53 protein-coding genes, 1 tRNA gene and 2 pseudogenes are annotated in these 55,584 nt (G+C 55.9%); 52 read left to right on the top strand and 4 right to left on the bottom strand.

Features of this window, described 5'->3' with window-relative positions; translation table 11 throughout:
* Nucleotides 1-367: 367 nt before the first annotated feature.
* Nucleotides 368-2,773: a Xaa-Pro dipeptidyl-peptidase gene (locus JUE67_RS10480; protein WP_203628128.1), complete on the bottom strand. Its 2,406-nt coding sequence runs from the start codon at nt 2,771-2,773 to the stop codon at nt 368-370.
* Between the two features lie 115 nt (nt 2,774-2,888).
* On the opposite strand from JUE67_RS10480, the gene JUE67_RS10475 reads away from it, so the two are divergent.
* The 3 genes from JUE67_RS10475 to JUE67_RS10470 all read left to right on the top strand — a co-directional run bounded on the left by JUE67_RS10475 (nt 2,889) and on the right by JUE67_RS10470 (nt 4,048).
* Nucleotides 2,889-2,962, top strand: a tRNA-Arg gene (locus JUE67_RS10475).
* A 565-nt stretch (nt 2,963-3,527) separates the two neighbouring features.
* Nucleotides 3,528-3,650 (top strand): hypothetical protein, encoded by a 123-nt coding sequence (locus tag JUE67_RS12835; RefSeq protein WP_263852812.1) that lies wholly within the window; start codon nt 3,528-3,530, stop codon nt 3,648-3,650.
* A 152-nt stretch (nt 3,651-3,802) separates the two neighbouring features.
* Nucleotides 3,803-4,048, top strand: a complete 246-nt coding sequence (locus JUE67_RS10470; RefSeq protein ID WP_203628129.1) for a hypothetical protein — start codon at nt 3,803-3,805, stop codon at nt 4,046-4,048.
* Between the two features lie 48 nt (nt 4,049-4,096).
* On the opposite strand, the gene JUE67_RS10465 is transcribed toward JUE67_RS10470, so the two are convergent.
* The gene (locus JUE67_RS10465; protein WP_203628130.1) at nt 4,097-4,330 is read right to left on the bottom strand and encodes a hypothetical protein; all 234 of its coding nucleotides are present in this window, start codon (nt 4,328-4,330) and stop codon (nt 4,097-4,099) included.
* 136 nt (nt 4,331-4,466) lie between these two features.
* Between JUE67_RS10465 and JUE67_RS10460 the strand changes: the two genes are divergently transcribed.
* From JUE67_RS10460 to recN, 15 genes are all read left to right on the top strand, one after another.
* Complete coding sequence (locus JUE67_RS10460) at nt 4,467-5,075, top strand: TetR/AcrR family transcriptional regulator (RefSeq protein WP_203628131.1); 609 nt, start codon at nt 4,467-4,469, stop codon at nt 5,073-5,075.
* Nucleotides 5,076-5,365: 290 nt separating this feature from the next.
* Entirely contained in the window at nt 5,366-5,677 is a 312-nt protein-coding gene (gene rplU, locus JUE67_RS10455) for a 50S ribosomal protein L21 (protein WP_125695988.1), read from the top strand.
* A gap of 19 nt (nt 5,678-5,696) precedes the next feature.
* Nucleotides 5,697-6,038 (top strand): ribosomal-processing cysteine protease Prp, encoded by a 342-nt coding sequence (locus JUE67_RS10450; protein WP_203628132.1) that lies wholly within the window; start codon nt 5,697-5,699, stop codon nt 6,036-6,038.
* A 23-nt stretch (nt 6,039-6,061) separates the two neighbouring features.
* Nucleotides 6,062-6,352, top strand: coding sequence for a 50S ribosomal protein L27 (rpmA, locus tag JUE67_RS10445; protein WP_125695986.1), 291 nt, complete (start codon nt 6,062-6,064; stop codon nt 6,350-6,352).
* Between the two features lie 106 nt (nt 6,353-6,458).
* Nucleotides 6,459-7,529, top strand: coding sequence for a M24 family metallopeptidase (locus tag JUE67_RS10440; RefSeq protein WP_203628134.1), 1,071 nt, complete (start codon nt 6,459-6,461; stop codon nt 7,527-7,529).
* Nucleotides 7,530-7,664: 135 nt separating this feature from the next.
* Nucleotides 7,665-8,228, top strand: a complete 564-nt coding sequence (gene efp / locus JUE67_RS10435) for an elongation factor P (RefSeq protein WP_125695984.1) — start codon at nt 7,665-7,667, stop codon at nt 8,226-8,228.
* A gap of 46 nt (nt 8,229-8,274) precedes the next feature.
* Nucleotides 8,275-8,712, top strand: a complete 438-nt coding sequence (locus JUE67_RS10430) for an Asp23/Gls24 family envelope stress response protein (RefSeq protein ID WP_125695983.1) — start codon at nt 8,275-8,277, stop codon at nt 8,710-8,712.
* On the top strand, nt 8,709-9,128 hold the full coding sequence (nusB, locus tag JUE67_RS10425) for a transcription antitermination factor NusB (RefSeq protein WP_203628135.1): 420 nt from the start codon (nt 8,709-8,711) through the stop codon (nt 9,126-9,128). The genes JUE67_RS10430 and nusB overlap by 4 nt, the downstream gene beginning before the upstream one ends.
* 113 nt (nt 9,129-9,241) lie before the next feature.
* The gene (gene folD, locus JUE67_RS10420) at nt 9,242-10,102 is read left to right on the top strand and encodes a bifunctional methylenetetrahydrofolate dehydrogenase/methenyltetrahydrofolate cyclohydrolase FolD (protein WP_203628136.1); all 861 of its coding nucleotides are present in this window, start codon (nt 9,242-9,244) and stop codon (nt 10,100-10,102) included.
* Complete coding sequence (xseA, locus tag JUE67_RS10415; protein ID WP_203628137.1) at nt 10,086-11,447, top strand: exodeoxyribonuclease VII large subunit; 1,362 nt, start codon at nt 10,086-10,088, stop codon at nt 11,445-11,447. The genes folD and xseA overlap by 17 nt, the downstream gene beginning before the upstream one ends.
* Nucleotides 11,447-11,692: an exodeoxyribonuclease VII small subunit gene (locus tag JUE67_RS10410; protein WP_203628138.1), complete on the top strand. Its 246-nt coding sequence runs from the start codon at nt 11,447-11,449 to the stop codon at nt 11,690-11,692. Before xseA ends, JUE67_RS10410 begins: the two co-directional genes overlap by 1 nt.
* Nucleotides 11,685-12,542 (top strand): polyprenyl synthetase family protein, encoded by an 858-nt coding sequence (locus JUE67_RS10405; protein ID WP_203628139.1) that lies wholly within the window; start codon nt 11,685-11,687, stop codon nt 12,540-12,542. Before JUE67_RS10410 ends, JUE67_RS10405 begins: the two co-directional genes overlap by 8 nt.
* A gap of 9 nt (nt 12,543-12,551) precedes the next feature.
* Nucleotides 12,552-13,388: a TlyA family RNA methyltransferase gene (locus tag JUE67_RS10400; protein WP_203628140.1), complete on the top strand. Its 837-nt coding sequence runs from the start codon at nt 12,552-12,554 to the stop codon at nt 13,386-13,388.
* 22 nt (nt 13,389-13,410) lie between these two features.
* Nucleotides 13,411-13,863 (top strand): arginine repressor, encoded by a 453-nt coding sequence (locus tag JUE67_RS10395; protein ID WP_203628141.1) that lies wholly within the window; start codon nt 13,411-13,413, stop codon nt 13,861-13,863.
* Between the two features lie 4 nt (nt 13,864-13,867).
* Complete coding sequence (gene recN / locus JUE67_RS10390; protein WP_203628142.1) at nt 13,868-15,571, top strand: DNA repair protein RecN; 1,704 nt, start codon at nt 13,868-13,870, stop codon at nt 15,569-15,571.
* A gap of 68 nt (nt 15,572-15,639) precedes the next feature.
* On the opposite strand, the gene JUE67_RS10385 is transcribed toward recN, so the two are convergent.
* Complete coding sequence (locus tag JUE67_RS10385) at nt 15,640-15,939, bottom strand: hypothetical protein (protein WP_125695974.1); 300 nt, start codon at nt 15,937-15,939, stop codon at nt 15,640-15,642.
* A 272-nt stretch (nt 15,940-16,211) separates the two neighbouring features.
* Here JUE67_RS10385 and JUE67_RS10380 point away from each other — a divergent pair, with 272 nt between their 5' ends.
* The 12 genes from JUE67_RS10380 to JUE67_RS10325 all read left to right on the top strand — a co-directional run bounded on the left by JUE67_RS10380 (nt 16,212) and on the right by JUE67_RS10325 (nt 29,484).
* Nucleotides 16,212-16,895, top strand: coding sequence for a patatin-like phospholipase family protein (locus JUE67_RS10380; RefSeq protein WP_203628143.1), 684 nt, complete (start codon nt 16,212-16,214; stop codon nt 16,893-16,895).
* 56 nt (nt 16,896-16,951) lie between these two features.
* Complete coding sequence (gene gmk, locus JUE67_RS10375) at nt 16,952-17,581, top strand: guanylate kinase (protein ID WP_203628144.1); 630 nt, start codon at nt 16,952-16,954, stop codon at nt 17,579-17,581.
* 12 nt (nt 17,582-17,593) lie between these two features.
* The gene (gene rpoZ, locus JUE67_RS10370) at nt 17,594-17,848 is read left to right on the top strand and encodes a DNA-directed RNA polymerase subunit omega (protein ID WP_203628145.1); all 255 of its coding nucleotides are present in this window, start codon (nt 17,594-17,596) and stop codon (nt 17,846-17,848) included.
* Nucleotides 17,849-18,520: 672 nt separating this feature from the next.
* Nucleotides 18,521-19,714, top strand: coding sequence for a bifunctional phosphopantothenoylcysteine decarboxylase/phosphopantothenate--cysteine ligase CoaBC (gene coaBC, locus JUE67_RS10365; protein ID WP_203628146.1), 1,194 nt, complete (start codon nt 18,521-18,523; stop codon nt 19,712-19,714).
* Between the two features lie 32 nt (nt 19,715-19,746).
* Nucleotides 19,747-22,167 (top strand): primosomal protein N', encoded by a 2,421-nt coding sequence (gene priA / locus JUE67_RS10360; protein ID WP_203628147.1) that lies wholly within the window; start codon nt 19,747-19,749, stop codon nt 22,165-22,167.
* A gap of 25 nt (nt 22,168-22,192) precedes the next feature.
* Nucleotides 22,193-23,149, top strand: a complete 957-nt coding sequence (gene fmt, locus JUE67_RS10355; RefSeq protein WP_203628148.1) for a methionyl-tRNA formyltransferase — start codon at nt 22,193-22,195, stop codon at nt 23,147-23,149.
* Nucleotides 23,130-24,470: a 16S rRNA (cytosine(967)-C(5))-methyltransferase RsmB gene (rsmB, locus tag JUE67_RS10350; RefSeq protein ID WP_203628149.1), complete on the top strand. Its 1,341-nt coding sequence runs from the start codon at nt 23,130-23,132 to the stop codon at nt 24,468-24,470. The genes fmt and rsmB overlap by 20 nt, the downstream gene beginning before the upstream one ends.
* A gap of 9 nt (nt 24,471-24,479) precedes the next feature.
* On the top strand, nt 24,480-25,223 hold the full coding sequence (locus JUE67_RS10345; protein WP_125698417.1) for a Stp1/IreP family PP2C-type Ser/Thr phosphatase: 744 nt from the start codon (nt 24,480-24,482) through the stop codon (nt 25,221-25,223).
* The gene (pknB, locus tag JUE67_RS10340) at nt 25,220-27,220 is read left to right on the top strand and encodes a Stk1 family PASTA domain-containing Ser/Thr kinase (protein WP_203628150.1); all 2,001 of its coding nucleotides are present in this window, start codon (nt 25,220-25,222) and stop codon (nt 27,218-27,220) included. Before JUE67_RS10345 ends, pknB begins: the two co-directional genes overlap by 4 nt.
* Before the next feature lie 20 nt (nt 27,221-27,240).
* Complete coding sequence (gene rsgA / locus JUE67_RS10335) at nt 27,241-28,149, top strand: ribosome small subunit-dependent GTPase A (RefSeq protein ID WP_203628151.1); 909 nt, start codon at nt 27,241-27,243, stop codon at nt 28,147-28,149.
* Between the two features lie 16 nt (nt 28,150-28,165).
* The gene (rpe, locus tag JUE67_RS10330; protein WP_203628152.1) at nt 28,166-28,810 is read left to right on the top strand and encodes a ribulose-phosphate 3-epimerase; all 645 of its coding nucleotides are present in this window, start codon (nt 28,166-28,168) and stop codon (nt 28,808-28,810) included.
* Nucleotides 28,810-29,484 (top strand): thiamine diphosphokinase, encoded by a 675-nt coding sequence (locus tag JUE67_RS10325; protein WP_203628153.1) that lies wholly within the window; start codon nt 28,810-28,812, stop codon nt 29,482-29,484. Before rpe ends, JUE67_RS10325 begins: the two co-directional genes overlap by 1 nt.
* Nucleotides 29,485-32,398: 2,914 nt before the next feature.
* Here JUE67_RS10325 and rpmB read toward each other — a convergent pair.
* A complete protein-coding gene (gene rpmB, locus JUE67_RS10320; RefSeq protein WP_125586748.1) occupies nt 32,399-32,584 on the bottom strand; it encodes a 50S ribosomal protein L28 in 186 nt (61 codons plus the stop codon).
* Between the two features lie 198 nt (nt 32,585-32,782).
* On the opposite strand from rpmB, the gene JUE67_RS10315 reads away from it, so the two are divergent.
* The 22 genes and pseudogenes from JUE67_RS10315 to JUE67_RS10210 all read left to right on the top strand — a co-directional run bounded on the left by JUE67_RS10315 (nt 32,783) and on the right by JUE67_RS10210 (nt 55,499).
* The gene (locus JUE67_RS10315) at nt 32,783-33,151 is read left to right on the top strand and encodes an Asp23/Gls24 family envelope stress response protein (protein ID WP_125696434.1); all 369 of its coding nucleotides are present in this window, start codon (nt 32,783-32,785) and stop codon (nt 33,149-33,151) included.
* Between the two features lie 22 nt (nt 33,152-33,173).
* Entirely contained in the window at nt 33,174-34,841 is a 1,668-nt protein-coding gene (fakA, locus tag JUE67_RS10310; RefSeq protein WP_203628154.1) for a DAK2 domain-containing protein, read from the top strand.
* A gap of 129 nt (nt 34,842-34,970) precedes the next feature.
* Complete coding sequence (recG, locus tag JUE67_RS10305; protein WP_203628155.1) at nt 34,971-37,010, top strand: ATP-dependent DNA helicase RecG; 2,040 nt, start codon at nt 34,971-34,973, stop codon at nt 37,008-37,010.
* 48 nt (nt 37,011-37,058) lie between these two features.
* Complete coding sequence (plsX, locus tag JUE67_RS10300; protein WP_203628156.1) at nt 37,059-38,069, top strand: phosphate acyltransferase PlsX; 1,011 nt, start codon at nt 37,059-37,061, stop codon at nt 38,067-38,069.
* Between the two features lie 78 nt (nt 38,070-38,147).
* A complete protein-coding gene (gene acpP, locus JUE67_RS10295; RefSeq protein ID WP_203628157.1) occupies nt 38,148-38,393 on the top strand; it encodes an acyl carrier protein in 246 nt (81 codons plus the stop codon).
* 480 nt (nt 38,394-38,873) lie between these two features.
* Nucleotides 38,874-39,905: an ABC transporter ATP-binding protein gene (locus tag JUE67_RS10290; RefSeq protein WP_125696429.1), complete on the top strand. Its 1,032-nt coding sequence runs from the start codon at nt 38,874-38,876 to the stop codon at nt 39,903-39,905.
* Between the two features lie 7 nt (nt 39,906-39,912).
* A pseudogene (locus JUE67_RS10285) lies at nt 39,913-40,690 on the top strand (ATP-binding cassette domain-containing protein); the annotation flags it as partial.
* Between the two features lie 184 nt (nt 40,691-40,874).
* Nucleotides 40,875-41,840: an ABC transporter permease gene (locus tag JUE67_RS10280; protein ID WP_203637148.1), complete on the top strand. Its 966-nt coding sequence runs from the start codon at nt 40,875-40,877 to the stop codon at nt 41,838-41,840.
* A 28-nt stretch (nt 41,841-41,868) separates the two neighbouring features.
* Entirely contained in the window at nt 41,869-42,768 is a 900-nt protein-coding gene (locus JUE67_RS10275) for an ABC transporter permease (RefSeq protein WP_203628173.1), read from the top strand.
* A 140-nt stretch (nt 42,769-42,908) separates the two neighbouring features.
* Nucleotides 42,909-44,678, top strand: a complete 1,770-nt coding sequence (locus JUE67_RS10270; RefSeq protein ID WP_203628158.1) for an oligopeptide ABC transporter substrate-binding protein — start codon at nt 42,909-42,911, stop codon at nt 44,676-44,678.
* A 106-nt stretch (nt 44,679-44,784) separates the two neighbouring features.
* Nucleotides 44,785-45,483 (top strand): ribonuclease III, encoded by a 699-nt coding sequence (gene rnc / locus JUE67_RS10265; protein WP_203628159.1) that lies wholly within the window; start codon nt 44,785-44,787, stop codon nt 45,481-45,483.
* A gap of 15 nt (nt 45,484-45,498) precedes the next feature.
* Nucleotides 45,499-49,050 carry a chromosome segregation protein SMC gene (gene smc / locus JUE67_RS10260; protein ID WP_203628160.1) on the top strand — a complete coding sequence of 1,184 codons (3,552 nt, stop codon included), beginning with the start codon at nt 45,499-45,501 and terminating at the stop codon, nt 49,048-49,050.
* Nucleotides 49,050-50,030: pseudogene (ftsY, locus tag JUE67_RS10255) on the top strand (signal recognition particle-docking protein FtsY); the annotation flags it as partial. The gene smc and the pseudogene ftsY, both read left to right, overlap by 1 nt.
* Before the next feature lie 372 nt (nt 50,031-50,402).
* Nucleotides 50,403-50,720 (top strand): hypothetical protein, encoded by a 318-nt coding sequence (locus JUE67_RS10250; RefSeq protein ID WP_125696421.1) that lies wholly within the window; start codon nt 50,403-50,405, stop codon nt 50,718-50,720.
* A gap of 166 nt (nt 50,721-50,886) precedes the next feature.
* Nucleotides 50,887-51,228 (top strand): putative DNA-binding protein, encoded by a 342-nt coding sequence (locus tag JUE67_RS10245; RefSeq protein ID WP_125696420.1) that lies wholly within the window; start codon nt 50,887-50,889, stop codon nt 51,226-51,228.
* A 14-nt stretch (nt 51,229-51,242) separates the two neighbouring features.
* The gene (gene ffh / locus JUE67_RS10240; protein WP_203637147.1) at nt 51,243-52,682 is read left to right on the top strand and encodes a signal recognition particle protein; all 1,440 of its coding nucleotides are present in this window, start codon (nt 51,243-51,245) and stop codon (nt 52,680-52,682) included.
* Between the two features lie 90 nt (nt 52,683-52,772).
* Nucleotides 52,773-53,048 (top strand): 30S ribosomal protein S16, encoded by a 276-nt coding sequence (gene rpsP / locus JUE67_RS10235; RefSeq protein WP_203628163.1) that lies wholly within the window; start codon nt 52,773-52,775, stop codon nt 53,046-53,048.
* Between the two features lie 11 nt (nt 53,049-53,059).
* Nucleotides 53,060-53,323, top strand: a complete 264-nt coding sequence (locus JUE67_RS10230) for a KH domain-containing protein (protein WP_125696417.1) — start codon at nt 53,060-53,062, stop codon at nt 53,321-53,323.
* 53 nt (nt 53,324-53,376) lie between these two features.
* Nucleotides 53,377-53,901, top strand: a complete 525-nt coding sequence (gene rimM, locus JUE67_RS10225; protein WP_203628164.1) for a ribosome maturation factor RimM — start codon at nt 53,377-53,379, stop codon at nt 53,899-53,901.
* Nucleotides 53,891-54,694: a tRNA (guanosine(37)-N1)-methyltransferase TrmD gene (trmD, locus tag JUE67_RS10220; protein WP_203628165.1), complete on the top strand. Its 804-nt coding sequence runs from the start codon at nt 53,891-53,893 to the stop codon at nt 54,692-54,694. Before rimM ends, trmD begins: the two co-directional genes overlap by 11 nt.
* A gap of 184 nt (nt 54,695-54,878) precedes the next feature.
* On the top strand, nt 54,879-55,226 hold the full coding sequence (gene rplS / locus JUE67_RS10215) for a 50S ribosomal protein L19 (RefSeq protein ID WP_125696414.1): 348 nt from the start codon (nt 54,879-54,881) through the stop codon (nt 55,224-55,226).
* Nucleotides 55,227-55,286: 60 nt separating this feature from the next.
* A complete protein-coding gene (locus JUE67_RS10210; protein ID WP_203637149.1) occupies nt 55,287-55,499 on the top strand; it encodes a hypothetical protein in 213 nt (70 codons plus the stop codon).
* Nucleotides 55,500-55,584: the final 85 nt, after the last annotated feature.

Below are 55,584 nucleotides of genomic sequence, written 5' to 3'. Positions count from 1 at the left end.
ACCCACTCGCCTAATTTATGACACCACTGACTCGGATGCCCTTCATAGCAGCCACTCTAGGTTTGCGTACGGTATCCCCCGCACTGGGTCCGCTTGCCTCGGGGGAGATCGGTCCGTGTGGCCACACCAGAAGCCCCTTCTGCTGTCGATTAATATAGCACTGTGTAAACGGTATTGTCAACTTTTTTATTGCACAATAAAAACGCCCGTATCGCGATGATACGGGCGTTTTAGATGTGTCGTGTCAGGCCACGAAAAAATTATTTTAAATAACTTATGCGACGACTGATCTGAAACGCAAAATCACGTTTCAGTGAGCGCTGTTTTCAAGGGAAGGGCGCTGACTATCACCTCAAAGCAGGCACAATCAATGTTCGTCCGTCCGCAACGGCAGGTGAAGGATGCTGGCCTGAAGATCGATGTGGTAATTCGTGATCGTGGTTGGGCGCTGTGTCTGGGCCATGTCGGCGCCGTGAATGATCAGGGCGAGGTGCCGGTCTTTTGGCAGGCGATAATGGGTCGGCTGAAGCTCGAAATCGACGGTGAAAGGTTTGCCCGGCTCGATCTGCTGAATCTCATACGCGTTGGTCGGATTTTGCGCGTTGACGTGGCCGAACGTGATCAGCTTGCTGGCAGACTCGGTGCCTTCGCCAAATTCGACGATGCGATCGGCTTTGAAATCATAGCCGAGCTGGTAGCCACTGGCCTCGATGACGCTGGCGTTTGGGGTGAAGCGTTTGGCGTCGCCGACATCGACTAACCGGGCAGAAATGATCGCCGTTGGTTGATCGATCCAAAGCCGAAGCTTCAGCGTTGGAATGCCTTCCAGCGTGACCTCGTTGCCGAACGCAGGCAGGTCCAGCCACAACCGAACATCATTGTACAGACTATTTTTCCCTGGGCGAACGATCTCGGCTTCAAAATCATCGGAGGTCTGATGATGGGCGGTGAAGATGGCAGTCGCATCGTCGACGAAGCTGGCACCACGGCCCGTTGCCTGATCGAGGGTCAGCGACTGGACTGGATGGTCGGCAGCGGGGGCCCCAAAGTCACTGTAATGATGCCAGGTCTGCGGGGTCACATTATCTTGCACAGTCAGATCTGGAATCACGTCTTTGGCCCCGTTTTCCACGCCGAGCAGTTCATAGGACAGCCAAAGGTTCATCTGGTCGGTGAAATCCAGTGACAGCACATTGTTGAGGTAGACGTGCTGGCCTTGATGCAAAAACAGTTTGTGCGCGATCGGCAGCGCCTGCAGCCCTTGCCACAACTTGATCACGTTTTTCGGCTTGACGTTCCAGTCGTTGAGGCCGTGGACGGACACGACGTCGCAGGTGATGTTGGCCAAATTGTTGCGGTAGTTGCGAGCATCCCACCAGGCGTTATAATCGCCGGTGGTGCGGTCTTGGCCGGCTGCGATCTCGGCCAGCGCCTGGTCCCACTTCGGCTTGACGCGGAGAAAATCGCCGGTGCGTTTTTGCCGCGAATAGGTATCAACGGCCAAAACATCGGCATCTTCGCCTTGGAAGCCGCCTGGGGCAACGACCAATCCGTTTTCCCGATAGTAATCGTACCAGCTTGAGATCGCCGATTCGGAGATGATCGTCTTCAGTCCTTCGACGCCACTGGTGGCCGCCGCAATGGACAAGGTGCCCAAGTATGATTTCCCGGTCATGGCGACGTTGCCATTGCACCACCAAGCTTTGATCGCGGTGTGGCCATCGCGGGTGGTGAAGGCAGGACGTTTGCCAGTCAGCCATTCGATCACCGCGACCGCACTGGCTGTCTCGGCCGGGTCACCCGTCGTTCGCAACCCATCAGACCCGCGAGTCCCAACCCCGGCTGAATACACGGTGACAAAGCCGCGACTGAGGAAAAAGTCGTTGAGCGAGTAGATTCCTTGCTCATCGGCATAGACTTCAGCGATTGTGCTGGTCTGCTCGATCGCTTTATGGGGCAGGGTCACCGGTTCGGCCGGTGTTGCGGTCACGTCTGCTTTGGTGTGGCTGACGGTTTTCACGGCCAAATGCGGATCCGGCACATGGGTGATCGCCTTGACCGCTTCATCGTTGGTCCCATGGAAGTAGGGGTTAGCGGTAAACAGCACCGGCATTTTCACGCCTTGATCTGTCGCGGCTGGCCGGAAGATCGTGGTCTCCAGCAGGTCACGCTGGCCGTCGTGATCCGTGTCGAGGTCCGATTCGACCCAGACGACTTCGCGCACCAGTTTGCGAGGGTCGAAAACAGCCTGCGCCTTGCCATTGAAAAAGAGATAGGTCGGCGTCTCCTTACCGTCTTGGTAATGGGCAAAAAAGCCGCGGTTAGCGAGGTCATCCAGATAATTGACCAGGTGCTTCGTGCGCGTCGTTAGCAGGAGATAAAGTGCCTGCAAAAAATCAGCGCTTGTCGCGATCGTCTCGACTGCCGGCAATTGGGTCGCCGCCATGAAGCTGGCTGGATCGCTCAGCTGATAGTCGGTGAATGGTTCAAACCCAAGCAGCTGCAGAGCCGCCGCGTAAAAAGTCGTGGCGTTCAGCCATTGCGCCGGTGCCTCGACCAGGTCGCGCAACGTGTGCGTCTCATCGATCGCAATGTTGGCGAGCGCCTCGCGTTTGGCGGCAGCGCTGTATGCTTCAGGAAAAAGAAGTGGCAGGTCTGACTGAACCAGTGTGGTCAGGTCTTCAGCTGGAGCTGCATTAAAGCCCAGCGCTTTCAGCTCGGCATATTGAGTCGTCGTGTCTGGCGTCAGCCGGGCGATTTGATTAAGTTTCACATTGAGGCCTCATTTCATTTTTAGTCTAATGTCAGTGTAGCCATCCGGCAGGCGAGTCGCAAGGCGTTTCATTGACACGTTTGGCCCGCTTTCCTATAATAAACAGGTTCAACACGTGCCAGTAGCTCAGTTGGATAGAGCAATGGTCTTCTAAACCATCGGTCCCGGGTTCGAATCCCGGCTGGCGCATTTTATTTCGAAACAGCGGAAAACAGCGAAAGTAAAAGCCCGATTTTGCGGCCTTTTGAATACGCGAAAAGGGGCGAAAATAAGCTCGTTCGGTTACCGTCTGGTTATTGGTACGGGTTTTCGGGGGTCGTAACCAGACGGAGACCAGACGGAACGCTGTAGGCCTCGCGGCACAAGGGGCGCATTTTATTTCGAAAAGCAGAAAGACGAAGGGGAAACCCCTGTGCCTTCCTGCTTTTTTCGTTTCTATCGTGATCTGGCGTGCGGGCCCGAATACGCCTTACAGCCAACGGTCGCGCGGCTTTCAATAATCTTTAACAAATTTCACTTGCATTTAGTTAGAAGAACGCCTATCATCATCTCCAACACCAAATAAACAAACGACATGATTATCGTTCCAATTAGCTTAATAGAACTTGGGTTATTTAACAAAAATTGTTTTTGCTTCTGACCATTCTTAACCAAATTGAAAGGGATACCAATTGACACGACGCCAGTAAGCGCGTAGAATCATGGTATCGCTACCGAACGACCATTCATGTGTTATCGAATGGAGGTAATATTTATGAAATATCGTATTCAACTTGATACGAAGACGCAGCTGTTCATCGCAATTGATCCCGCAGACCAGAACCACAAGGGGACCGGTGCGACCATCGAACAGGCTGTTGCCCAGCTGCAACGCTGATCACAGACGCCGGCCTCGCGCTGGCGTTTTTGATTCTTGCCCAATTGATGCCATCAAACCCGGGCTGTGCTATACTTAAGGCCTTGGCAGGGGCGGGGTCCGAAGTTGTTTTTCGGGCCTTTTCTTGACTACAACAAACGCAGGTGACACACATGGATAAGCGACTGGCGAAAAAATTATTGAAGCAACAGGCAACGAAGATTCAATATTTCTATGGCACTTTTACTGATGGCAGCACAGTCGAGCTACCGGTGCGCACGAAGCCGGGTAACACAAAGGCTTATGACGATCTGATGACGAAGATTCGCACGAAGACTGGATCCTTGACCGCTGGCGAAGGGCACAAGTTTGAATTCCGCGACCTTGTTCACTATGAATTCAGTGATACTCGGCGATAAACGGTTCGAAAAAAAGGGCACCGAGGAATTTTTCCTTGGTGCCCTTGGTTATTTACGGTGATGAAGCCAGTAGCGCAGCCCGTACATGACAGCGACAAGCGCGGCCTGCCATGCTAGCAGGAGCCATGCCAGGTCATCGGCGTCAAACAATTTACGACTGATGGTGGCCAGCGTGATCATCACCAAAGCCGTTAAGATCAGATTGAGCGGGAATTTCAGGCGGGCAACAATTGCCACCACGAGGCCTCCCGCCAGGATAAAAATCAAACTATCGACAAGCATGCGGCCACCTCCGCGTTTCAGTATACTTGACCATTTTGTGCGGGACAAGCCGCGAGCCGGCGCAGACGTCATTTTCGCGAGACTTATTTTACCGCTTTTGCGCAAAGATGCGCTATACTCCAAACGGAGGGCGATTATGGGAGTCGAACGAAATGATACGCGCTACAGAAAATCACGCGAAAAGCTAGTCAACGCGCTGTTTGAGTTGCTTGAAAAAGGCGCTGACGTGAACACATTATCCGTGGCCGAATTGGTTGCCCAGGCGCATGTCACCCGGACAACTTTTTACCTGCATTACGAAGACCGCGCCGATTTTTATGACAGCGTGCTTCATATGATGGTCGACGACCTGTATCGCGCGGCGATCACAGAGGGCTATTCCGTCAACGGCAATTCTTTTCCGGTGCTTGATCTGACGGCGGCCTTCGGGTTTGTCGCGGCGCATGCCAAAGAATATCACTACCTATTAAAAGACGGGCAGCGTCTCTTTGACCGCAAGCTGTTGTCCAATCTGTATGCGGCGGTCGAGCGCTACTGCGAAGTCACCGGTGTGCCGCCCCGCATCAGCGAGGTGCCGATCGACCTGATCATCGAATATGAGGTCATGGCGATCGTGGGCACGGCAGCGCATTGGTTGGAGGAGGGGATGGTCTATTCCCCACGCTATGTGGCCAAAACGCTCGCGATGTTGTGCCAAGGCGGGGCCCAGACAGCCACTCTAGCCGATTTTTTTGTGGCACGCTGAAGACGCGGACTTGTCATCCTTTTGCCAAGGGAGCAACCGAGTGTCGTCTCAGCTCGTCCTTTGCTGTCTCATTGTGGCAGGCGCGCCAGGTCGTCAGATCATTCCGGGCCACGCGCACTGTCACCATTTCTTTGCGAATTGCTTGCACGGGGCCTTGCGCTCTGGTACAATTGCAACGTTGTATTTGTCACCCCTCATCTGCAACCGCACGCAGACAGGTATCAAAGCCTAGCACCTGTTGCGGCGAGTATTCAGGGGATTAGCCTAAGGGCATATAGGAGGTGCACAAGATGTACGCAATCATCAAAACTGGCGGCAAGCAGTACAAAGCCGAAGTTGGCCAAGCCATCTATGTTGAAAAACTGGATGTCGCAGAGGGTGAAACGGTCACGTTTGACCAAGTCATTCTGGTCGGCGGCGAAGGCTCAGCTAAGATCGGCACACCAACGATCGATGGCGCGACGGTAACTGGCAAGGTGGACAAGCAAGGGCGTGAAAAGAAGGTCGTGACCTTCAAATACAAGCCTAAGAAGCATAGCCATCAGAAAAAAGGTCATCGTCAACCCTACACGAAAGTGACGATCGACGCGATCAATGCCTGATTTCAACTAGGAGGGCGCCATGATCAAAGCACGTTTTGACCGCGATGCAAGCGGTGATATCGCGCATTTTCTCATCACTGGCCATGCTGATTCTGGCGACTTCGGACACGACATTGTTTGTGCCGCAGTCTCCGCAGTCAGCATCGGGGCAGTGAACGGCATTGAATCCTTAGCCGGGTTTGAGCCGGATGTGCAGGCGGATGAAGTCAACGGCGGGCATCTCGACGTGGCTTTTGACAAAACTGTCTCCGGGGAGCAGCACCATATCGCGCAGCTCTTGCTTGAGAATCTGCTCTTGTCACTGCAGAGCATTGCCGAACAGTACGGCGATTATGTCACGATCACGACAAGAAATTCGTAATCTGAATTCGGAGGTGTACTGATATGTTAAAGATGAACTTGCAATTCTTCTCCCATCATAAGGGGGGCGGCTCGACCTCTAACGGCCGTAACTCAGCCGGTCGGCGTCTTGGTAGCAAGCGCGCAGATGGTCAGTTCGTTAAAGCCGGAAACATCTTGTACCGCCAGCGCGGCACGAAGATCCATCCGGGTACGAACGTCGGCCGCGGCGGCGATGATACCTTGTTTGCAACGGCAGATGGCGTCGTTAAATTCGAACGCCTTGGCCGCGACAAAAAGCAGGTATCTGTTTATCCAGTTGCAAAAGCTGAATAATCGCGATGCGCTCCGGAGACGGAGCGTTTTTTTTATTCATAGTGGTCAGTTATCGTCGCGGGTCCGCGGCGAAGCTAGGCCGCTGGGCTGAAAAGAGGCAATCCTCATGACAAGATTGGAAAAATTGCAGACAAAATTGGCCGGCACGCAGATCGATGCGCTGCTGGTCACAGATCCGGTGAATGTGTCCTATCTGACCGGTTTTACAGGCGACGAAAGCGCCTTGCTGGTCGCCAAAGACCAGAGTTGGTTCATCACCGACTCCCGGTTCACGGAGCAGGTCAAAGCCCAGGTGACAAACAGTGCGCTGGTCCTTCAGCAGCATGGCCTCGCTGCAAAGGCTGGTGAACTTGCAACCACGCACGGCCTTTCCCGAGTTGGCTTTGAAAGTGAGACCATGACTTACGCCGAATTCGCGAAGCTGCCAAAGCAGACTGAATGGGTCCCGACGACCAACATGGTGGCCGAGTTGCGCGAGGTCAAGGACGATGAAGAGCTCGCGCTGATCAAGCGGGCGATCGCGATCGCGGAAGCCGGGTATGATCATGTGGTGGCGACCATTCACCCAGGCATGACCGAACTTGAAGTGGCGACGGACCTCGACTTTTTTATGCGGCAACAAGGCGCAAGCGGCACGTCATTTGAGACCATTGTGGCCAGTGGGGCGCGCTCCGCAATGCCGCATGGGGCCGCAACAACGAAAGTGATCGCGCAGGGCGATGTCGTGACGCTGGACTGGGGTGCGGTGTATCATGGATATGTGTCGGATATTACCCGCACGTTTGCGGTCGGTGAGCCCGATCCGAAAATTCGTGAGATCTATCGGGTCGTTTATGCGGCCAATCAGAAAGTCAAGGCGTTGATGGCCCCTGGCGTGACTGGCGCGGCAATCAACGCGCTGGCCCACGGTTTCATCGATGGGGCGGGGTACGGTCAGTATTTTGGCCACGGCACCGGCCATGGCATTGGGCTGTCGATTCACGAAGGGCCTGGCGCATGGGGACCGTATCGCGATGTGCCGCAAGCAATTGGCAATGTTGAAACAAATGAACCAGGTATTTATCTGCCGGAAGTCGGCGGGGTGCGCATCGAAGATGATCTGTTGATCACCGCAACAGGCGCCACGCAATTGACCCGTGAGGCGCCGGCAGAAATTCCCGTTATCGCTGTGCGATAACGCAGGAGAGGAGGCGTTTTTTGTGCCAGAAACAATGAGACTAGGCAACGCGTTGAGCGGACGGCGACAACTTGCGCCGCCATGGTTGGATTGATATAGTATTATTAAGCTTAGTGACGAAAGTGGAGGATCCGGATGATTTCTGTTAACGATTTTAAAAACGGCTTGACCATTGAGGTCGATGGCGACCTGTGGCGCATTGTCGAGTTCCAGCACGTGAAGCCAGGCAAGGGCTCAGCCTTTGTCCGGTCCACGCTGAAGAATTTGCGGACCGGCGCGGTGCAGGAAAAAACGTTCCGTTCGACTGAAAAGGTCGGAAAAGCGCAGATCGACACCAAGACGATGCAGTACCTGTACGCCGATGGGGATTCTTATGTCTTCATGGATACGGACACTTACGAGCAGCTGACCTTGCCAGGCGATGAGATCCGCGATGAGCTGAAGTTCATCAAGGAGAACATGGAGGTCAAGATCATGATGCACGGGAGCGAGACGCTTGGCGTTGACCTGCCAAATGTTGTGGATCTTGAAGTCGTTGACACGGAACCCGGAATCCGCGGGAATACCTCGTCAGGCGGTTCAAAGCCCGCGACGATGGAGACTGGGCTTGTGGTTCAGGTCCCATTTTTCATTAACAAAGGTGATAAGCTGACGATCAACACGCAAGATGGCAGCTACATCTCGCGGTCGAACAGCTAACTCGCGGCAGTCGCCATGGCTGCCGACAAATAATGGAGGCTTTTCAATGGCTGAAGAGACGAATATCGTACTTGCAAACCGGACCGATGCTCAGGGGACCATTGAGATCGTGCCGGAAGTGCTCGAAGTGATCTTGGGCATCGCAGCGGTCTCGATCGATGGCGTGTACCAAATGCGCGGCTCACTGGCCAGCACGGTCAACGCTTGGTTTGGCCGGACCAATCACGGCAAAGGCGTCGATCTGACCGTTGAAGACGGCCGCCTGACCGCCGATGTCTATGTGTATCTGGACTATGGCGTTTCCGTGCCCAAGGTCGCATTGAAGATGCAGGAGACGCTGCGCGAGCAATTGCTCTACATGACAGACCTCACCCTTGATGAGGTCAACGTGCATGTGCTGGGTGTGGTTCCGGAAAAAGCGGAACAGCTTGACCCAACCGAGCTGTTCGCCGACGACGACAATAGTGAGGACAGCGAGGCATGACGACGGAACAAACAATGTCGAGGCACGAGATGCGGGAAGCGGCCTTTCAGGTGCTTTTCGCCGGCGCCGGCACCACTGAAACGGACCGCGCCCTTGTGTATCAAGAAGTCTTGCCGGAAGATGTTCAGCCACCTGAGTATTTGACTGGGCTGGTCGACGGCGTCTTGGCGAATCAAGACGCACTCGATGCGGCGATCACCAGCAAGCTTAAGGCTGGCTGGCAACTCAGCCGGCTGGCAAAAGCCGATCTGATCGCGTTGCGTCTCGGGCTTTACGAGATTCAGTTCGAGCCGGACCTGCCTGACAAAGTTGCGGTCAATGAGGCGATCGAGTTGACGAAGCGGTACAGCGACGAGCAGGCCGCAAAATTCGTGAACGGCATCTTAGGACATTTTGTCGCACACGCGAACGCGTGATCAAGAAGCCGGCTCAAAGTGAGGACTTTGGCCGGCTTTTCGTATGGGCACTTTATTATCATTTGAGTGATTATTGTCTATTGGAGTTTGATATATTAGAGGGGGAACCACGCATGACCACCATCCTAGACGGAAAGAAAACTGCAGATGCCTTGATGACGGCCTTGACCGAAACGGTCGCTGAGATGAAAGCCCGTGGCGTGACGCCAGGGCTCGCCGTGATTCTCGTGGGTGAAGACCCGGCCAGCGCAATCTATGTGCGCAACAAGCACCGCCGCGCGGATAAGATCGGAATCCGCTCTTTCACCATCGCGATGCCAGCCACCGTTTCTGAAGCGGATCTCCTGGCGAAGATCGCCGAACTGAATGACGATCCGGATGTCGACGGTATTTTGGTTCAGTTGCCACTGCCGGCGCAGATCTCCGAGGCCGCGGTACTCAACGCGATCGCACCTGAAAAAGACGTGGATGGCTTTCATCCGGTCAATGTCGGGCGCCTCTGGACGAATGAACCTGGGGTCGTCGCCTCGACGCCATTTGGCATCATGCAACTCCTCAAGGCGTACCAGATTCCGGTCGCTGGCAAACACGCGGTGATCGTTGGCCGCTCGAATATTGTGGGGCGGCCGCTGGCGGCGCTGTTGCTCAATGCCAGTGCCACTGTGACGATGACCCACAGTCAGACGGCGGATCTGGCAGCGCACACGCGGCAGGCGGACCTCTTGTTTGTCGCGACGGGGCGGCCTGAAATGATCACCGGCGACATGGTCCAAGATGGCGCCGTGGTGGTCGATGTCGGCATGGATCGTGATGCGGCCGGTAAACTCGTTGGGGATGTGAATTTTGCCGAGGTGGCCCCTCATGCCAGCGCGATCACTCCTGTTCCTGGGGGCGTTGGCCCCATGACGATCGCGGCGTTAATGATGCAAACAGTCGAACTCGCAAAGAGGCGGTTGAATGGTAGCGCAAAGTGAGTACTTGACCGTCAGTTTACTGACGCGATACATTAAACGAAAATATGACCTGGATCCATATTTGGCCAAGGTCTATTTGAGTGGCGAGATCTCGAATTTTCGCCAGCGACCTGGGCACCAATATTTTTCGCTGAAGGACGATAACGCCAAGATCAACGCGGTGATGTTTGCCGGTAATTTTGCGAAGCTCAAATTTCGTCCCGAAGAGGGGATGAAGGTCCTTGTGGTCGGTCGCATCACGCTGTACGAGCGGTCGGGCGAATACCAGATCGTGATTGAAAAAATGGAACCGGATGGCGTCGGCGCCTTGTACGCCGCGCTTGAACAGCTGAAGCAAAAACTGAGCGCCGAAGGTCTGTTTGATCGCAACAAGCGGCCGCTGCCACTTTTTCCAAAAAGGGTGGCTGTGATCACCAGTCCGAGCGGGGCGGTGATTCAAGACATCATGACCACGGTTGCGAGGCGGTATCCGATTTTGCAGCTGACGCTGTTTCCGGCCCAGGTACAAGGCGAGCAGGCGGCGCCGAGTCTGGTCAAGCAGCTGGCAAAAGTCAAGGCGATGGGCGGCTTTGACGCGCTGATCATCGGGCGCGGCGGCGGCTCCATTGAGGATCTCTGGCCGTTCAATGAAGAAAGCGTCGCGCGCGCCTTGATCGACATGCCGATGCCGATCGTCAGTTCAGTCGGCCATGAAACAGACACGACGATCACCGATTTTATCGCCGATCATCGGGCTGCGACCCCCACGGCTGCGGCCGAATTGGTCACGCCGATCAAGCTGAGCGATGCGCTGACACGGCTGGGAGAAGATCGGCTGCGCGTGCAGGCCGCGATGAATCAGCAGCTGACTGTGCTACGGGAGCGCCTCACGCGGATTCAAAACGCCGTGGTGCTTACGCAACCGCAACGGCTGTACGATCAATATTTGCAGACGCTGGATCAATTTTCGATGCGGCGGGACCGGGCCATGCAAACGCAATTGCAAGGGGCGGACCGCCGCCTGCGCCTGGCCCAAGCCAAGCTGCAGGCGACCCGGCCGGCAGAGCGCGTGGCCAATGCGCAACAACAAGTGGCCGGCCAGACCCGGCAGTTGCAACTGGCGATTGCCGCGCGCTTGCAGCAGGCGGGCCAGCAGCTCGCCGCCCAGGCAGCGGCGTTGGATCATCTCAGCCCGCTGCGTATTTTGGCCCGCGGGTATGGGTATGTGACGGATGACACCGGGGCCCTGCAGTCCCACGCTGCGGCGATGCATGTCGGCGATCGCGCGCAGGTGCATTTGCAAGATGGGGTGCTTGAGGTGACGGTTGATCAGATCACGCAGTCAGGAAAGGCGGAAGATCAGTAATGGCAGATGAAAATAAGACAGCAGCACAGCCCACATTTGAGCAGCAATTGGCGCAGCTTGAGCAGATCGTCAATCAGCTGGAGCAGGGCGATGTCCCGTTGGAACAGGCGCTGACTGCCTATAAACAGGGCATCACGTTGAGCCAGCAACTGGAAAAAACGCTGAAGGATGCCGAACAAACGGTGACAAATATGGTCACGGATGACGGGCAGGTCAAACCCTTTGACCCTAAAGCCGATGCTTGACGACAAGGTGGTGGCGCTGCTTCCGGCGGTTGAGCAAACCTTGCAGGCCCATCTCGATCAAGTGGCCAATGTGCATTTACGAAAGGCAATGGCGTATTCTTTGACTGCAGGCGGAAAACGGCTGCGGCCGCTTTTGTTGCTGGCGGTGGTGCAGAGCTTTGCCGGGCCTGTTGAAGCGGCGTTGCCTGCTGCGGCCGGCATCGAGTGTTTGCACACCTATTCGCTCATTCACGATGATCTGCCAGCCATGGACAACGATGATCTGCGGCGCGGCCAGCCGACCAGCCACAAAGTGTTTGGCTCGGCGCTGGCGATCTTGGCCGGCGATGCCCTGCAAACAGCTGCCTTTGAGTTGGTCAGCGCAACACCGGCCGCCCCTGAAGTGGTGGTCAAGCTGGTGCGGACACTGGCGAAGGCCAGTGGCGCAAGCGGGATGGTGGCCGGCCAGGTGATGGATATGGACGGGGAGACGGTGCATTATGACTTGCCGACCTTGCAGCAGTTGCATGCCCTCAAAACTGGGGCGTTGCTGGCGGCGGCCGTCCAAATGGGCGCGCAACTGGCGGCTGTCAGTGCAGCTGATCAGGCGGCGCTGGCCACTTTTGGCGAACAATTTGGCGTTGCGTTTCAGATCCAAGATGACATCAATGATGTGACCGAGACCAGCGCGCAATTAGGCAAAACAGCGGGCAAAGATCTGAGCGAGCATAAAAACACGTATCCGGCGCTGCTTGGGCTGACGGGCGCGAAAGATGCCCTGCAGGCACATGTGGCCGCAGCCGAGGCCGCGCTTCATCGGCTGAGCCGGCCTGCTCCGCAGCTGGATTCGTTTCTGACGTATTTTGAATAAGAGGTTGAAATGACAAAAGAACGCATCGATGTCATGTTGGTCGAGCAGGGCCTGTTTTTGTCCCGCGAGCAGGCCAAGCGTGCCGTCATGGCCGGCGAGGTCTATGATCAAAATAATGAGCGGCTGGACAAGCCCGGGGTCAAGATCCCCGCAGAGACGCCGCTTCACGTGAAGGGTAAGACCATGCCTTATGTGAGCCGAGGCGGGCTGAAGCTGGCCAAGGCGCTGACGGTCTTTAATATTGATCTGACCGGTAAAACGGTGCTGGATATCGGCGCGTCAACTGGCGGGTTCACTGATGTCGCGCTGCAAAATGGGGCCCTTAAGAGTTACGCGCTGGATGTGGGCTACAATCAGCTGGCCTGGAAATTGCGAGAAGACCCGCGTGTCGTCGTGATGGAGCGCGTCAATTTTCGTTATAGCAAGCCGGATGATTTCACAGAAGGGCCGGTCGAATTCGCGATGACTGATGTGTCGTTCATTTCGCTGAAGCTGATCTTGCCGCCCCTTCACGCGATCTTGCAGCCAGGGGCGGATGCGGTCGCGTTGATCAAGCCCCAGTTCGAAGCAGGGCCTGAGCGTGTGGGCAAAAAGGGCATCGTGCGCGATGCGGCGGTGCACCGCGATGTTTTGCAGGAGATCGTGGCTTTTTCCCTAGCCAGCGGGTATGACGTTGAGGGCCTTGATTTCAGTCCCATCAAGGGCGGGGAAGGCAACATCGAGTTCTTGATTCATCTGCGGCGAGCAGACACGACCGGCGTGATGGCCGAGGGCGTTTCGATCGAGGCCACTCAGGCGGCGGCGTATGACACATTGCAACCAAGTTGGCTGCGGCAGGCACACTGAGCGCCTGCAAGGAGGGTGCATGATGCAAAAGAATGAGCGGCAGGGCCACATTCGGCAGTTGATTCAAGCGGAGATGATCGAGCGGCAAGGCGATTTGGTCGATCGACTCAATGCGCTTGGCATTCCGGTGACTCAGGCAACGATCTCACGCGATATCAAGGACATGCAGCTGGTCAAAGTCCCAACTGGCACGGGCCATTATCGCTATTCGCTGCCGCCTGAAAAGCAGTTGGCTCCGCTGGAAAAATTGCGGCGGACGTTTGGCGCCTCGTATCGCAGTGGGGAAACAATGGCTTATTTTGTCGCGCTGAACATGGATCCTGGGACGGCGCCTGCGATCGGCACGCTGATCGAGCAGTTGCGCGATGCCCGGATCTTCACTGTGATCGCCGGCGACAGCACGATCTTGATCATCTGTCACGCAGCGGCGCAGGCGGCGCAACTGCTCGCATTTTTCGATGAGATCGCGGGGTGACCACATGCTGCAGGAACTTGAGATTCACGATTTTGCGATCATCGACCAACTCCAACTGAGCTTTGCCGACCGCATGACGGCCCTGACCGGCGAAACCGGCGCGGGGAAATCCATCATCATTGATGCTGTCAGCTTGTTGGCGGGCAGCCGCGGCAGCGCTGATTTTGTGCGAACCGGCGCGACCAAAGCCACGCTGGAAGGCTTATTTGATGCGACTTCCAATCCGCGCACGGCCGCGGTGATGAGCAGTTTTGGCCTGCAACCCGACGAAGGCAGTGTCCTCCTGTCGCGGGAGCTTTACGAAAATGGTCGCAACATTTGCCGGGTCAATGGGCATCTGGTCAACACGGCGACGCTTCGGGCGATCGGCGAGACGCTGGTGGATATTCACGGGCAAAATGAGCATCAGCAATTGATACATGCGGAGACGCATCTCGGATTGCTGGATGCCTTTGCGGGCGCCCCGGTGCTGGACCTTTTGGCTGATTATCAGACCCGTTATGCGGCGTATCAAACGGCGGCCAAGGCGCTGCGGAAAAAGCAGGCCAACGAACAGGAGTGGGCGCAGCGGCTGGACATGCTGACGTTCCAAGTCGACGAGATCTCCTCGGCCGACCTCCAGCCGGATGAGGCCACGACCTTGACCCAGGAGCGCGACCGGCTGGCCAATTACCAGCGCATCTCGGATGCTTTGACGGGTAGTTACGACATTTTGAACGGCGAGGAAGCCAACCCGCTGGATCAGATTGCCAGCGCCATGGAACAGATGCAGGGCATCGCGCACCTGGATACCGATTTTGCGAGCATCGCCAGCGACCTGCAGACCGCCTATTACAGCCTGCAGGACACCCAGTCGGCGCTGTCTCGGCAGGTCGATGATCTTGAATGGGATGAAGGGCGTCTCGACGAGGTCGAAAAACGGCTGGATCTGATCAGCCAACTTGAGCGCAAATATGGCAACAGCGTCCAAGATGTGATCGATTATGGCGAAAAGGCCAAACGTGAACTGGCCAGCATGACCGCAACGGAGGCCGGGGATGAAGGACTTGAAGGCCGCGTCGCCAGCGAAAAAAAGGCCCTGATCACGCTCGGCCACCAGCTGCATGACGCCCGTGAAAAAGCGGACGAGCAGTTGAGCACCGCGATTCATAAGCAATTGGCCGCTCTTTATATGGCGAAAACTGTGTTCAGCGTGCGGCTGACGGCGCTGGTCGATGAGCTTCGGCCGGATGGCACCGACAGCTGTGAATTTTACATTCAGACCAACCCTGGGGAAGCCGCCAAGCCCCTTGCCAAAATTGCCAGTGGCGGCGAATTATCGCGAATCATGCTGGCACTGAAGACGATCTTCGCTGAAACGGATGGCGTGACCAGCATTATTTTCGATGAGGTCGACACTGGGGTCTCCGGACGCGTGGCCCAGGCGATCGCCAACAAGATCTCGCAGATCGCGCATCACTCGCAGGTGCTGTGCATCACGCACTTGCCGCAAGTCGCCGCGATGAGTGACCACGAATATCTGATCACCAAAAAAGTGACCCATGGCCGCACCATGACCGAGGTCACCAAACTGTCCGATGAAGCGCGTGTTCACGAGATCGCCCGGATGCTGGCCGGCACCGAAGTCACACAGCTCGCGCTGGAACATGCGCAGGAAATGCTGACGATGGCCGCGCAGACCAAAGCCAAACTACACGCCTCGGCGTGACCACGAAAAAAGGACTCATCCAAAACGTTTTGAGCGCGTTTTGGATGAGTCCTTTTTGATTCTCTAGGTTATACTTTTTGAATGTAAGTCAGCTGATCGCTTTGCACGACACGATAGAGGTTGCTACGGTATGCTTGAAAGAGGTAGCGGCCGCCTGTGAGTTGGCGCGTCAACGTACCCGCCAGCGGGGCTTCTTCGCCGCGGAAAAACAGCGCGACGCGATAATGCCGCGCAAATGCCTGCGCCGCAAATTGATCCAGTTGGGTCTGCGGCATTTCAGCAGCCGGCGTTGCCAATGCGAAAAATTGGCGCGTGGCCCGAGCCAGCTCTTGTGTCATTGATTGAAAAGAACGTGCTTTGTTTTCCATTGTCAACGCCTCCGAACGTCTGTTTGCAATTCTTATTATACGAACAAGCGTTCCGAGACGCAAGTGTTTTTTGAAAAAGAAGTGGGACAAATGTCACGCCTGGGTCCGACAGGTAAGTGTGCTAAGCGCCAAGTTCGAACTTTGAACCAGGCGATTGGCGCCTTAGCTGCTCGGACATGGACATTTGGCCCACGACACTGCAGTCACATTAGTGCACGATACAGGAACCGGGACAAAAGTTTTGTCCCGGTTCCGACAAAAGGAGGACGCAGATGACTTGGGCATTGGTACTTGGCGGCGGTGGGGTGCGCGGCGCCTTTCAAGCCGGCGTTTGGCAGGCGCTGGCGACCGCTGGGTTCTCCCCGCGCTTTTTGATCGGCAGCTCGATCGGGGCGCTGAATGGAGCGGCAACGGCGCGCTTGGCGCCGGAAGCGTTAGTCGCGTGGTGGCAGGATCCGCGCCTCGACCATTTTCGCGCCTATCAGCTGAGTCGCACGATCAAAGAATTCGGCGGGGCAATTTTAGCGACGCCGGTCCAGCAACCGTGGCCGACGCTGGCCGTGGCGACTGACCTCAAGCGAAGGCGGCCCGTCGTCAATGCGCTGACTGATCGGACGACGCTAGATCGGTTATGCGCCAGTTGTAGTTTGCCCGGGGTCACGCGGCCAGTGACGATCAATGGGACGCGCTATGCGGATGGCGGGCTGGTCAATGATCTGCCGATCGACATCGCGCGCGACTTAGGAGCAACCAAAATTCTGGCGATCAGCGCGGCGGGGCTTGGCCCTCAGCCGGCAGCCAAGGCGGATCGGCTGTTGACCCCGCCAGAGCCGGTGGGGCGGATCCTTGATTTTTCGCGGGGCAATCGCCAGCGCTTGCTTCAGGCGGGGCAGGAAGCTGGGCAGCGCTTGTGCCAGGAGGCCGATTTTCTTGCGGGAATCCGCGGTTCCTATTGAAAAAGTGGCGCATCAACGGCATAATGGACAGTAAACTATGACGAAAGAGGTGCGCCATGCAGGAGAGAGGAATGCTGATCGTGCTTTCCGGCCCCAGCGGTGTTGGGAAAGGGACCGTTCGGCAAGCCATGCTCGCAGGCAACTACCGTGACTTCAAGTATTCGATTTCAATGACGACACGGCAGATGCGGCCCGGTGAACAAGACGGGGTGGATTATTATTTTCGCACCAAGGCGCAATTTGAGCAGGAGATCGCAGAAGGCGGGATGCTTGAATACGCGCGGTATGTCGGCAACTATTACGGGACGCCGTTGAAGTATGTTAACAAGATGCTCGATGACGGGCAGGATGTCCTGCTTGAGATCGAGGTCAAAGGCGCGATGCAAGTTCGGGAAAAATGTCCGGATGGGGTCTTCATCTTTTTGACCCCACCCGATCTGATCGAGCTGAAGCACCGGCTGACCGCCCGCGGCACTGATGCGCCAGATGTCATCGAACGACGCATCGCCCAGGCCGCCGACGAGATCGCCATGATGGAAAATTACGATTATGCCGTTGTGAATGATCAAGTTGAGCTGGCCGTGCGCCGCATCGAGCGCATCATTGAAGCGGAGCATCTGCGGGTGCCGCGCGTGATCGACCGTTACAAAGGAATGCTGGCGCACACACAGGCGCAGCAGGGATAAGGAGCAGACAATATGATCATCTATCCATCTATCGATAAGCTGTTGAGCAAGGTGCCTTCCCGCTATTCACTCGCGGTGTTGGCGGCCAAACGCGCGCATGAACTGGAAAGCAACGAAGTCCCAATGCTCGCCGAATACCGTTCCCTGAAAACGGTCGGCAAAGCCCTTGAAGAAGTGGCTGCCGGTGACGTGATCATCGACCCCGCTTCCAAAATGCTCGAACGCGACGCTGAACGCCTGGATCACGGCGGCGAGGACGTCGAATAAAAGGGAAAATGGACCGGTGCCCAGCAAATGAGGCGCCGGTTTTTTTGACGCCTGGGGTTCGGTTAGCGCCTCTCAAAATGGCAAGCGGCGAATTGGCCGTTGTGCGATTGGGCTGTGAAGCGTTTAACAAGGTGACCGTTGACTCAGAATAAGAATACTGGCAATTGTGGACCTGGGCTGTGGCAAAGCAGCGATGATGCTAAACGTTTTTGAAGGGTATCTCAACGCAGACAAACCGTTGTGTTGCTGATCAATTTCGATTTCGGTTGGAAGCAAAGCGTATGGTTGGGAGAATTGTGGTCAATTCAATAAATCCTGTAGCAGCACTTGCATTACTTGTCATTGAGATATAAGGCTGAATCGAGGGCGTGCGCCAGCCAGAAATGGCTCAGCCCCCTCGTCGGCGTTGGCGGGTCTGCCGCCTACGCCGAAAGCAAGCTTTGAGACCGCGTACTCTGCGGGCTCAAAGTTGCTTGTCCGTCTACTACGGTCGCCAGCCAATTTCTGGCTGGTGCACACCCGCAATTTTCCGCAAACCAAATCAAAATGGCAAGCGGGCGATCCCGCGCGTTTGTCAGAGCGAGAAAACCTTAACGTCTACGAGCCAACGCCCGGTCCCCGCCTATGCGACAACTCTGGTATAATGAATCCAGACATAAAGAAGGTGCGACGATGACGGGAAAACAGATCGGCTTATTTGTCACAGGTGGAATCGCAGCATACAAAGTGCCGCTTTTGGTGCGCGCGTTGATCAGGCGCGGCCATTCTGTGCGGGTGGCGATGACGCATGCCGCCACGCGGTTTGTGACGCCTGAAACGCTGGCCACCGTCAGCAAGCAGCCTGTTTTAATGGCTAACGACGCCTTTGCGGATGCCAGCCACGTGGCCCATGTCGAGTTCGCCAATTCGCTCGATATGGCAGTGGTGGTGCCGGCCACGGCCAACACGATCGCGAAAATGGCCGTGGGCATCGCCGACAATGAGGCGCTGAGTGCGTTGCTCGCGTTTGCCGGACCGAAACTGGTTGTGCCAGCGATGAACGACCACATGTGGGAAAATGCCCAGACCCAGGCCAACGTCCACCATCTGCAAGAATTGGGGATGGCGGTGTTGCCGCCTGCGACCGGATTTTTGGCAGAAGGCTATGCCGGCGTGGGGCGGATGCCAGACCTTTCTGTGATCGAGGCGTTCATTCAAAGTTATCAGCCCACGCCGTTTTTGGCTGGGAAAAAGATTCTGATCTCATCCGGCGGCACCAAGGAACGCATTGATCCGGTGCGCTACATTGGCAATGATTCCTCAGGCAAAATGGGCGCAGCGCTGGCCAATGTGGCGGCCGCAGCTGGCGCTGAGGTCACCCTGGTCACCACGGCCACCCAGCCTGTATTGACCCAGGTGCAGGTGGTGCCGGTCAGTTCGGCTCGCGAAATGGGGGCGGCACTGACCGCGCATTTTGCGCAGACTGATGCGCTGATCATGGCAGCCGCAGTTGCGGATTTTCGGCCGGATCAAGTCGCCGCAAATAAGATCAAAAAACAGGGCGATGCGGCCCTGACACTGCAGCTGGCGCAAAATCCGGACCTGCTGGCTGGCTTTGGCGCGGCCAAAACGCATCAAGTGGTGGTCGGTTTTGCGGCTGAAACGACGGCGCTGCTGGCGAACGCGACCGCCAAATTGGCGCGCAAACACGCCGATCTGCTGGTCGCCAATCAAGTGGGCGTGCATCAAGGATTTAACCAGGAGACCGATGCGGTGACGCTCCTTTGGCCAGACCGGGCGCCACGCCCCATCGCCGAAGCGTCAAAGACGGAGATCGCCGCAGAGATCTTGGCCGAGGTGGCGCCGTTGATCGAGCGCCACAAGTAGCCGATCATCACGACCAGAAAGGGGGAAGTCATGTGTCAACGGTAGCAAAAGTGATCGTCGATGTGCCGACGATGCAGACCGATCGGCCATTCGACTATTTGATTCCCTCTGTTTTGGCCGGCGAGATTCGCCCCGGCATGCGGGTATGGGTCCAATTTGGCAGCGGCAAGCGCCAAGTGAGCGGCATGGTCGTTGGCCTCGCGGAGGCCCCGGCATTTGACGGCGAGCTAAAGCCGATCTTGGCGGTGCTGGATCCGGAGCCTGTAATGGATCAGGAACGCTTGGACCTGGCGCATTGGTTGGCGCAGACCACCTACGCGTTTTGGATCACGTGCATTCAGACCATGTTGCCGACCATGCTGAAGGTCGATACGGTGCGGTATGTGACCGCGGGGCCGGCTGCAAGCGACGCGACGGCTGCGCTGCTGGCCGGGCGCGACCAACTCGAACTCACGCCTGACCTGGACCCGGCCACGATGGCGCAGATTCTGACGCTACTCGCGCATGAGGGGCTAACCTTGCATTATCAAAGCAAGGATCGCGCAAAGGTGAAAACAGTGGATCATGTGGTGCCACTGCTGACGCCTGAAGCCTATGCAGAATTGCAGACCACGGTGCGGGCCAATGCCGCTAAGCAGCAATTGTTGCTCACCTCATTGGCAAATTGGGCCACCACTAAGCAGACGCCTTCCGTCAAAACCATCGAGACGACAGTCGGTCTCACCCGCAGCCAGCTCACCGCCGCTGCAGGCAAAGGCTGGCTGCGCCTTGAACCTCGTGAAGTCTACCGGAATCCGTACCCACAATACACCGGCGAAAAATTGACCACGCCACTGCCCCTCACGACTGATCAGCAGGCCGTTGTTTCTCAGATCAATGATGCGACCGGCGCCAAGCGTGCCGAGACATTTTTGCTTGAAGGCGTCACCGGCTCTGGGAAAACAGAGGTCTACCTGCAGGCCATTGCGAAGGCCTTAGCGATGGGGCGCACCGCGTTGATGTTGGTGCCGGAGATCGCGCTGACGCCGCAAATGGTGCAGCGCGTCAAAGGCCGCTTCGGCAATGCCGTCGCGGTGCTGCATTCCGGCTTATCCGATGGCGAAAAATTTGACGAGTGGCGGCGTATCGCCCGCGGCGAGGCCGCAGTGGTGGTTGGGGCCCGCTCCGCCGCATTTGCGCCGCTGACGAATATCGGCTTGTTTATCATCGATGAAGAGCATGAAAGTAGTTATAAACAGGATGACGCGCCGCGCTATCATACGCGCGATGTGATCCGGCACCGGGCGGCCCTGCATCACGCGCCGGTCGTGTTGGGCTCCGCCACCCCATCCCTTGAATCCCGCGCCCGCGCGGAAAAAGGGGTCTACACGTTGCTTCGCCTGCCCAACCGCATCAATCATCAGGCGCTGCCGACCGTTTCCTTGATCGATATGCGCGAGGCATATCAAAACGGCGCGCAGGGCGATTTTTCCAAGGAATTATTGACGGCCCTTCAACTCAGGCTTGATCGGCATGAACAAAGTGTCTTGCTGCTCAACCGGCGCGGGTATTCGTCATTTGTCATGTGCCGCGAGTGTGGGTATGTCGTGCAGTGTCCCAACTGTGATATCAGCCTGACGCTGCACATGGACACCCACACCCTGAAGTGTCATTATTGCGGGCATGAGGAAGCGATTCCGCATGTTTGCCCCAACTGTGGGTCCAATAAGATCCGCTACTACGGCACCGGCACGCAGAAAGTGGAAAGTGCGCTGCATGAGCTGTTGCCGGCTGCGCGGGTGCTGCGCATGGATGTCGACACCACGCGGAAAAAAGGCGGGCATGAAAAGATCTTGCGCGCCTTTGGCAATCACGAGGCAGACATTTTGCTCGGCACGCAAATGATCGCAAAGGGGCTCGATTATCCCGATGTCACGTTGGTCGGGGTGATCAACGCCGATACGAGTCTGGGGCTGCCGGATTTTCGCGCCAGCGAGCGGACGTTTCAGTTGCTCACTCAGGTCAGCGGCCGCGCGGGGCGGGCGGACAAGCCCGGCGAGGTGATCGTGCAGAGCTTTAACCCGGATCATTACGCCATTCGCTATGCCCAAAAACAGGATTATGAAGGCTTTTTCCGGCAGGAGATGGCCATTCGCCACCGCGGGGATTATCCGCCGTATTTTTTCACGGTGAAGGTGACCGTCAGTCATCAAGACGAGCAACAGGCGGCCAAGGCGATCTATTCGCTGGCCAATGAGCTCAAACAGGCGCTCAGCGACCAGGCCCTGGTGCTCGGCCCAACGCCGGGGGCCATTGCTCGGTTGAAGAATCGGTATTACTATCAGATCGTGATCAAATATAAAAATGAGCCGCAGCTTGGCCCGACGTTGGCGCGCATTTTGGACGAAACGCAGCAAAGCACCCGGCGCGGGTTCCAGATCGGTATCGATCGTGAGCCCGTCAACTTTATTTAATGGAAGAAACGAAAGGAGCGCATCAATGACATCTGTTGTGTTTATGGGGACCCCCCAGTTCGCCGTCCCGATTCTCGAGGCGCTGGTCGCCGATCACTATGACGTGCGCGCCGTGATCACCCAACCTGATCGCCGCGTGGGCCGCAAGCAACTGCTCGAACAATCGCCGGTGAAACAGGCGGCTGTCCGCTTGGGGCTGCATGTGCTGCAACCGGAAAAACTCAGCAAGAGCCCCGAGTTGGACGAGGCGATCGCCTTGGCGCCGGATCTGATCATCACCGCTGCCTATGGCCAATTTTTGCCGGTGCGGTTCCTGAACGCGGCAAAAATTGCGGCGCTCAATGTTCATGGGTCGCTGCTGCCGCGTTGGCGCGGTGGGGCGCCGATTCAATACAGCATTCTCAGCGGTGACAGCGCGACTGGGGTGACCATCATGGAAATGGTCAAGGCGATGGACGCCGGTGGAATCTACGCCCAGGCGCGGCTGACCCTGACCCCCGAAGACGACAGCGGGACTGTTTTTGAAAAATTGAGCCTGATCGGCCGTGATCTCCTGCTTCGGGTCCTTCCGCAGATCATCGATGGCACATTGAAGCCGCTGCCACAAGAAGAAAAACACGTCACATTTTCGCCGACTATCACGAAGGACCAGGAACAACTGGATTTCACGCTTCCAGCCAAGCAGGTGGATCAATGGGTCCGTGCGCTGCGGCCTGAAGTGGGCGGGTATGTTGTGATCAACGGCCAGCGCGTCAAGCTTTGGGCGGTGACGCCGCTGAAGGCAACCACTGACGCCAAATCGGGCGAAGTGGTCGAGCGCACCAAGAAACAATTGATCGTCGCGGCCGGCGACCACACGCAATTGCAGATCGACACGCTGCAGCCGGCGGGCAAAGCCGCCCAGCCGATCGCCGCTTATCTCAACGGCGCCGGTCAAGCGATCAAAAAGGGGGACCAGCTCATTGAGCCAACCACAAAGTAATGCCCGAGCACTGGCGGTTTCGATTCTGGAACAGCTGGAGTTGCGCGGCGGTTATTCAAATCTGGCGCTGGATGCGGCGTTGGCCAAGGCCCATCTCGATCCACGCGACGCTGGCCTGGTCACCACCATCGTGTACGGGGTGCTGCAGCATCAGCTGACGCTCGATTATGACCTTGCGCCATTCATCAAGGACCGCAAGCTCGATCTGTGGGTCCGAATCTTGTTGCGGACGGCCATTTTTCAACTCGTTTATCTGGACAAAATTCCGGCCCGGGCGATTTTTTATGAATCCACCGAGATCGCCAAAACACGTGGCCATGTGGGGCTTGCCAAGTTTGTGACCGGCGTGCTGCGCGCGTTTCAACGCGATGGGGCGCCCAGTCTTGATGCCATCGAAGACGACCATGAACGGCTGAGCATCGCGACCTCCACGCCTTTGTGGCTGGTGGACCGCTTGATCGCCCAGCAAGGTCTGGCCAAAGCCACGTCGATTCTCAGCGACATCGACCGGCCGAGTGCGGCGGCGCTGCGGGTGAATACCACGCGGACGACGCGCGAGGCCCTGCAGCAGGCGCTTGCCCTGGAATTCAAGTTGACCCCTTCTGTTGTCAGTCCTGTTGGGTTGACGTCAGAAGGCGGCCATTTGGTCCAGACCTATGCGTTTTCGGCTGGGGACTACACGATGCAGGACGAAAGCTCCCAGTTGGTCGCGCCGAGTTTGGCGATTGCGCCGGATAACTTGGTGCTGGATGCGTGCGCGGCCCCGGGCGGCAAAACCACGCATATTGCCGAATATCTGGATTCTGACCAAGGCGGCCGGGTGATCGCGCTGGATCTGCATCCCCACAAGGTGCGCCTGATCGACCAAAATGCCCGGCGGCTTGGGCTGCAAAAGCGCATCGATAGTCGGGTGATGGATGCCCGGCAGGCAGGGGATGAATTTGCCGAAGAGACCTTCGATCGCATTTTGGTCGATGCGCCGTGCTCGGGCTTGGGTCTGATGCGCCGCAAACCAGAGATTCGCTACGCCAAGCAGCCCAGCGATCTTGAGGCGCTGCCGGCGATTCAGCTCGCCATCTTAAAGAGCGTCGCGCCGCTGCTCAAGCGAGGCGGCCGCCTCACGTATAGCACCTGTACGATCGTCAATGAAGAAAATCAGGATGTGGTCGCGGCTTTTTTGGCGGCCTCACCGGATTTTGAGCAAGTGGCCGTTCCCGGCGCCGAGGCCTTGACCCACGCGCATGGGGCGCCGGCGCTTCAGCTTTTTCCCGATGACTATGGCACCGATGGCTTTTTCATTGCGAGCTTTGTGCGTAAATAGGAGAACTCGATGGAATATGCATACCGAACCGACCTGGGGCGACGCAGGCCGAACAATCAAGATTATGTCGGTCTTTTCAACAATCAGGCCGATGCCACATTGGCGATCGTGGCCGATGGAATGGGCGGGCACCAAGGCGGGGATGTTGCCAGTGAAATGGCCGTCTCTCATATCGGGCATGCCTTTCGCGAGACCAAAACGGCGGACGTTGAGACGATCGTGCGCTGGTTGATCTTCGAGCTGCAAAACGAAAATGATGTCATCTTGGAAAAGGCGCAGCGCTATACCGACCTGACCGGAATGGGCACGACCCTTGTGGCTGTGGTGATCTCCGGCAGCCGCTTTGTCGTGGCCAATATCGGCGATTCGCGCTGCTACTTGTATCGCGGTGGGCATCTTTTGCAGATCACCGAGGATCACAGCCTGGTCAACGAGCTGGTCAAACACGGTGAGCTGACCAAGGAAGAGGCGCAGCGGTTTCCGCAGCGTAATGTGATCACCCGCTCGCTTGGGGTGTCCAGCGATGTCGATGCGGATGTGACCATTTACGACATGGAATACGATGATTACCTCTTGCTGTGTTCGGATGGCCTGACCAATCAGGTGCCGGATGCCCAGCTGGAGGCGGTCATCGGCTCTGCGTTGCCGCTTGGCAGTAAGGCGCAAGAGCTGATCTTGAAGGCCAATGCCGCGGGCGGGCCGGATAACATCACCGCACTGCTCATTCATCAAGATCGGAGGGAGCACGAATGATCGAACCTGGCAATATTCTCAATGAACGCTATCAGCTTCTGAAGACCTTGGGCGAAGGCGGCATGGCCAATGTTTACCTGGCCCATGACCTGATCTTGGACCGCGACGTCGCCGTCAAGGTCTTGCGGCTCGACCTGCAAAATGATCCCGACACTATTCGCCGGTTTCAGCGGGAAGCGATGGCGACATCGGAGCTGGTCCATCCCAACATCGTGTCGATCTATGATGTCGGGGAAAGTCATGGCCAGCAATACTTAGTCATGGAATATGTCCATGGCACCGATCTGAAAAAATACATCGTCGAGCATTTTCCGATTCCGTATCAGCGCGTGATCGACATCATGGCCCAGATTCTGTCGGGGGTGCAGCTTGCCCATGACCACAACATCATCCACCGGGACTTGAAGCCGCAAAATATCCTGATCGATGAAGATGGCAACGCGAAGATCACGGATTTTGGCATTGCCGTGGCGTTGTCGGACAATTCGATGACGCAGACCAATTCGCTGCTTGGCTCGGTCCATTATCTGTCGCCGGAGCAAGCCCGCGGCGGCATGCCGACCAAGCAAAGCGACATTTACGCGCTGGGCATCATTTTGTTCGAGATGCTGACGGGGACGGTGCCATTTGAAGGCGACTCGGCGGTGTCCATCGCGCTCAAACATTTTCAAGAGGACATGCCCGCCGTTCGCGATTTTGACCCGCGCATTCCGCAAGCCTTGGAAAATGTGGTGCTCAAGGCCACGGCTAAGGAGCCGGCCGATCGCTACACGAGTGCAGCCGCGATGGCGGATGACCTGAAGACGGCACTTTCCGCGTCGCGGGCGCATGAGCCAAAATTCGTCGCAGCGACCAACAGCGACCTCGATGAAACAAAAGTCCTGCCAAGTGCCGGGGCCGTCGCGGCAGCTTCTGCAGCTGCGGCCTCGACTCAGCCAGCTTCAACGCAAGCGGCCACGACCGATTCGGCGGCCAAAAAACGTGACAACAAGAACGCCAAGAAACAGCCGACCTGGACCAAGTACTGGCCGTTGATCGTGGCGGGCGTCGCACTGCTGGCGCTGATCGCCTTTTTGATCTTTGCGTTCACCGGGGCCAAAGGGGATGTCAATGTGCCGGATCTGCGGGGCATGACCCAGACCCAGGCGAAATCGGCGTTGAAAGCCGCGGATCTGGAACTCGGCAAAGTGTCCAAAGCCAACTCGAATACCGTTGCAAAAAATCGTGTCATTCGCTCGGAGCCAGGACGCAAGACCAGCGTGAAGAGTAAGAGCAAGGTCGACATCGTGTTGAGCAAAGGCGTGGAAAAATTCACCGTGGATGATTACACCGGCGAACTTTACGACGACGTGCACAGCGATCTGAAGTCGGCCGGCTTTACGGTCAAAAAGACGGAAAAAGAAGACGATGCCCCAGAAGGCACCATCCTCTCGCAAAGTTTGAAAGCCGGCAGCAAGGTCGTCCCGGCCGATGAGACGATCACACTCACTGTTTCGAAAGGGCCAAAGCCGATCGTCTCGTCCAGCAGCTCCTCTGAGCCTGAGGAAAAGACCGTGACGGTGCCAGATTTTATCGGCCAGTCCGCAGACAAGGTGAGTTCCTGGGCAAGTGAAAACGGCATGAAGGTCATCTTCGAGGATCAGGAATCGGATACGATCGCGAAGGGTGATGTGATCTCTGTTTCCCCAGCTTCCGGCAGTACCCTGACAGCCGGCGAAACCTTGACCGTCGCTCGCTCGACTGGCGCCCCGGCGTCTTCCAGCTCGAGCGAGTCGTCCTCAAGTGAGCCCGATGACACGTCGTCCTCAACGCCAACCGTCAAGAGCCAGGTCGAGGCGTATATCGGCAAAACATACAGTCAGCTCCAAGGCTTTGCAACTGAAAAGGGTTATACGCTGACCACCGACGCCGGAGATCCATCCTCGGATTCCGTGATCATCGAGAGCATTGAAAGCGTCGATGACACGACCAAAGTGATCGTGGTCACCGTGAAGTAGTTCCGTGAAAGGAAGTTTTTATGGCTGAAGTCAAAACTGGGCAGATCATTCGCCAGCTGAGTGGGTATTATGATATCGCGACGGACGGCGAGGTGACCCGCACCCGCGGCCGCGGCGTGTTGCGCAAGCGCGATGTCACGCCGCTGGTCGGCGACCGCGTGACCTACACCCCCGGCGCCACCGCAGACGATGATGGTGTGCTGATCGACGTGTTGCCCCGCGAGAATGCGCTGGTGCGGCCGCCTGTGGCCAACATCGATCAGGCGCTGTTGGTCGTGGCCGCTGCCGAGCCCGATTTTTCCCTGAACCTGCTCGATCGCTTTCTCGTGTATCTTGAGGGGAAGGCGATTCACGCCGAGATCTATCTGACGAAAACAGATCTGGTACCGGCTGCGGATCTGGCGAAAATTCAAACGGCGCTGGCGGGCTACGAACAGATCGGCTATGCCACCTTCGCGCCACTACCGCCGTTTGCCGAGGAGACACTGGCGGCCGTGCGCGCCAGTTTTGCCGATAAGCTAACGATTTTCACCGGGCAGACCGGGGCCGGCAAATCGACCCTGATCAATCATCTGGTGCCAGGCCTGCAGCTGGCGACCGGCGAGATCTCCAAGGCGCTCAATCGCGGCCGCCACACCACGCGGACGACGGAACTGTTCATCGCAAACGGCGGGTTGGTTGCGGACACCCCTGGCTTTTCGTCGCTTGGCCTGCTGGACGTTGACCTCAGTGACCTGCGCAACCGGTTTCCGGAATTCGTTGCGGTCGCCGATGAATGCCGTTTCCGCTCGTGCCAGCACGACAAGGAACCAGGCTGCGCGGTGAAATCCGGGGTCCAAGCTGGCACCATCATGCAGAGTCGCTACGACGATTACCTGCAGTTTCGCAGTGAGCTGGCCGGCTTGCGGCCAACGTATCAGAAAAAATAGAAGGGAAGATGTGAACATGAAGATCGCACCTTCGATCTTGAGTGCGGATTTTGCGGATCTTGCCACCGGCGTCGCGGCTGTTGAAGCAGCAGGGGCGGACCGGCTACATATTGATGTGATGGACGGCCATTTTGTGCCAAATCTGACATTTGGGCCAGACACCGTGCGCGCGTTGCGGCCGCGGACCAGCCTGCCGCTTGAAGTCCATTTGATGGCCGACGACCCGGATCGCTGGATCGCCGGTTTTGCCGATGCGGGCACCGACATTTTGCTCGTGCATCAGGAAGCGACCGCGCATCTCTACGGCACCCTGCAGACCATCGCCGCGCATCACGTTCAAGCCGGCGTCGTGCTGAACCCCGGCACGCCGCTGAACACACTCGACGAGGTCCTGCCGCTGGTCGATCAGGTGCTGATCATGACGGTCAACCCAGGTTTTGGCGGCCAGCATTTTCTGCCGGCGATGACGGCGAAGGTTGCGGCCTTAGCGAAAACTCGGACGGCCCGCGGACTCAATTTTGCCATCGAAGTCGACGGCGGCATCAACGACCAGACGATTGGCGACGTGACGGCGGCCGGCGCGGATATCGCGGTGGCCGGCTCGTATATTTTCGGTGGTGACCCCGCGCAGCGGCTGGCAAAGCTTGAGGGCCGCGCTTAATGGAAAAGTCGTTGCTTGGGCTAATGGTCGGTGGTCCGCGCGCACTTTTGCCGACTGACTGGTCGAGTCTGGCGCCAACCTGGGCCGGCGTCGACCGCGGCACGTTGACCTTGCTTGAAGCAGGGGTGACACCTACGTTTGCGGTTGGCGACTTTGATTCGCAAACGGAAGCGGAATACGCGAAAGTCCGCGCGGCGGTTGCCGACGTGGCCCGCGTCTCTCCAGAAAAAGATGAGACCGACACCGAAATGGGGTTGCGCGTGGCATTTGAGCAATTTCATGCGACGCGGGTCCTGGTGCTTGGCGGGACAGGCGGCCGACTCGATCATTTACTGTCCAATTTGTGGCTTTTGACCCAGCCGCGGTTTGAGCCTTACGCCGAACGGGTGAGCTTCGTTGATCAACAGAATTGGATCGACTTTTTGTTGCCTGGCGCGCATCTACTTCAGCCGCGTCCACAGTTTCGGTATCTCGGCATCGCCAACTTAACGGCGGTCCGGGATCTCACAATTGCTGGTGCCAAATACGCGTTGCCGGCGTGGACCAACGACCGACCGTTTTCCTGGGCCTCCAACGAATTTTTGGGCGAGGCGCCAGTTCGTGTCAGCTTTTCAGAAGGGGTGGTCGCTGTGATTCGCAGCCGCGATCGCATTGGGCAGACTCGGGATAACTAAGCATGACAGGGGCGCTCAGTGATGAGCGCTTTTTTTGTCGTGCGGTCCGAGGGAAAAGGGCAGAAAGTATTGTGATGGCGTCACACTACTTTTCTGCGGAATCAGGGGGGCAGGAATAGGCGTCCGCGGGATAAAGGAATATGTGTGTGATACCATCACAACAATTTATCCATGCAATGTGGGCGTGGCAATCTTTGCGGACCACGGGAACGCGGATTTTTAGATTCACAGACAAAAGAGCCATATTTGCGGACCGTGAGTCTGGCCGATATGGGGCTTTTGTCCCAGTGCAATCTCGGAGATTGCCGATTTGGTTTTTCTGCCTAGGAATCACGCAATTTGCAGTCTCAGAGATCGTAGGGCCGGGGGCTGTGACATCCACATTGGTGTCACCCCGTCACAAAACTTGATATTCAGCGTCTGAGACTGGCAATCTTTGCAGACCACGGGACCGCGGATTTTGAGATTCACGAGGAAAAAAGTAATTTTGTGGACCGTGAGCCCGGTTGATGTGAACTGAGTGATCCGTCGCGATCTCGGAGATTGCCGATTTGGTTTTTCTGCCTAGGAATCACGCAATTTGCAGTCTCAGAGATCGTAGGGCCGGACTGTGACCTCCACATTGGTGTCACCCCGTCACAAAACTTGATATCGAGCGTCTGAGGCCTGGCAATCTTTGCGGACCACGGGACCGCGGATTTTGAGATTCACGAGGAAAAAAAGTAATTTTGTGGACCGTGAGTCCGGTTGATGTGAAATGGGTGACTCGTTGCGATATCGGAGATTGACGATTTGGTTTTTCTGATTAGGAAATACGCAATTTGCAGTCCCAGAGATTGCACGCCCGGACTGTGACCTCCACATTGGTGTCACCCCGTCACAAAACTTGATATCGAGCGTCTGAGGCCTGGCAATCTTTGCGGACCACGGGACCGCGGATGTCGAATTTCACGAGGGAAAGAAGCATTTTTATGGAATGTGAGTCCGGTTGATGTGAAATGAGTGACCCGTTGCGATATCGGAGATTGCCGATTTGGTTTTTCTGCGCAGGAATCACGCGATTTGCAGTCTCAGAGATCGTACGGCCGGACTGTGACTTCCACATTGGTGTCACCCCGTCACAAAACTTGATATCGAGCGTCTGAGGCCTGGCAATCTTTGCGGACCATGGGACCGCGGATTTTGAGATTCACGAGGAAAAAAAGCAATTTTGTGGACCGTGAGTCCGGTTGATGTGAAATAGTGACCCGTTGCGATATCGGAGATTGCCGATTTGGTTTTTCTGCGTAGAAATCAGGTGATTTGCAGTCTCAGAGATTGCCCGTCTTGGACTGTGCCATCCACATTGGTGTCACCCCGTCACAAAACTTATATCGAGCGTCTGGGACTGGCAATCTTTGCGGACCACGGGACTGCGGATTTTGAGATTCACGAGGAAAAGAAGCAATTTTGTGGACCGTGAGTCCGGTTGATGTGAAATGAATGACCCGGCGCGATCTCCGAGATTGCCGATTTGGGGTTTTCTGCGTAGGAATCACGCAATTTGCAGTCTCGGAGATCGCGAATCCGATCGTGGCCTCCACATTCGTGTCACCCCGTCACAAAACTTGATATCGAGCGTCTGAGACTGGCACTCTTTGCGGACCACGGGACCGCGGATGTCGAATTTCACGAGAAAAAGAAGCACATTTGCGGACCGTGAGTCCGGTTGATGTGAAACGAGTGACTCGTCGGGATCTGGGAGATTGCCGATTTGTCTTTTCAGGCCATATTTCTCAACACTTGCATTCTCAGAGACTGCAAGCCCATACCCCGGGTATGCGGAGGTCGCTGGTTTCCCTCGAAAGATGATAATAGGCATACTCAGGGTACGCGAGTTTCAATTCCCCAGGGGCGTGCAGTTAGCCGGGACTTGTCTATTCGGTAAGCCAGCCGAACTACCTCGATCGTCGCTCGATTCTCGACAATCAAAACGTTGAATTGACGGCATTCCTGTGACCGAGACTATTTGTTGTGTTCGACAGATTCTGACCAGTTTATGGAAAACGTTGATAGACCGCGGTTTTTAATGCCCGATGAAACGTCTCAGAAGCGCAGTAGAAGGTCGTTTTCGTATTGAAATTGATGGATTGGTCGCGAAAATGTCGTAGAATGTGCGTGAGAGAGTTGTGCCCAATCAAGCACTGATAGAGTTGTTGGCCTTTAATTTCTGGGCACCAACCCGGTCTCACGCGGAGCGCTGGGGATGTGGGGATAAAGATGTGGGATGGCATCACACATCTTTTCCATCGAATTTTCAGTTGCGCGGGGCTTGGCAAGAGGCGCCATCCCCGGGGCGCGCGGATGGAAAGAAATGTGATGCCATCACACGCCTTCAAAGCGGAAACTTCGGGTGTGCGGCTCACAAGAGATCCGCATCCTCGGAGTATGCCGTTCTGTCTTTTTGGCACTCAAATTAAGTAAGCCGTATTCCCTGAGTACGCGGTGGAATAGCCACTTTGCAAAAACCGTCACTGCTTGCGATCCCTGAGACCGGGAATATCGATATTTCTCGCCGAAAAACACAAAGTCGCGGTCTCAGAGATCGCAGCGTTTGCCGCCCAGTGTGTTGGCACCCCAAACTAGTGTGATGCGGTGACACTATTTCAAGGGCCCCGGGTTGTGTGGCAACAATCAGTGTGATGGCGTGACATTAGTTTTCGGCAGTTATTTGGGGATGTGCGGACCCTGGGACCGCGGATGTTGTCTTTCGCAACCAAAAGCGGCAAATTTGTGGACCCTGAGTCCGGCTGCCCAGATGCGCTTGCCATCATCGTGTGACACCATCCCACTATTTTCTTCGCACGCCCCAACTGCCCAAAACGGCACAAAAAAAGCGGCGTCCACTGGGGACACCGCAATTTTTATGTTCAGGTTAGACCCGAGTCACTTTGCCGGACTTCAGCGCGCGGGCAGATACCCAAACGCGCTTTGGTTTGCCGTCGATCAAGATACGGACCTTCTGCAGGTTTGCCTTCCAAGAACGTCGGCTTGAGTTAAGCGCATGGGAGCGCTTGTTGCCAAACGTGGTGTGACGACCTGTAATGACGTCTTTTGCCAAATCGTGGACCTCCTTGCTTATCCGCGTGCTGCGAATTTTTCACTTGACTAACTTATCATAACGCCGCGTTGAATGCAATGTTTTTTGCAAAGTGAAAATACTTGACAGCAGATCCACGCCGGGGCCGGTTGCTTTAAAAACGGGTAGTGCTATGATAAACTATCTTAGAAACCCAACAGAATAAGAGGAGGTCAGCACATGGCGGTCAAAATCAAAACCAAGCTGGGCACGATCGATATTGCAAACAGCGTGATCGCGACAGTAGTCGGTGGCGCAGCAACGGATATTTACGGTATCGTCGGCATGGCCAGCAAAAATCAGATTCGCGATAACCTCAATGATATTTTGAACCGCGAGAATTATTCCCGTGGGGTCGTTGTTCGCCAGCAAGATAATGGCGTGGCGGTCGAGGTGAATATTGTCGTTGGCTATGGCACGAAGATCTCAGAAGTTTGCCGCAACGTTCAAGACAAAGTGAAGTATAATCTTGAAACGATGCTCGGTGTCACAGCCAATGAGGTCACGGTGATCGTTCAAGGCGTCCGCGTGCTGGGCGACGAGGACTAGCGCGTTGAGGAGGATTTGTTAGGTGGAAGTTACTGAGATCACAGCCGCAAAGTTCCAGGATATGATTCGCGTCGCCGCGCATCGTATCAATAAAAATGCGGAATTTGTCAATTCGTTGAATGTTTTTCCCGTTCCGGACGGCGACACCGGCACTAACATGAATCTGACCTTCCAGACCGGCGCCAAGGCGGTGCTGGAAAGCGACAGCGACCATGTCGGCGCGCTCACGCAATTGCTGGGCAAGGGCCTGCTCATGGGCGCGCGCGGCAATTCTGGGGTCATCAGTTCCCAGCTTTTCCGCGGCTTCGCCAAAAGTGTTGAGAAGAAGCAGACACTTTCCGCGCAAGACTTGGCGGATGCCTTTGCCGCTGGGGTCGAAACGGCCTACAAAGCGGTGATGAAGCCCGTCGAAGGCACGATCTTGACGGTCGCGCGCGAAGGGGCCAAGGCCGGGTTGAAAACAGCCGGTACGACCAATGATGCCGTTGCGGTGATGACCAGTGTGGTCAAAGCGTCTAAGCGCGCGTTGGCCAAAACACCGGATCTGTTGCCGGTGCTCAAAGAGGTCGGTGTTGTGGATTCCGGTGGCCAGGGGTTGGTCTTCATTTATGAAGGCTTTCGCGAAGGGCTGTCCGGGGATGCGGCCGATGACGCTTATGTCCCGGATGAAGCCGAGATGAATGAAATGGTCAACGCGACCCATCATCAAGGCGCCCAGGCGCAGCTCAATCCTGATGACATTGTTTACGGCTATTGCACGGAAATGATGGTCACCTTGGGTACCGGCGGCCGCGACAAGCCGTTTGACTATGAGACCTTCCGCAACTACCTGAACTCGCTGGGCGACTCCACTTTGGTCGTTGCCGACGATGAAGTGGTCAAGGTCCATGTGCACACCGAACATCCAGGGACTGTTTTCCGCTATGGCCAACAGTTCGGCGAATTGGCGAAGATCAAAGTCGACAACATGCGCCTGCAACACGAAAGCATCATTGAACGCGAAGAAGAGGAAAAAGCCAAACCACAGCCGCTTGCAGAAAGTGGCGTGGTCGCGATCGCAGCCGGCGATGGCCTCAGTGAGCTGTTCAAGAGCCTCGGGGTGACCCATGTGCTCAGCGGCGGCCAGACGATGAATCCAAGCACCAATGATATTTTGGATGCGATCAACGCCGCGCATGCCAAGCGTGTGATCGTGTTGCCAAACAACGGCAACATTTTCATGGCCGCTGAAGAAGCGGCCAAGGCGGCGGCCGTTGAAGTCGCGATCGTCAAATCCAAGACGATCAACCAGGGCTTGACGGCGATGCTGGGTTACAATCCGGAAGCCGATCTTGACGCGAACCAGGAAGCGATGACCGAGGAATTGGCCAATGTTGTGTCTGGTTCTGTCACGCAGGCCATTCGCGATACCACGATCGACGGCTTGGCGATTCACAAAGATGACTGGATGGGCATCATTGATGGCAAGATCAAGGTCAGCGAAGGCGATCGCGCAAAAGCCGCTGAGGACATGATCTTGCAGATGATCGATGAGGATAGCGAGATCATCACCTTGATCATCGGTGAAGGTGGCAGCGAAGACGAAGCTGAGGCGATCGCAGCCGCCATTCAGGAAGCGAATGACGAATTGGAAGTCGAGATCCATCACGGCGACCAACCTGTTTATCCGTATCTGGTCTCGGTGGAGTAATGATGACCGCCTGCGCTGAGAACGTGCAGGCGGTTTTTGTTTTGAGGTGAAAGGTTTTTTGCGCGTCAACCGAAATGAGCGTTTGTTGATGAGCCGAAACCTGATTTGCATTCGAAAGGAGGGAAAAAGATGGCAATCGATGATCCGGTCACGGTGCTACCAGGCGTCGGGCCAAAACGCGCGGATGCGCTGGCGACCCTTGCAATTCGCACGGTTGGGGATCTGCTATTTTATTTTCCCTACCGCTACGATGATCTGCAGGTCAAGGACCTGACGCTTGCGGCCGACCAGGAAAAATTAACAGTCAAAGGGGTCGTCGTCAGTGATCCGGTGGTGACGCGGTTTGGCCCGCATAAGAACCGGCTGAATGTCAAAATTCAGGTGGTGCATGCGGTGGTGCTGGTCACGTTTTTCAACCAACCTTGGCTGAAGGACCGGTTCACCATGGGCACCGAGGCGGCGATCTATGGCAAATGGGACGCTGGGCGCCACACACTGACCGGCATGAAGGTACTGGCCACGCAGACAGAAGATGCGCCATCCCTTGCCGGCATTTACACGGTGAATAAATATATTCGCCAAAGCACCGTGATCGACTTGATCAAGGCGGCCTGGCAGCGCGATGGCCAAAATATTCCGGATGTCGTGCCACTGGCGGTGCGTGAGCGGCTGAAATTGCTGCCGGATCAGGCGATCGTCCACGGGATGCATTTTCCAAGCGACGCTGATGAGGCCAAGGCTGCTCGGCGCAGCGCGATCTTCCGTGAATTCTTCCTGTTTCAGTGCAAGATCCAGAGCCTGCGTCAGGACGACTTAAATGTTGCCAACGGGCTGGCGATTCCGTATGATAACGACGAGCTCAAGGCGCTGATCAAAACCCTGCCGTTTGATCTGACTAACGCGCAGAAACGCTCGGTGAATGAGATCTGCCGCGACATGCGCCGGCCGCGCCACATGAATCGCCTGTTGCAAGGGGATGTGGGGTCAGGCAAAACGATTGTCGCCGCGATCGTGCTTTACGCGACGGTGACCGCGCGCTACCAGGCGGCCTTGATGGTGCCGACGGAAGTGCTGGCTGAGCAGCATTTTGCCAAACTGACGAAGCTCTTCGCCGATTTTCCCGTGCGGATTCGCCTGCTGACGGGCAGCACGCCGGGCAAGGAGAGGCGGGCGACCTTGGATGGGTTGATGACCGGGGATGTCGACATTGTGATCGGTACCCACGCGCTGATTCAAAAAGAGGTCAACTTCGCCGCGCTTGGCCTGGTCGTGATCGATGAGCAGCACCGCTTCGGCGTCCAGCAGCGTAAGATCCTCCAGGAAAAAGGGTTGAAGCCGGATCTGCTCGCGATGACGGCCACACCGATTCCGCGGACTTTGGCGATCACGGCGTATGGTGAAATGGATGTGTCGACGATCGACGAACTGCCGGCGGGCCGCCAGCCGATCACGACGACTTGGGTGCGCAAGAATCAGTTGCGCGACGCCATGGCCCGGATCAAAACCGAGCTGCTGGCCGGCCACCAAGTATTTGCCATCACGCCGCTGATCGCGGAGTCGGAGAAGATCGATCTGCAAAACGCCGAGCAGCTGTATGAAGACATGGACCATGCGTTTCATGAGGTGGCCAAGGTCGCGCTGCTGCATGGGCAGATGAAAAACGACGAGAAGGACGCGATCATGCGGGCCTTCAGCGACGGCGAGGTGCAACTCTTGGTGGCCACGACGGTCGTTGAAGTCGGGGTGGACGTGCCAAACGCCACCGTGATGATTATTTTCGACGCCGACCGGTTTGGCCTCGCGCAGCTCCATCAGTTACGCGGCCGGGTGGGTCGTGGCTCGGCGGCGGCCTACTGCATTTTGGTCGCCGATCCGAAAAATGAGACCGGTGTGGCCCGCATGCAGATCATGACCGAGACGCAGGACGGCTTTTTACTGGCGCAAAAGGATCTGGAAATGCGTGGCGGCGGCGACATCTTCGGCACGAACCAAAGCGGGCTGCCGGCGTTCAAGCTCGGCGATCCGGTCGGCGATTACGCGGTGCTCAACACTGCGCAGCAAGCCGCTGAGACGCTGTTTGAGGCGGACCCCGGGCTGTCGGCACCGGAATTTGCGCCGCTGCGGGGGTACCTGGCCCGCCAGCAACAGACGCAGGGCAGCTTGGATTGATATAATTGAGAGACTGAACAGACTTTTATATAGGAAGAAGTTGGACAGATGAAAATCGCAGTGGATGCAATGGGCGGCGACCATGCCCCGGAAGTCGTGATTCAAGGCGTCGAGCGCGCACGCGACGAGCTCAAGGATGTCGAGTTTTTGCTTTATGGCGACGAGACCAAGATTCGCCCGCTGATCAAAAACGATGAGCGGCTGACGCTGGTGCACACGACCGAAAAGATCAATAGCGATGACGAGCCGGTCCGTGCCATTCGCACGAAGAAAAATGCGTCGATGGTCCTGGCTGCCCAGGCGGTGAAAAACGGCGAAGCGGATGCGTGTTTTTCCCTCGGCTCGACAGGGGCATTGCTGGCCGCGGGCTTGTTCATTGTCGGCCGCATCAAAGGCATCGATCGCCCAGGCCTGATGCCAACCTTGCCGACGCTGGATGGCCGCGGCTTCAACATGCTCGATGTCGGCGCGAACGCGGAGAACCGCGCTGCCCAACTGATTCAATATGCGATCATGGGTGATTTTTACGCCCGCGATGTGCGCGGCATCAAGGCCCCGCGCATCGGCCTGCTCAACAACGGCACCGAGGCCAACAAGGGCGATGAGCTCCACCAGACGACGTATCAGCTGTTGTCCGAGCTGCCCGGGATCGATTTTATCGGTAATGTCGAAAGTGACAGTCTGCTGCGCGGGGTCGCGGATGTCGTGGTCACGGATGGCTTTACGGGCAACGCGACCCTGAAGGCCATCGAAGGGACGGCCAAGTCGATCATGCACTTGGTCAAGGACGCGATCATGAACGGCGGGGTCAAGGGCAAGCTCGGCGGCCTCCTGCTGCAAAAACAGGTCCGCGGCATCGCCTCGACGTTCGATGTGTCCAGTTACGGCGGCGCGGTGCTCCTTGGGCTGAAGGCGCCGGTGGTCAAAGCTCATGGCGGCGCGGATGCGGATGCGGTCTACTACACCGTCAAGCAGATCGATGCGATGGTGAAGGGGCAGACGCTGACCAAGGTCGTCGATTGGTTCAGCGCCCATCCGGTGACCGCGCCTAAGGATTGAGCCGGCCAGGTGAAATAAGTGGACAAAGGCGTGTAAAACCGCTATGCTGTAATGCGTATTAAGCACAAGGAGGACGTCATGACTGAGCAAGAAGTATTCGCAAAAATCTCTGGGTTGATTCAAGATCATTTTCAGATCCCGGAAGCGAAGATCTCAAACGACCTGAACTTCAAAAAAGACCTTGATGCCGATTCCATCGATATCGTAGAGTTCGTGCTTGAACTCGAGGATACCTTTGGGGCCGAGATTCCCGATGAGGATGCCGAAAAGATCGTGACGGTGGGCGACGCGGTCCAGTATGTCATGACCCATCAAGCGCACTAACACGAGATAAGAAATTGCGGCGTGGTCAAATGCGATCGCGCGTTATGATGAAAGAGGTCCCCTCTGATTTCGCAGGGGGGACCTCTTTTTGTGTCCCGTCGGCAAGGCGGGAACCGGCAATTTTTTTGCGTTTTTTTTGGATGGATCGAGGTTCGAGCATTGAAAGCGGCGTGGCCGTCGAGTGGCGGCTGATATGTCCATCTCAGCCTGACATTTGTCTGCGATCTCCAAACGAAAATGAAATTGTGTCTTAGAAATGAGAAATGCTGTCCGCAAAAATGATAATGCAACCGATTTTTCTGGCCTGCGAACTGCTATTTTTTTGCCACGAATATTTGATAAAAACCGCGCGGCAATCGCGAACTTAACTTGCATATCCGCAGGGCCTTATATATAATGAATCATAAATTCATTTGAAGTCTAATCTGGCTCTCATCATTAAGATCTGGTCGGGATTTGATGGAAAAAGGGGGAATCACTGTGGATAAGCCAGGGGATCTGCTTTTAGATATCCAGCATCTGCACACTGCATTTCGTGTCGGGGACGATTTTTACGATGCGGTCGATGATGTCAACTTGACCTTGAAAAAGGACGAGGTGCTCGCGATCGTGGGTGAATCAGGCTCAGGGAAAAGTACACTGGCCACCAGCATCATCGGGTTGCATAACCCGACCAATGCCAAGGTGACTGGGGACATTTTGTACAGCGACCTGAATCTGGTGGGCTTAAACGAGCCGATCTATAACCGCATTCGCGGCAATGATATCGGCATGATCTTCCAGGATCCGTTGGCGGCGCTGAACCCGCTGATGCGCATCGGCGATCAGATCGCCGAGACCTTGGTCTATCATACAAAGCTCAACAAAGAGGATCGTGAAAAGCGTGTCCTCGAGCTGCTCGACCAGGTCGGCATTCCAAACCCGCCACGTGTTTTCCGCCAGTATCCGCATGAGTTGTCCGGTGGGATGCGGCAGCGTGTTGTCATCGCCATTGCGATCGCCTGCAAGCCGCCGATCATCATCGCCGACGAGCCGACCACCGCGCTGGATGTGACCATTCAGGCCCAGATTCTCGACTTGCTCAAGCAGATTCAAAAAGAGACGCATTCCGGCATCATCCTGATCACGCATGATCTTGGGGTCGTGGCCGAAACAGCGGACCGGGTGGCCGTGATGTATGCGGGGCAACTGGTCGAAACAGGCAGCGTCTACGACATTTTCCAGCATCCGACCCATCCGTACACACGGAGTCTTCTGCGGTCGATGCCACAGGCCGATTCCGATGATGATGAACTGTATGTCATCGATGGGGTGGTGCCGACCTTGAAGGAAATGCAAGTCGACACATGCCGCTTTGCCAAGCGGATTCCGTGGATTCCAGAAGAGGCGCATGAAGCGCATCCGACAATGCATGAAGTAGGGCCGAACCATTTTGTTCAGTGCACCTGCTATAAGCATTTCCATTTCAGGGACGAACCAGAATCCACGTTAACGGCGCAAACGGAGGGGTGAGCAGCACATGGCAATGATCGAGATCAAGAATTTAAAGATCCACTACCCGATTCGCTCCGGTTTCTTTAATCGAGTCACGGATTATGTGTACGCCGTCGATGGGGTCAACTTCGATATTGAAGAAGGCGAGACTTACGGGCTGATCGGGGAATCCGGCTCAGGGAAGTCCACGATCGGCAAAGCGGTCGTCGGCCTTGAAAAGCCGACCAGCGGCCAGATCATCTACAAAGGCGTCGACATCACCAAAAAGAGCAATCGGAGCAAGATTCACTACAACAAAGATGTCCAGATGATCTTCCAGGACTCTTTGTCGAGTCTGAATCCGAAAAAGCGTATCCGCGACATCATCGCGGAGCCGATTCGCAATTTTGAACGGATGTCCGATACCGAGGAACGCAAACGCGTCGGTGAACTGCTGGATATTGTTGGGATGCCGGCGGACTCGATGTACAAATACCCATTCGAGTTCTCAGGTGGCCAGCGTCAGCGTATCGGCATCGCCCGGGCCGTTTCCACGAACCCGAAGCTGATCGTCGCCGATGAACCTGTTTCCGCCCTGGATCTGTCCGTGCAGGCGCAGGTGCTGAACTTCATGAAGCAGATTCAGCGGGAATATAACATTTCCTATTTGTTCATCTCACATGACCTTGGTGTCGTGAAGCATATGTGCAAAAACATGGCGATCATGACTCGCGGCCGGTTCGTTGAGATCGGCACGCGTGAAGATATCTACAAGGATCCATTACATATCTACACGCAACGTCTTTTGTCAGCGATTCCAAGCATGTCACCAGCCACTCGGGAAGCGGATCTGGCGCATCGCAAAGAAGTCGAGCACATCTATCGCGATGAGGAGTCGCGTTACTACAATGAAAACGGCCGTGTCCTGGATCTGAAGCAGATCTCTGCCACGCATCAAGTCGCACTGCCGGATTCGGAGCTCGAAAAGCTGAAGGGGGGCCTTGCGTAATGTGGAAGACAATTATCCGACGGGTCCTCATCATGGTCCCGCAGATCATCATTTTGTCACTGATCGTTTTCTTCTTGGCCAAACTGATGCCAGGGGATCCATTCACCGGTTCAGGGAAGCTCTCACCGCAAATGGACCTCAATCAGATTCAGGCCATTAAAAAGGAATTAGGGTTGCTGGATCCATTACCTGTTCAATATTTCCGCTGGATCGGCAACATTTTGCACGGCGACCTTGGCATGTCTTATGCCTACAAGGTTCCGGTCATCAACTTGATCGCTGAACGTGCCGGCAACACTATTTGGCTGTCGCTGTTCTCCGTTTTGCTGACGTATCTGATCGCGGTGCCGCTTGGCGTTTTGGCCGGCCGCTACCAGGGCACCCATATTGACGGCGGGATCTCCTTTTACGCATTTGCCATTATTGCCATCCCAGGCTTTGTTTTCTACCTGCTTGGTCTGTGGCTCTTCGGTTACCAGCTCGGCTGGTTCCCAACCACTGGTTCGATCTCGATCGCCGCTGACGGCTTGCTCGCCAAGTTCTTCAGCCGTATTTACCATATGATCCTGCCAGCCATTTTGTCCTCCGTGATCTCGACTACTGGGATCATCCAGTATCTGCGGTCTGGGATCATCGATAACACGCAGGAAGACTTCACGCGGACCGCGCGTGCCAAAGGGGTGCCGGAACGCATCGTCTTTGACCGCCACATTTTGCGGAACTCCCTGCTGCCGATCGCGGCGTTCATGGGGAATACCATCACCGGTTTGATCGGTGGGTCGGTCTTCATCGAAAACGTCTTCTCCTATCCTGGGATGGGGAAGTTGTTCATCGATTCGATGAACAGCAACGACTATCCGATCATCACCTCGCTGACCTTGTTGTTCGGGCTGATGACACTGATGGGGAACTTGCTTTCCGATATCATCATGTCGATCGTGGATCCGCGGATCCGGATCGAGTAAGGGGGGATCGACGATGGAAAACAAAAATATGGTCGATGCTGTAGAAACAAACGCGAATACAATGTCCGAGACACCCTCTGGCTTCAAGGTCATCTGGCGTGAATTGCGCCATGATAAAGTCGCGATGATCTCCTTGGTCATTGCCGCCACCTTGCTGATCGGAATCACTGTTTGGGGCAGTCTGCTCAACCAGGATAAGGTCACCGAAGCCTCCTTGCTGGATCGCTTCCTTGCCCCGGGCCAAGATGGCCACATTCTCGGCGCCGATCCATCGGGCCGTGATGTCTGGAACTACCTGATGCTCGGCGGTCGTAACTCGATCTTGATCGGGGTCTCGGTCACCTTGATCACCGAATTCATCGGCCTGATCGTTGGGACGATCTGTGGGTATTTTGGCGGCATCCTCGACAATGTTGTGATGCGTATCGTTGATTTCTTCATGATCATCCCGACAACCCTGGTCATCATCTTGCTCGTGAAAATCACGACGCACTACAACGCTGTCACCTTGGTCCTGATCATTTCGGCCTTTGGGTGGATGGGGACGACGCGACTCATGCGCTCGCTCATTTTCTCCCAGGCCAGTCGAGATTATATCGCGGCTTCGAAAACGTCAGGGACTTCTAATTTTACGATCATGTGGCGTGAGCTGATTCCGAATATCTCGTCCATGATCATCACGGATCTGACTTTGGGCATCGCTGGGAACATCGGGCTCGAAGTGGGGCTGTCCTACCTTGGCTTCGGGCTGCCGCCTGACACGCCATCCTTGGGGACGATGATTGCCTATGCGAACGACCCAGATATCATCACGGCCTATCCGTGGGTCTGGCTGCCAGCATCGCTGTTGATCATGGTGTTGGCCCTGTCGATCAGCTTCTTCGGTAACGCGATTCGCCGCGCCGCAGATGCCCGTCAGCGGACCTGATGACCGATTTCTGAATTTAATTGTATTCTGAGCGAAATTTAAGCTTTACAATCGTTTTCTCATAATGTATCATCATAGTCACAGGAGCAAAGAAGCGAACGAGTTTCTAGTAAGTTGCTCAAATTTTAGGGGGTTTGGCAATGAATAAAGCGAAAGTTATCGGCACGCTGATGTTTACCAGCATCGCGGCCGTAACACTTGCGGCTTGTGGTAGCAATAGCTCAAGCAGCAAAAAGACGACCAGCTCAAACGCTGATACGTCCAAGATCAAGCCGTATACGACAAACAACAAGAAGAGCGTTTCTGGCGCAACCTTCAAGTATGGCGAGCAGTCAGCTTCTCCGTTCACCGGGATCTTCTCTAACGAACTTTCCGTTGACGCGGTTGACTCCGATGTCATTCAGTTCGCCAACGAAAGCCTGTTCAAAGTTGATGATAGCTACGCCTTTGTTAAGGGCGGCGCGGCTGACATCAAGTTGGACGATGACGCGAAGACGGCGACCATCACGATCAATCCTAAGGTGAAGTGGTCCGATGGCAAGTCCTTGGTCGCAAAAGACGTTGAATACGCCTACGAGATCATCGCCAACAAGGGTACTCAGAGCCAGCGTTACACCGAGTCTTTGCAGAACATTGTCGGCATGGCGGAATACCACGCAGGCACCGCAAAGACCATTTCCGGGATCGAGATGCCTGATGGCGATGACGGCTTGAAGGTCGTTATTCACTTCAAGCAGATGAAGCCTGGCATGAACACTTCTGGTAACGGCTTTATCTGGGAAAGTGCTGTTCCTTATCACTACCTGAAGGGCATCGCCTTCAACAAGCTCATTTCCTCTGATCAGATTCGTAAGAACCCGATCTTCTACGGCCCATACAAGATGACCAAACTCGTTTCTGGTCAGTCTGCTGAGTTCGTACCAAACGAGTATTACTACGGCAAGAAGCCGCAGCTTGCGAAGATCACCTTCGAAGTTGTTTCGCCTAACCAGGCACCGACCGCCGCAGCTGCCGCCAAGTACGACATGCTTGCCATCGGACCGACCTCTTATGCGAAGGTCAAGGACTCTGACAAGGTCACCGTCATTGGCAAAGATCCGCTTTCCTATTCATACATGGGCTTCAAGGTCGGCAAGTGGGACTCCAAGACCGGCAAGAACGTGATGAACAAGGACGCGAAGATGAACAACAAGAGTCTTCGTCTTGCGATCGCTTACGCAATGAACGTCAAGGGCGTGGCTGAAAAGCTCTATCCAGACACCGGCTCGCAACTTGCGACCCTCATTCCGCCTGCATTTGGCAAGTGGAGTGACAGCTCCATCAAGGCATATCCTTACAGCTTGAAGAAGGCTGAAGATCTCCTTGACAAGGCAGGCTACAAGAAGGGCAAAGACGGCTACCGGACGAACCCAGATGGCTCGAAGCTGACCATCAACTGGGCAACCATTTCTGGCAACCAGAACACCGAGCTGATGAACAAGACTTACATGCAGGCATGGAAGAAGATCGGTCTGCACGTTGTCTACACCGGCGGCAAGCCAATGGATGCTAACGCATGGCAGGATGCGGTCATGAACGACGCGTCTAACGTTGATATGTATGATTCTGGCTGGTCCATGTCCAGAGAACCTTCCCAGGATGATCTGTACTCCGAAGCGGCACCATTCAACTGGGAACGCTTCGTCACTGCTAAGAACACCGAATTGCTGAAGAACATGAACAGCGACAAGGCCTTCGATACGGATTACCGGATCGATCAGTTCCATCAGTGGCAGCAGTACATGCACGATCAGGCCTACGTCATCCCGACCCTTTACATCAAGGATCTGTATGCTGTGACCAACCGTGTTAAGGGGCTTAGCCTTCAGCCGACCTCTAGCTGGGCTGATGTCTCCGTTACCTCGAAGTAATTCTAGGTCTAAAAGGCACTCGCAATTGCGGGTGCCTTTTTGTGTCAGCTCTTGTATAATAAAATAGACTAATTACTAGGCAGTGGGAACTTTCAAGGAGGAAAATATGGTCGCTTCAGAGTTTGTCAGCGAGTTGAGACAACGGTACGGCGTCGAGTTTAAGAATTTGGCGATCTTGGATGAGGCCTTCACGCATTCATCTTACGTCAACGAACATAAAGAACTCGGCCTTAAGGATAACGAGCGGCTTGAATTTCTCGGCGATGCGGTGCTTGAGCTGACGGTCTCGGATTACATCTACCGCCATTACCCGGACCAGCCCGAGGGCAAATTGACCCGAATGCGGGCGGCGATCGTGCAGACCAAGAGCTTCTCGGCGTTTTCCAAGGAAGCGCACTTTGACCAGTACATCAAGCTCGGCAAAGGCGAAGAGGCGGCAGGCGCTCGCAAGCGCAAGACGCTGCTTGAAGATCTGTTTGAGGCCTTCAATGGCGCGTTGTATCTTGATCAGGGGCGCGGCGCCGTCATCAAGTTTGCGGAGCAGGTGATCTTTCCAAAGATCGATGCTGGCGAATTTGCGGCGGACATGGATCATAAGACGGAATTACAGGAATTTGTCCAGCAAGGCGGCGAGGTCGCGATCGAATACCGGCTGCTTTCGGAAAGTGGCCCGGCGAATGATCGCAGTTTTTCCGTTGAAGTCGCTGTGGATGGCAAGATCCTCGGCAGTGGCAGTGGACGTAGTAAAAAAGCGGCTGAACAAGCGGCGGCGCAAGATGCGCTGACCACGCTCAAAGCCAAGTGAAATGAGAGACCTTTTATGCAGTTAACGCACCTTGTGATCAATGGCTTCAAATCATTTGCCGATAAGACCGAGATCGATTTTGTCCCTGGCCTGACCGGTATCGTTGGCCCAAACGGCAGCGGGAAAAGCAACATCACCGAGGCGATCAGGTGGACGCTGGGGGAGCAAAGCGCCAAGAGCCTGCGCGGCGAGAAAATGGGGGACGTCATTTTTGCCGGTACCGCCACGCGCCCGCCGCTCAACCGGGCCGAAGTGCTCATGACGTTCGACAATTCAGATGGCTATCTCAAAGAACAGCCGGCGACGGTCACAGTCTGTCGCCGGCTTTATCGTGATGGCGAATCGGAATTTCTGATCAATAATCAGCAGGTCCGGCTGAAGGATATTGTGGACCTCTTCATGGACTCGGGTCTGGGTAAGGAAAGTTTTTCCTTTATTTCTCAGGGCCGCGTGGAGGCAATCTTTAATAGCAAGCCTCAGGACCGTCGCGGGATTCTGGAAGAGGCCGCTGGTGTTTTCAAGTATAAGCAGCAAAAATTGAAGGCCGAGCACGAACTGCAGACGACTGACGATAATTTGGCTCGGGTCAGCGACATTGTCAGTGAGTTGCAGCGCCAAGTCGCACCGCTGGCTGAGCAGGCCTCCTTGGCGCGCGATTATGAACGCTTGTCCGGGGACTATCACGCCAGCCACCAGGCACTGTTGGCGCTTGAGATCGCCCAACTGGCGGCTGAGCGCAGCCAGACCGACGCCGATGCGACGATCACAAAGCAGACCGTCACCGCCCTGACAAGCAAGATCGCCCATTTGGAAGACCGCTCGGAAAAATTGACGGCCGCGGATCAGACGTATGAGGCGCAATTGACGGCGCTGAACGATGCCATCCTGAGCGCCTCAATGAAGCTTGAGAGTCTGACCGGCGAGGCCAATCTGTCGGCGGAGCGTGCGACCAATGCCGAAGCGACCCTCAGCGATCTGCGCGAGCGCGAACAAGCCGCGCGGGATCAGCTCGCGGCAGCTGCTGAGAAGATCAAAGAACTGACCGCCCACCAGACGGAAAACGATCAGGCGGCAAAACAAGTGGCCGCCCAGCTTGACGCGCAAACGCAAGCGGCGGCTACCCCAGCCCAACTGCAGGCGCAGCTTGAAAGCGCGCGTGCGGATTACATCGACCTGCTTCAGCAACAGGCCCGCGCCGCCAATGACGTCGCCAGCATTCAAAAGGACCAACAGCTTGCCGAGAACCAAAATGCGGCGGCCACGGCCCGGCTCAATGATCTGCGGACCCAGCTTGCGGCCCAGCAGGCGCAAGTCAACGCGCTGACGGCGCAAAACACTGCCGACCGCGACGCGAAAAAACAGGCTCAAGCGGCGCTGGCCGCTGCCGAGAATCAAGCGGCGAGCCTGCAACGCGACTACGCGGACATCAGCGACCGGTACCAGAAGGGCTACAGTCTTTTTCAGCGCGCCAAGTCCCGTTATGAGACGCTGCAGGAGTTGAAGGAAGACTACGCTGGCTTTTTCGCCGGTGTGCGCGTGGTCTTGAAGCAAAAGGCGACGCTGACCGGTGTGATCGGGGCAGTCGCCGAATTGGTGACCGTGCCGGCCGCCTATCAGCAGGCGCTGGATATCGCACTGGGAGCCAACCTCCAGGCGATTATCACCGAAGATGAGACCGCCGCGAAAAACGCGATCGCCTATTTGAAAAAAACGCGAAGTGGCCGGGCCACTTTTTTACCGCTTAGCGTGATACGGCCCCGACCGTTGCCAGCCAATGTGCAACAGGCGCTGGTCGGACGCAACGGCTTCATTGGCGTGGCCAAGGACCTTGTCAGCTACGACCCACGATTGGAAAATGTGATGGCTAACCTGATGGGCAGCCTCGTCGTGGCCCAGGACATGGACGCGGCGATCGCCCTAGCCAATGTGAGTGGCCACCGCTATCGCATCGTCACCCTCGAAGGCGACCTGATCAATCCGGGGGGGTCGATGACAGGGGGCCAGGTCAAACAGACTGGGAGCTCGCCACTGGCCCGTAACCAGGAAGTCACCGAACTGAAGGCCCAACTCCGGCAAATGGTCGACGCGCTGAAGGCCCAGCAGCAAAAACAAAAAGAGGCCCATGAGGCATTGGGCACCGCGCAGCAACAACGCCAAGCGCTGCAGGAGGCGGCCAGCGATGCGGCGGCCAAGGTTGAAGGCAGCGATGCCCAGCTTGCGGCGCAACAGAGTCAGCTGACGCAACTGGATCGTCAGACGCAGGCCACCGCGTTATCAGCGGATGGCGGTCAAGATCTGGCCGGTCGCTTGGCCGCAGCGCAAGAGGCGTCTGCGCAGGCCGATGCGGCGGTCAAGGCCGGTGATCAGCTGATCGAAACGCTCAAGGCGCAAGTGGCCGCTGCCAGCAGTTCAGCGGCTGATCAACAGGCGGCGTTGACACAGCTCAAGACGCGCGCAGCCTTATTAGCCAGTGATCACAAGACCACGGCCCAGCAGCTCGCGCAATGGCAAGAAAATCGCGTTCAGGCGAAGCAAACAGTCGATCAATTGACTGCGCGCATTGCGGCGATCACCAAAGGCGCCACACAAAGCGCCCAGGATAAAGAAGATCGGCAAAAAACGATCAGTGACCTGAAAGCCTCGCTGGCGACCATGAAGGCCAACCAGGACGATTTGACGAAGACCAAGGCGGCCAATCGCGGCGAACTCAGTCAGGTCTCGGCCCAGATCACCACGGCCTATACCCAGCAGCACACTGCACTGACCGAACAAGAGCAACAAAGCGTGTCCCTGAATCGGATCAAGATCAATATCGACAACCGCCTGACAACGCTGGCCGAGGATTACCAGCTGACCTATGAGGCGGCCCTGGCTGACACGAAACTGACGCCGGCGGACCTGCCGACGCTGCGGAGTCAATTGAAGCTACTGAAACGCGGCATCGATGATCTTGGTCCGGTGAACCCGAATGCCATCACCGAATATGACAACGTCAAGACCCGGTTCGATTTTCTGGTCAAGCAACAAGGTGACCTGAATCTTGCCAAGGACCAATTGCTTGCCACCATGGGGGAGCTCGACGAAGAGGTGAAGGGGCGCTTCAAGGAGATATTCGACAAGACCAACGCGGCCTTCAAGGAGATCTTCCCGAAGATGTTCGGCGGCGGCCATGCGCATCTGTCGTTGACGGATCCGGACGACTTGTTGAACACCGGCATCGAGATCGCGGCCGAGCCGCCTGGCAAAAAACTGAGCCGGCTCTCGCTTTTATCCGGCGGGGAACGTGCGCTGACGGCGATCGTTTTGCTCTTTGCCATCTTGCAGGTGCGCCCGGTGCCGTTTTCCATTCTCGATGAGGTGGAAGCAAGCCTGGACGAGGTCAATGTGAACCGTTTTGGCGAGTTCCTGCGCCACTATGCCAGCGACACGCAGTTCATCGTCATCACGCATCGCCGCGGGACGATGCTCGCCGCGAATATGCTGTATGGGGTGACGATGCAAGAATCTGGGGTATCCAAGATGGTCGCAGTCAGTTTGGACCAGGTCAATCATGAGGAGGCGCAATAATGGGATTATTTGATCGAATCAAGCAGGCCTTTGGTGGTGGCAAGCCAGAGACGACAGAAGAAGCCAAGTATGATACCGGCCTTGAAAAAAGTCGAACGTCTTTTGCCGACCGGCTCAATGCGCTGTTTGCCAATTTTCGCACGGTCGACGAGGATTTCTTTGATGACCTTGAAGAAATGCTGATCGAGGCGGATGTCGGTTTTGCCACCGCCGAGCAACTCACAGAGGAGCTCCGCGAAGAAGTCAAACTGCAAAATGCCCAGAAACCGGCCGCGGTCGCACAGACCATTGTTCAAAAATTGGTCGATCTCTATGGCGAGGCCGGTGAGGGAGAAGACAATACGCTGCATTATGCAGCTGAGGGCCCGACCGTGTTTCTCTTCGTCGGCGTTAACGGCGCCGGCAAGACCACGACGATCGGCAAGCTCGCGCATCAATTGAAGGAACAGGGCAAGTCAGTCCTGCTGGCGGCCGGGGATACCTTCCGTGCAGGCGCGATCGAGCAGCTCCAAGAATGGGGCCGCCGGGATGGTGTGCCGGTGGTGGCTTCCAGTGCCGGCAGTGATCCGGCATCCGTCATTTTCGATGCGGTCCGCCGCGCCAAGGATGAGCAAGTCGATGTCTTGTTGGTCGACACAGCTGGACGCCTGCAGAACAAAGTCAACTTGATGAATGAGCTGGACAAGATTCGCCGCGTGATCGTCCGCGAATTGCCGGATGCCCCTCAGGAAACATTGCTGGTACTGGATGCGACCACTGGGCAAAATGCATTGAGTCAGGCCAAGGAATTCAATCAGACCACTCAGGTCACCGGCATCGTGTTGACGAAGCTGGATGGATCCGGGAAAGGCGGCATCGTGCTGGCCATTCGCAATGACCTGCATGTGCCGGTCAAATTGGTCGGGCTCGGGGAGCAGATGGATGATCTGCAGGTATTTGATCCAAACAAGTTTGCGTATGGACTGTTCAAGGATCTGATCGATCCCGACAAGCGCCGCGCGCGCGAGGCGGACAAGCCGGTCGTCAATCCCAAGGACTCGCCGAACCATCAGGACGACCCGCTTTAAGTTCGAATGACGTGCTGACGCGCTAGTTGACAGTTAGCGTGCGGGTGGGCGGCGGCCAGAAACGGCTGGCGACCGCAGTAGAGCGGACAAGTGACTTTAAGCCCGCTTCCATCGACCATTTGTTTCTCTCGTAGTCGCTGATTCCGGGACTTTTCCAGCAGTTGGTCAGCACCATGCCGCTGAGCGCCTGCTTTCCTGTTAATTTTCACTTCCAGGCCTTTTTTGTGATGTATTGCGCTTACATGCGTGTTAGAATGAGAAAGGAATGAATTGGAGGGAAATTTTATGGTCGCAACGATTTTGTACTGGGCCGTCATCGCCGCCGCGTGCGGATGGGGGCTGTGGAACGTCGTCTTTTCTGGCATTTACGTGCATAACCACGAAAATGGCAATCTGTGGTTCTTCGCGATCTTGAACGCGCTGACCACGATCTTACTGGCGATCTTCTACTGGGTCTTCAGCAACACGGCCTGGCAGAAGTACTGGGTGGACAGCTCCGTAAAGATCGGCCCTTGGCTGCTTTACGTGCTGATCTTCTACATCGTCCTGGTGGTCGCACAGATCATTTTGGGCCGTGAAAAGAAGGCACCTGCTGCGGCGTGATCACCTCAGACCACGTGATGCAGATCAATTGAGAATATAAGACGGAGCTAGGCGAGCAAATTGCCTCAGCTCTGTTTTTTTGCCTGCTGCTCCGCCTCTGGCACCATTGACGGCGTGCGGGCAGTTCAGTATGCTTTGTAAGAAGCTAAAATGAGGGGACAATGGCATGGAGATCGAAAAAAACAACCGCATGAATTCGCTGTTCGAGTTTTACGGGGCATTGCTGACGGATAAGCAGCACAGTTACCTGGCGCTTTACTATGGCGATGATTATTCGTTGGGCGAGATCGCGACGGAATTCGATGTCTCGCGCCAAGCGGTGTATGATAATATCCGGCGCACAGAAGCGAGTCTGGAAGATTACGAAGAGAAGTTGCACCTGCTCGCGAATTACCAGGCGCAAAATCAGGCGGTCGATGCCCTTGTCCGGTACGTCCATGAGACTTATCCGGATGATCACACCATCAGTGCGCTGTTGACCCGTGTCGCCGATCAAGCGGCCCGTTGAAATAGGAGGAAAATATGGCATTTGAAGGATTATCTGAGCGTCTGCAAAAGGCGTTCTCCGGCCTGCGCCGAAAAGGCAAGGTCTCAGAAGACGATGTTCGCACCGCGATGCGCGAGATTCGCCTGGCGTTACTTGAAGCCGACGTTAATTTTGGCGTGGTCAAAGACTTCATCAAAACGGTGCGCGAACAGGCCCTGGGCGCGGAGGTCCTCGATAGCCTGACGCCAGCCCAACAGATCATCAAAATCGTCAATGATGAGCTGACCAAGACCATGGGCGAGGCCGCGGTGCCGCTGAACAAGTCGCCGCACATTCCGACGATCATCATGATGGTCGGCTTGCAAGGGGCTGGGAAAACAACGACGGTCGGCAAGCTGTCCAATTATCTCAAGGAAAATGAAAAGGCGCGGCCGCTTTTGATCGCCGCGGATATTTACCGGCCGGCTGCGGTCGACCAGTTGAAAACGATCGGGGAGCAACTCAGCGTCCCTGTTTTTGACATGGGCGTGGATACCGATCCAGTCGAGATCGTGCGGCAAGGACTCGCTCAAGCGGCCCTGCAGCATAACGATTACGTGATCATCGATACGGCGGGCCGCCTGCAGATCGATGAGAAGCTGATGACCGAGTTGGCCAACATCAAGGAATCGGCACATCCGGATGAGATTCTGCTGGTCGTCGATAGTATGACTGGACAAGCCGCGACCGAAGTGGCCCAGGGCTTTAATGATCGACTCGATATCACCGGCGTTGTTTTGACCAAGTTGGATGGCGATACCCGTGGTGGGGCCGCGCTGTCTATTCGCCAGGTGACCGGCAAGCCGATCAAGTTCATCGGTCAAGGTGAAAAAATGGATGCGCTGGATGTCTTTTATCCAGATCGCATGGCCAATCGAATCCTCGGCATGGGGGACATGCTGACCCTGATCGACAAGGCCCAGAAGAACTATGACCAAAAACAGGCCGCCGAAGTCGCTGAAAAGATGCGGACGAACACCTTCGACTTCAATGACTTTTTGGATCAGATGGACCAAGTGGCGGGGATGGGTAATTTCGAGGACATCATCAAGATGATCCCCGGCATGGCCAACAATCCAGCACTGAAGAATTTTCAGATGAATCCTAAAGACATCGACCACATGAAGGCGATCGTCTATTCGATGACGGCCAAGGAACGCGAAGATCCAGATCTGCTGAATCCGTCGCGCCGGCGCCGCATCGCCGCTGGGTCCGGCCGCCCGATCGTCGAGGTCAACCGGATGATCAAGCAGTTCAATCAGTCCAAGAAAATGATGACCCAGATGTACAAGGGCAACTTTTCCGGAATGGAAGGCATGATGGGCAACGGCGTTCAGGGCCGGTTGGGCAAAATGGCGATGAACCGGATGGTGCGCCAGACCAAGAAGAACAAGAAAAAGCGGCTCAAGAACGCACGTAATTTCAAATCTCAGTGATCGAGCTGGGTTGTAAAGAAAAAACTCTTTACACTTGGCATGATGTTTGCTATTATTTTGAAGTTGAGAAATTTACAGGAGGTGGACTTAATGGCAGTAAAAATTCGTTTGAAGCGAATGGGTTCAAAGCGCAAGCCGTTTTATCGCGTCGTCGTTGCGGACTCCCGTTTCCCACGTGATGGCCGCTTTATCGAAGAAGTCGGTTATTACAACCCATTGACCGAACCGGTCGATCTGAAGCTGAACGAGGACTCGATCTTCGCATGGCTCCAAAAAGGGGCACAGCCTTCTGATACAGTACGCACCCTGCTTTCGAGCAAGGGCATCATGCAGAAGTATCACGAAGCGCGCTTCACCAAGAAGTAAGGGGCTAGCCTGTGGATATCGCAGCGCTGATCAAAACGATCGTGACGCCATTAGTCACTCACCCCGATGCCATCGTGATCGCGAGTCATGAAACAAGCGAGTACATGGCATTTGACCTGACTGTCGCCGCAGATGACGTCGGCCGGGTGATCGGCAAACAGGGTCGGGTCGCTCAGGCGATCAGAACCATTGTCTATGCCGTTAAATCGCCTTATGCGAAGCGGATTCGGCTCAACATCTTGGATGCGCCGCAGACCGCTTCTGAGGCAAACTAAAAAAGCCGGCCTTTGCCGGCTTTTTTGCTAGGAACAAGGAGGATTAGACCAACATGGGAGAAACGAACCGCTTCAAGGTCGGCAAGATCGTCAACACGCATGGCGTTCGCGGAGAACTGAAAGTGATCACGATCACGGATTTTCCCGCGCAACGCTTCGCCAAAAATAGTGTCCTGTACGTGGACACCAAGCCGGAGCAAAAACTGACCGTGACCGGTGCGCGGCCGCAAAAGGGGACCTTGCTCGTGACATTTGCGGAGATCACCGACATGACGGCCGCCGAAGCGCTCAAGGGCTGCACGCTCAGCACGGCCGATGAAAGCCGCGATGCCCTGGCAGACGGGGAGTATTTTTACCGGGATCTGATCGGGCTGACGGTGATCGACCAGGCAGGGGCGACGCTGGGCCAGGTCAGCGAGATCCTGAGCCCGGGTGCCAATGATGTGTGGGTGATTCCGCGGCCTGGCAAAACGGATATCTTATTGCCGTTCATCCAGTCGGTTGTTTTGACCATCGATCTGGCCACGAAAACGGCGCATGTGGACGTACCAGCGGGGTTGATCGACGATGCGGATTGATGTGTTGACACTTTTTCCAGACATGTTCGCCCCGCTGACCCAAAGTATGATCGGCAAGGCATTGGAGAATGACAAGCTCGCGTTTGAAGCCACCGATTTTCGCCAGTACAGCCATGATAAGCATCATCACGTTGACGACACGCCTTATGGTGGCGGGGCGGGGATGCTGCTGAAGCCGGAGCCGCTGTTTGAGGCCATGGATGACCTGAAGACGAAGCATCCTGGCAAAAAGCGGGTGATTCTGCTTGATCCGGCAGGGCGACGGTTCGATCAGACAGCTGCCGCTGAACTAGCGACTGAAGACCACCTTGTCTTTATTTGCGGTCATTACGAGGGCTACGACGAACGCATTCGCACGCTGGTCACCGATGAATTTTCGCTGGGCGATTTTGTTGTCACGGGTGGGGAACTGCCCGCGATGGTGATGATCGATGCGATCGTCCGCCTGCTGCCCGGGGTGTTAGGCAACGAAGAAAGTGCACCGACGGATAGTTTTTCCAGCGGTCTGCTTGAGTATCCAGAATACACGCGACCAGCCAGTTATCGCGGGATGGACGTGCCGGCGGTGCTGCAAAATGGGGACCACCAGAAGATCGCCAACTGGCGGTTGAAGGAAGCACTAAGGCGCACCTACGACCGGCGACCGGACCTGCTCGAAGGCCTTGAGCTGGATAAAGAAGGCCAGCGCCTATTGCGTGAGGTCAAAACTGAGGCCGCAACGCGCCGCGCAGAAGCACAGCTGCGGGCTGATCAAAAGCCCGATGCGGGAGACGGGGCAAATGCGTCGCACTGACTATTTGGCATCACTGATCCGGCACTGGCCTCTCGAATGGTTCTTGTTGACGTTTCACAACAACACGTCTGCGCCTTTACACCGCCCAGTAGCTATGCTAAAATGTTTACTTGTGATAACTCACATAACAACGGTATTCCGCTGATCGGGACGATCATGAATGTCGGCCAAAGGAGAAAGTTTTATGAACCCATTGATCGAAGCCATTACCAAGTCGCAATTACGCGATGACATTCCAGACTTCCGGCCTGGGGATACCGTCCGTGTTCACGCCAAGATCGTTGAAGGCGAACGCGAACGTATCCAGATCTTCGAAGGTGTTGTGATCAAGCGTCGCGGCGTTGGCGTTTCCGCCATGTACACCGTTCGTAAGATCTCAAGCGGCGTCGGCGTTGAGCGGACATTCCCGCTTCACACCCCGCGTGTTGAGAAGATCGAAGTCGTTCGTCACGGCCAAGTTCGTCGGGCCAAGCTGTACTATCTGCGTGCATTGCGCGGCAAGGCAGCTCGTATCCGCGAGAAACGTCGCTGATCGACCCCAGAAAGCCGCGCCTGGTCGCGGCTTTTTGTATGCCAAGGATAGGAGTTTGTCATGGCCCATCTCATCTATGTGGTCTATCATGCGCAACCCGAGCAACCGGTGCGCCTGATCAAGGCATTTCATTCCCCGCAACGCGCGCGGGATTATCAAACGATGCTGCAGGCCGCCCCATTTCCTGGCGAAGCGCCCACTGGGTACCAGGTCAAAGTGCTGCAGCTCGACTGGATAGGGTGCGCAGGTGCGCGTTTATGGTCGAGCAGCTAGTTTGGCCCAGACGCTTGGGGCCGGTCTTAGCCCCGAGTGACTGGGTCAACTAGATGTCTCGAGCATGCGCACCGAAGCCCGACTG

This window comes from Lacticaseibacillus mingshuiensis (genome assembly GCF_016861785.1).
Lineage (GTDB): Bacteria > Bacillota > Bacilli > Lactobacillales > Lactobacillaceae > Lacticaseibacillus > Lacticaseibacillus mingshuiensis.
The sequence above is the reverse complement of the archived record's forward strand: the minus strand, read 5'-3'. Positions and strand labels throughout refer to the sequence as shown.

Coding starts and splice junctions, on each gene's coding strand:
- JUE67_RS12835 (WP_263852812.1), top strand. CDS start 3,528: ATGAAATATCGTATTCAACTTGATACGAAGACGCAGCTGTTCATCGCA.
- JUE67_RS10470 (WP_203628129.1), top strand. CDS start 3,803: ATGGATAAGCGACTGGCGAAAAAATTATTGAAGCAACAGGCAACGAAG.
- JUE67_RS10465 (WP_203628130.1), bottom strand. CDS start 4,330: ATGCTTGTCGATAGTTTGATTTTTATCCTGGCGGGAGGCCTCGTGGTG.
- JUE67_RS10460 (WP_203628131.1), top strand. CDS start 4,467: ATGGGAGTCGAACGAAATGATACGCGCTACAGAAAATCACGCGAAAAG.
- rplU (WP_125695988.1), top strand. CDS start 5,366: ATGTACGCAATCATCAAAACTGGCGGCAAGCAGTACAAAGCCGAAGTT.
- JUE67_RS10450 (WP_203628132.1), top strand. CDS start 5,697: ATGATCAAAGCACGTTTTGACCGCGATGCAAGCGGTGATATCGCGCAT.
- rpmA (WP_125695986.1), top strand. CDS start 6,062: ATGTTAAAGATGAACTTGCAATTCTTCTCCCATCATAAGGGGGGCGGC.
- JUE67_RS10440 (WP_203628134.1), top strand. CDS start 6,459: ATGACAAGATTGGAAAAATTGCAGACAAAATTGGCCGGCACGCAGATC.
- efp (WP_125695984.1), top strand. CDS start 7,665: ATGATTTCTGTTAACGATTTTAAAAACGGCTTGACCATTGAGGTCGAT.
- JUE67_RS10430 (WP_125695983.1), top strand. CDS start 8,275: ATGGCTGAAGAGACGAATATCGTACTTGCAAACCGGACCGATGCTCAG.
- nusB (WP_203628135.1), top strand. CDS start 8,709: ATGACGACGGAACAAACAATGTCGAGGCACGAGATGCGGGAAGCGGCC.
- folD (WP_203628136.1), top strand. CDS start 9,242: ATGACCACCATCCTAGACGGAAAGAAAACTGCAGATGCCTTGATGACG.
- xseA (WP_203628137.1), top strand. CDS start 10,086: ATGGTAGCGCAAAGTGAGTACTTGACCGTCAGTTTACTGACGCGATAC.
- JUE67_RS10410 (WP_203628138.1), top strand. CDS start 11,447: ATGGCAGATGAAAATAAGACAGCAGCACAGCCCACATTTGAGCAGCAA.
- JUE67_RS10405 (WP_203628139.1), top strand. CDS start 11,685: ATGCTTGACGACAAGGTGGTGGCGCTGCTTCCGGCGGTTGAGCAAACC.
- JUE67_RS10400 (WP_203628140.1), top strand. CDS start 12,552: ATGACAAAAGAACGCATCGATGTCATGTTGGTCGAGCAGGGCCTGTTT.
- JUE67_RS10395 (WP_203628141.1), top strand. CDS start 13,411: ATGCAAAAGAATGAGCGGCAGGGCCACATTCGGCAGTTGATTCAAGCG.
- recN (WP_203628142.1), top strand. CDS start 13,868: ATGCTGCAGGAACTTGAGATTCACGATTTTGCGATCATCGACCAACTC.
- JUE67_RS10385 (WP_125695974.1), bottom strand. CDS start 15,939: ATGGAAAACAAAGCACGTTCTTTTCAATCAATGACACAAGAGCTGGCT.
- JUE67_RS10380 (WP_203628143.1), top strand. CDS start 16,212: ATGACTTGGGCATTGGTACTTGGCGGCGGTGGGGTGCGCGGCGCCTTT.
- gmk (WP_203628144.1), top strand. CDS start 16,952: ATGCAGGAGAGAGGAATGCTGATCGTGCTTTCCGGCCCCAGCGGTGTT.
- rpoZ (WP_203628145.1), top strand. CDS start 17,594: ATGATCATCTATCCATCTATCGATAAGCTGTTGAGCAAGGTGCCTTCC.
- coaBC (WP_203628146.1), top strand. CDS start 18,521: ATGACGGGAAAACAGATCGGCTTATTTGTCACAGGTGGAATCGCAGCA.
- fmt (WP_203628148.1), top strand. CDS start 22,193: ATGACATCTGTTGTGTTTATGGGGACCCCCCAGTTCGCCGTCCCGATT.
- JUE67_RS10345 (WP_125698417.1), top strand. CDS start 24,480: ATGGAATATGCATACCGAACCGACCTGGGGCGACGCAGGCCGAACAAT.
- pknB (WP_203628150.1), top strand. CDS start 25,220: ATGATCGAACCTGGCAATATTCTCAATGAACGCTATCAGCTTCTGAAG.
- rsgA (WP_203628151.1), top strand. CDS start 27,241: ATGGCTGAAGTCAAAACTGGGCAGATCATTCGCCAGCTGAGTGGGTAT.
- rpe (WP_203628152.1), top strand. CDS start 28,166: ATGAAGATCGCACCTTCGATCTTGAGTGCGGATTTTGCGGATCTTGCC.
- JUE67_RS10325 (WP_203628153.1), top strand. CDS start 28,810: ATGGAAAAGTCGTTGCTTGGGCTAATGGTCGGTGGTCCGCGCGCACTT.
- JUE67_RS10315 (WP_125696434.1), top strand. CDS start 32,783: ATGGCGGTCAAAATCAAAACCAAGCTGGGCACGATCGATATTGCAAAC.
- recG (WP_203628155.1), top strand. CDS start 34,971: ATGGCAATCGATGATCCGGTCACGGTGCTACCAGGCGTCGGGCCAAAA.
- plsX (WP_203628156.1), top strand. CDS start 37,059: ATGAAAATCGCAGTGGATGCAATGGGCGGCGACCATGCCCCGGAAGTC.
- acpP (WP_203628157.1), top strand. CDS start 38,148: ATGACTGAGCAAGAAGTATTCGCAAAAATCTCTGGGTTGATTCAAGAT.
- JUE67_RS10280 (WP_203637148.1), top strand. CDS start 40,875: ATGTGGAAGACAATTATCCGACGGGTCCTCATCATGGTCCCGCAGATC.
- JUE67_RS10275 (WP_203628173.1), top strand. CDS start 41,869: ATGGTCGATGCTGTAGAAACAAACGCGAATACAATGTCCGAGACACCC.
- JUE67_RS10270 (WP_203628158.1), top strand. CDS start 42,909: ATGAATAAAGCGAAAGTTATCGGCACGCTGATGTTTACCAGCATCGCG.
- rnc (WP_203628159.1), top strand. CDS start 44,785: ATGGTCGCTTCAGAGTTTGTCAGCGAGTTGAGACAACGGTACGGCGTC.
- smc (WP_203628160.1), top strand. CDS start 45,499: ATGCAGTTAACGCACCTTGTGATCAATGGCTTCAAATCATTTGCCGAT.
- JUE67_RS10250 (WP_125696421.1), top strand. CDS start 50,403: ATGGTCGCAACGATTTTGTACTGGGCCGTCATCGCCGCCGCGTGCGGA.
- JUE67_RS10245 (WP_125696420.1), top strand. CDS start 50,887: ATGGAGATCGAAAAAAACAACCGCATGAATTCGCTGTTCGAGTTTTAC.
- ffh (WP_203637147.1), top strand. CDS start 51,243: ATGGCATTTGAAGGATTATCTGAGCGTCTGCAAAAGGCGTTCTCCGGC.
- rpsP (WP_203628163.1), top strand. CDS start 52,773: ATGGCAGTAAAAATTCGTTTGAAGCGAATGGGTTCAAAGCGCAAGCCG.
- rimM (WP_203628164.1), top strand. CDS start 53,377: ATGGGAGAAACGAACCGCTTCAAGGTCGGCAAGATCGTCAACACGCAT.
- trmD (WP_203628165.1), top strand. CDS start 53,891: ATGCGGATTGATGTGTTGACACTTTTTCCAGACATGTTCGCCCCGCTG.
- rplS (WP_125696414.1), top strand. CDS start 54,879: ATGAACCCATTGATCGAAGCCATTACCAAGTCGCAATTACGCGATGAC.
- JUE67_RS10210 (WP_203637149.1), top strand. CDS start 55,287: ATGGCCCATCTCATCTATGTGGTCTATCATGCGCAACCCGAGCAACCG.